At 67.6% G+C, this 57,671-nt stretch carries 47 protein-coding genes and 4 tRNA genes (1 of these 51 running past the window's edge); 27 read left to right on the forward strand and 24 right to left on the reverse strand.

Annotated features, from left to right (window positions below; translation table 11 throughout):
* Positions 1 to 1,321 (reverse strand): M56 family metallopeptidase (locus V7787_RS19005; RefSeq protein ID WP_336089081.1); only part of this gene is annotated, 1,321 nt, incomplete at its 3' end.
* A gap of 1 nt (position 1,322) precedes the next feature.
* Positions 1,323 to 1,709 (reverse strand): BlaI/MecI/CopY family transcriptional regulator, encoded by a 387-nt coding sequence (locus tag V7787_RS19010; RefSeq protein WP_336089082.1) that lies wholly within the window; start codon positions 1,707 to 1,709, stop codon positions 1,323 to 1,325.
* 191 nt (positions 1,710 to 1,900) lie between these two features.
* Between V7787_RS19010 and V7787_RS19015 the strand changes: the two genes are divergently transcribed.
* The 17 genes from V7787_RS19015 (at position 1,901) to V7787_RS19095 (ending at position 22,681) form a co-directional block, all read left to right on the forward strand.
* Positions 1,901 to 2,980, forward strand: coding sequence for a cation diffusion facilitator family transporter (locus tag V7787_RS19015; RefSeq protein ID WP_336089083.1), 1,080 nt, complete (start codon positions 1,901 to 1,903; stop codon positions 2,978 to 2,980).
* Between the two features lie 300 nt (positions 2,981 to 3,280).
* On the forward strand, positions 3,281 to 3,838 hold the full coding sequence (gene frr / locus V7787_RS19020; protein ID WP_336089084.1) for a ribosome recycling factor: 558 nt from the start codon (positions 3,281 to 3,283) through the stop codon (positions 3,836 to 3,838).
* A 193-nt stretch (positions 3,839 to 4,031) separates the two neighbouring features.
* A complete protein-coding gene (uppS, locus tag V7787_RS19025; RefSeq protein ID WP_336089085.1) occupies positions 4,032 to 4,799 on the forward strand; it encodes a polyprenyl diphosphate synthase in 768 nt (255 codons plus the stop codon).
* Complete coding sequence (locus tag V7787_RS19030) at positions 4,796 to 5,647, forward strand: phosphatidate cytidylyltransferase (RefSeq protein ID WP_336089086.1); 852 nt, start codon at positions 4,796 to 4,798, stop codon at positions 5,645 to 5,647. Before uppS ends, V7787_RS19030 begins: the two co-directional genes overlap by 4 nt.
* Before the next feature lie 172 nt (positions 5,648 to 5,819).
* Entirely contained in the window at positions 5,820 to 7,073 is a 1,254-nt protein-coding gene (locus V7787_RS19035) for a 1-deoxy-D-xylulose-5-phosphate reductoisomerase (RefSeq protein ID WP_336089087.1), read from the forward strand.
* A gap of 7 nt (positions 7,074 to 7,080) precedes the next feature.
* Entirely contained in the window at positions 7,081 to 8,442 is a 1,362-nt protein-coding gene (gene rseP, locus V7787_RS19040) for an RIP metalloprotease RseP (protein WP_336089088.1), read from the forward strand.
* 127 nt (positions 8,443 to 8,569) lie between these two features.
* Entirely contained in the window at positions 8,570 to 11,038 is a 2,469-nt protein-coding gene (gene bamA / locus V7787_RS19045; protein WP_336089089.1) for an outer membrane protein assembly factor BamA, read from the forward strand.
* Positions 11,039 to 11,064: 26 nt separating this feature from the next.
* Positions 11,065 to 12,093, forward strand: coding sequence for a UDP-3-O-(3-hydroxymyristoyl)glucosamine N-acyltransferase (gene lpxD, locus V7787_RS19050; protein ID WP_336089090.1), 1,029 nt, complete (start codon positions 11,065 to 11,067; stop codon positions 12,091 to 12,093).
* A 195-nt stretch (positions 12,094 to 12,288) separates the two neighbouring features.
* On the forward strand, positions 12,289 to 12,744 hold the full coding sequence (gene fabZ, locus V7787_RS19055) for a 3-hydroxyacyl-ACP dehydratase FabZ (protein ID WP_336089091.1): 456 nt from the start codon (positions 12,289 to 12,291) through the stop codon (positions 12,742 to 12,744).
* Positions 12,745 to 12,748: 4 nt separating this feature from the next.
* Entirely contained in the window at positions 12,749 to 13,537 is a 789-nt protein-coding gene (lpxA, locus tag V7787_RS19060; RefSeq protein WP_336089092.1) for an acyl-ACP--UDP-N-acetylglucosamine O-acyltransferase, read from the forward strand.
* 7 nt (positions 13,538 to 13,544) lie between these two features.
* Positions 13,545 to 14,033, forward strand: a complete 489-nt coding sequence (locus V7787_RS19065) for a hypothetical protein (RefSeq protein WP_336089093.1) — start codon at positions 13,545 to 13,547, stop codon at positions 14,031 to 14,033.
* Positions 14,030 to 15,256 (forward strand): lipid-A-disaccharide synthase, encoded by a 1,227-nt coding sequence (gene lpxB / locus V7787_RS19070; RefSeq protein WP_336089094.1) that lies wholly within the window; start codon positions 14,030 to 14,032, stop codon positions 15,254 to 15,256. The genes V7787_RS19065 and lpxB overlap by 4 nt, the downstream gene beginning before the upstream one ends.
* Before the next feature lie 55 nt (positions 15,257 to 15,311).
* Complete coding sequence (gene rnhB / locus V7787_RS19075) at positions 15,312 to 15,929, forward strand: ribonuclease HII (protein ID WP_336089153.1); 618 nt, start codon at positions 15,312 to 15,314, stop codon at positions 15,927 to 15,929.
* A gap of 199 nt (positions 15,930 to 16,128) precedes the next feature.
* The gene (locus tag V7787_RS19080) at positions 16,129 to 16,755 is read left to right on the forward strand and encodes a hypothetical protein (RefSeq protein ID WP_336089095.1); all 627 of its coding nucleotides are present in this window, start codon (positions 16,129 to 16,131) and stop codon (positions 16,753 to 16,755) included.
* A 287-nt stretch (positions 16,756 to 17,042) separates the two neighbouring features.
* Positions 17,043 to 20,564 (forward strand): DNA polymerase III subunit alpha, encoded by a 3,522-nt coding sequence (gene dnaE, locus V7787_RS19085; RefSeq protein ID WP_336089096.1) that lies wholly within the window; start codon positions 17,043 to 17,045, stop codon positions 20,562 to 20,564.
* A gap of 200 nt (positions 20,565 to 20,764) precedes the next feature.
* On the forward strand, positions 20,765 to 21,724 hold the full coding sequence (locus V7787_RS19090) for an acetyl-CoA carboxylase carboxyltransferase subunit alpha (protein ID WP_336089097.1): 960 nt from the start codon (positions 20,765 to 20,767) through the stop codon (positions 21,722 to 21,724).
* Positions 21,725 to 21,883: 159 nt separating this feature from the next.
* Positions 21,884 to 22,681 (forward strand): transglycosylase domain-containing protein, encoded by a 798-nt coding sequence (locus V7787_RS19095; protein ID WP_336089098.1) that lies wholly within the window; start codon positions 21,884 to 21,886, stop codon positions 22,679 to 22,681.
* A 34-nt stretch (positions 22,682 to 22,715) separates the two neighbouring features.
* Here V7787_RS19095 and V7787_RS19100 read toward each other — a convergent pair whose 3' ends face one another.
* Complete coding sequence (locus V7787_RS19100) at positions 22,716 to 23,780, reverse strand: NADH:flavin oxidoreductase/NADH oxidase (protein ID WP_336089099.1); 1,065 nt, start codon at positions 23,778 to 23,780, stop codon at positions 22,716 to 22,718.
* Between the two features lie 107 nt (positions 23,781 to 23,887).
* On the opposite strand from V7787_RS19100, the gene tilS reads away from it, so the two are divergent.
* The 4 genes from tilS to V7787_RS19120 all read left to right on the forward strand — a co-directional run bounded on the left by tilS (position 23,888) and on the right by V7787_RS19120 (position 27,158).
* Positions 23,888 to 25,189 carry a tRNA lysidine(34) synthetase TilS gene (tilS, locus tag V7787_RS19105; protein ID WP_336089100.1) on the forward strand — a complete coding sequence of 434 codons (1,302 nt, stop codon included), beginning with the start codon at positions 23,888 to 23,890 and terminating at the stop codon, positions 25,187 to 25,189.
* Positions 25,190 to 25,421: 232 nt separating this feature from the next.
* Positions 25,422 to 25,727 (forward strand): exodeoxyribonuclease VII small subunit, encoded by a 306-nt coding sequence (locus tag V7787_RS19110; protein ID WP_336089101.1) that lies wholly within the window; start codon positions 25,422 to 25,424, stop codon positions 25,725 to 25,727.
* Positions 25,728 to 25,835: 108 nt separating this feature from the next.
* Entirely contained in the window at positions 25,836 to 26,717 is an 882-nt protein-coding gene (gene ispA / locus V7787_RS19115; protein WP_336089102.1) for a (2E,6E)-farnesyl diphosphate synthase, read from the forward strand.
* A gap of 24 nt (positions 26,718 to 26,741) precedes the next feature.
* Positions 26,742 to 27,158 (forward strand): hypothetical protein, encoded by a 417-nt coding sequence (locus V7787_RS19120; RefSeq protein WP_336089103.1) that lies wholly within the window; start codon positions 26,742 to 26,744, stop codon positions 27,156 to 27,158.
* An 85-nt stretch (positions 27,159 to 27,243) separates the two neighbouring features.
* Here the strand turns inward: V7787_RS19120 and V7787_RS19125 are convergent, their stop codons facing one another.
* The 4 genes from V7787_RS19125 to pmbA all read right to left on the reverse strand — a co-directional run bounded on the left by V7787_RS19125 (position 27,244) and on the right by pmbA (position 32,051).
* Positions 27,244 to 27,591, reverse strand: a complete 348-nt coding sequence (locus V7787_RS19125) for a DUF4870 domain-containing protein (RefSeq protein ID WP_336089104.1) — start codon at positions 27,589 to 27,591, stop codon at positions 27,244 to 27,246.
* 257 nt (positions 27,592 to 27,848) lie between these two features.
* Positions 27,849 to 28,988 (reverse strand): DUF1501 domain-containing protein, encoded by a 1,140-nt coding sequence (locus V7787_RS19130; protein WP_336089105.1) that lies wholly within the window; start codon positions 28,986 to 28,988, stop codon positions 27,849 to 27,851.
* 17 nt (positions 28,989 to 29,005) lie between these two features.
* On the reverse strand, positions 29,006 to 30,502 hold the full coding sequence (locus tag V7787_RS19135; RefSeq protein WP_336089106.1) for a DUF1800 domain-containing protein: 1,497 nt from the start codon (positions 30,500 to 30,502) through the stop codon (positions 29,006 to 29,008).
* Between the two features lie 160 nt (positions 30,503 to 30,662).
* The gene (gene pmbA, locus V7787_RS19140) at positions 30,663 to 32,051 is read right to left on the reverse strand and encodes a metalloprotease PmbA (RefSeq protein ID WP_442965321.1); all 1,389 of its coding nucleotides are present in this window, start codon (positions 32,049 to 32,051) and stop codon (positions 30,663 to 30,665) included.
* A 78-nt stretch (positions 32,052 to 32,129) separates the two neighbouring features.
* Here pmbA and yjgA point away from each other — a divergent pair, with 78 nt between their 5' ends.
* Positions 32,130 to 32,699, forward strand: coding sequence for a ribosome biogenesis factor YjgA (gene yjgA, locus V7787_RS19145; RefSeq protein ID WP_336089107.1), 570 nt, complete (start codon positions 32,130 to 32,132; stop codon positions 32,697 to 32,699).
* A gap of 172 nt (positions 32,700 to 32,871) precedes the next feature.
* On the opposite strand, the gene tldD is transcribed toward yjgA, so the two are convergent.
* From tldD to V7787_RS19165, 4 genes are all read right to left on the reverse strand, one after another.
* Positions 32,872 to 34,314: a metalloprotease TldD gene (gene tldD / locus V7787_RS19150; RefSeq protein WP_442965322.1), complete on the reverse strand. Its 1,443-nt coding sequence runs from the start codon at positions 34,312 to 34,314 to the stop codon at positions 32,872 to 32,874.
* A 209-nt stretch (positions 34,315 to 34,523) separates the two neighbouring features.
* The gene (locus tag V7787_RS19155; protein WP_336089108.1) at positions 34,524 to 38,567 is read right to left on the reverse strand and encodes a YhdP family protein; all 4,044 of its coding nucleotides are present in this window, start codon (positions 38,565 to 38,567) and stop codon (positions 34,524 to 34,526) included.
* Between the two features lie 189 nt (positions 38,568 to 38,756).
* Positions 38,757 to 40,244: a ribonuclease G gene (gene rng / locus V7787_RS19160; RefSeq protein WP_336089109.1), complete on the reverse strand. Its 1,488-nt coding sequence runs from the start codon at positions 40,242 to 40,244 to the stop codon at positions 38,757 to 38,759.
* Between the two features lie 197 nt (positions 40,245 to 40,441).
* Positions 40,442 to 41,011, reverse strand: coding sequence for a Maf family protein (locus V7787_RS19165; protein ID WP_336089110.1), 570 nt, complete (start codon positions 41,009 to 41,011; stop codon positions 40,442 to 40,444).
* 232 nt (positions 41,012 to 41,243) lie between these two features.
* Here V7787_RS19165 and V7787_RS19170 point away from each other — a divergent pair, with 232 nt between their 5' ends.
* From V7787_RS19170 to V7787_RS19180, 3 genes are all read left to right on the forward strand, one after another.
* Positions 41,244 to 41,924: an SIMPL domain-containing protein gene (locus V7787_RS19170; protein WP_336089111.1), complete on the forward strand. Its 681-nt coding sequence runs from the start codon at positions 41,244 to 41,246 to the stop codon at positions 41,922 to 41,924.
* On the forward strand, positions 41,921 to 42,118 hold the full coding sequence (locus V7787_RS19175; RefSeq protein WP_336089112.1) for a hypothetical protein: 198 nt from the start codon (positions 41,921 to 41,923) through the stop codon (positions 42,116 to 42,118). Before V7787_RS19170 ends, V7787_RS19175 begins: the two co-directional genes overlap by 4 nt.
* A 454-nt stretch (positions 42,119 to 42,572) precedes the next feature.
* Positions 42,573 to 43,238: an energy transducer TonB gene (locus V7787_RS19180; protein ID WP_336089113.1), complete on the forward strand. Its 666-nt coding sequence runs from the start codon at positions 42,573 to 42,575 to the stop codon at positions 43,236 to 43,238.
* A gap of 407 nt (positions 43,239 to 43,645) precedes the next feature.
* Here the strand turns inward: V7787_RS19180 and rlmH are convergent, their stop codons facing one another.
* From rlmH to V7787_RS19235, 11 genes are all read right to left on the reverse strand, one after another.
* Positions 43,646 to 44,116 (reverse strand): 23S rRNA (pseudouridine(1915)-N(3))-methyltransferase RlmH, encoded by a 471-nt coding sequence (rlmH, locus tag V7787_RS19185; protein WP_336089114.1) that lies wholly within the window; start codon positions 44,114 to 44,116, stop codon positions 43,646 to 43,648.
* 124 nt (positions 44,117 to 44,240) lie between these two features.
* Positions 44,241 to 46,232, reverse strand: a complete 1,992-nt coding sequence (locus V7787_RS19190) for a SurA N-terminal domain-containing protein (protein WP_336089115.1) — start codon at positions 46,230 to 46,232, stop codon at positions 44,241 to 44,243.
* A gap of 577 nt (positions 46,233 to 46,809) precedes the next feature.
* Positions 46,810 to 46,886 (reverse strand) — tRNA-Asp (locus V7787_RS19195).
* 177 nt (positions 46,887 to 47,063) lie between these two features.
* Positions 47,064 to 47,140, reverse strand: a tRNA-Asp gene (locus V7787_RS19200).
* Positions 47,141 to 47,234: 94 nt separating this feature from the next.
* Positions 47,235 to 47,309: transfer RNA gene (locus tag V7787_RS19205), tRNA-Val, on the reverse strand.
* Between the two features lie 63 nt (positions 47,310 to 47,372).
* Positions 47,373 to 47,645, reverse strand: coding sequence for an HU family DNA-binding protein (locus tag V7787_RS19210; protein ID WP_057943583.1), 273 nt, complete (start codon positions 47,643 to 47,645; stop codon positions 47,373 to 47,375).
* A 237-nt stretch (positions 47,646 to 47,882) separates the two neighbouring features.
* Positions 47,883 to 50,315, reverse strand: coding sequence for an endopeptidase La (lon, locus tag V7787_RS19215; protein ID WP_336089116.1), 2,433 nt, complete (start codon positions 50,313 to 50,315; stop codon positions 47,883 to 47,885).
* A 691-nt stretch (positions 50,316 to 51,006) separates the two neighbouring features.
* Positions 51,007 to 52,296 (reverse strand): ATP-dependent Clp protease ATP-binding subunit ClpX, encoded by a 1,290-nt coding sequence (gene clpX, locus V7787_RS19220; protein ID WP_336089117.1) that lies wholly within the window; start codon positions 52,294 to 52,296, stop codon positions 51,007 to 51,009.
* A 206-nt stretch (positions 52,297 to 52,502) separates the two neighbouring features.
* Entirely contained in the window at positions 52,503 to 53,129 is a 627-nt protein-coding gene (gene clpP / locus V7787_RS19225) for an ATP-dependent Clp endopeptidase proteolytic subunit ClpP (RefSeq protein ID WP_336089118.1), read from the reverse strand.
* A gap of 184 nt (positions 53,130 to 53,313) precedes the next feature.
* Complete coding sequence (gene tig, locus V7787_RS19230) at positions 53,314 to 54,615, reverse strand: trigger factor (protein WP_336089119.1); 1,302 nt, start codon at positions 54,613 to 54,615, stop codon at positions 53,314 to 53,316.
* A gap of 416 nt (positions 54,616 to 55,031) precedes the next feature.
* A tRNA-Leu gene (locus V7787_RS19235) sits at positions 55,032 to 55,117 on the reverse strand.
* 198 nt (positions 55,118 to 55,315) lie between these two features.
* On the opposite strand from V7787_RS19235, the gene pip reads away from it, so the two are divergent.
* On the forward strand, positions 55,316 to 56,275 hold the full coding sequence (gene pip / locus V7787_RS19240) for a prolyl aminopeptidase (protein WP_336089120.1): 960 nt from the start codon (positions 55,316 to 55,318) through the stop codon (positions 56,273 to 56,275).
* A gap of 68 nt (positions 56,276 to 56,343) precedes the next feature.
* On the opposite strand, the gene V7787_RS19245 is transcribed toward pip, so the two are convergent.
* Together V7787_RS19245 and V7787_RS19250 are read right to left on the reverse strand one after the other, a co-directional pair.
* The gene (locus tag V7787_RS19245; RefSeq protein ID WP_336089121.1) at positions 56,344 to 56,571 is read right to left on the reverse strand and encodes a hypothetical protein; all 228 of its coding nucleotides are present in this window, start codon (positions 56,569 to 56,571) and stop codon (positions 56,344 to 56,346) included.
* A 304-nt stretch (positions 56,572 to 56,875) separates the two neighbouring features.
* The gene (locus V7787_RS19250) at positions 56,876 to 57,151 is read right to left on the reverse strand and encodes a hypothetical protein (protein WP_336089122.1); all 276 of its coding nucleotides are present in this window, start codon (positions 57,149 to 57,151) and stop codon (positions 56,876 to 56,878) included.
* Positions 57,152 to 57,299: 148 nt separating this feature from the next.
* On the opposite strand from V7787_RS19250, the gene V7787_RS19255 reads away from it, so the two are divergent.
* Positions 57,300 to 57,671 carry the 5' portion of a class I SAM-dependent methyltransferase gene (locus tag V7787_RS19255; RefSeq protein WP_336089123.1) on the forward strand. It continues 312 nt past the right edge of the window, so 372 of the gene's 684 nt are visible here — the first part of the coding sequence; its start codon is at positions 57,300 to 57,302; the stop codon falls past the right edge of the window.

The following is a 57,671-nucleotide window of genomic DNA, read 5'->3' on the forward strand; positions in this document are numbered from 1 at the left end:
CGATACCGGCCTGCTCGGCGTCGCGTGCGGCCTGTTGCGCATCGCGGTCGGCTTGGCGGGCATCGCTCATGCGCTGCTTCAAACGGGTCAGCGTCGCGGCGTCCTGCACCGGCTGGTAGCGGCCGTCGTCGCCCACGCGATAGTAATTGTCGCCCTTGACCGCCCACACCAGCGGCTTGCCGCCGTTAACCAGTTCGGTGATGCGGGTTTCGCCGTCCTGCTTGTTCGAGGAATGGATGGACACGGTGCTGGTGCGGGTTTTCGGCGCGGCGTCGGCGGCCGCGGCGGTGACCCGATACGGCACCAGTCCCAGCAGCACCACCGCGGCGGTCAGCACCAGGCCGCCGAGATGCGAGGACGAAGTCGAATTTTGCAGCATGGTCAATCTCCTCTTGAGCGAGGTGTACGTGGGGGACGCGCTGGCGACGCCAGCGGCGGGACGCGGCGCCACGCCCAGGCGCAGCAGCAAGCGACCGTAGTCCTGCGCCGCGTAGCGCCGGCTGGCGAGCACGTCGGCGTCGCAGGCCGCTTCGCGGGCGATCGAATATTCCCGCGCGATCACATGCGCGAGCGGATGAAAGAAGAACAGGTGCTGCACCAGCGCCGGCACCCAGCCCCACCACAAGTCGCGGCGGCGCACATGCACCAACTCGTGATGCAGGGCCATCGCCAGCTCTTCGCCGCTGAACTGGGCCAGACGCTCGCGCGGCAGCAACACCGCATCGGGCCAGGGGCCGATCAGTTGCGGCGAATCGATCTGCGCCGACAGCCGCAGCGGCGGCAACCGGGTCAGACCCAGACTGTCGCCGAGCGCGCGATACGCCTGCAGCACCCACGGTTGATCGCAGGGTTGCGCCTGCGCGATGCGCCGACGCGCCGACGCGTAACCGCGCGCGCTGGCCACGGCGATCAGCAAGAAACCCGACAACCACAACGCCGCGAACGCCAGCGGCCACGACAACCAGTCCAGCGCCGAGGCCGGCACCGACACCGCTACCGATTCGCCGACCGCGCTCGCCGCCAGATCGCCGCGGGTGGCGAAGAACGGCAACTGCGCGCTGGCCGACAACTGCGGCGCGGCCGGCGCGGCGAGCGCCGCCTGGTCCCACGCCACCGGCAACACCGGCAAACGCAGCGGCGTCGGCCACAACGCGCCGACCAGCAACTGCAACGAAGCGAACCACCACAGCCAGCAGCGCAGACTGGGGCTCAGCCGCACGTAACGGCACAGCGCCCACACCGCCGCGACCACCAGCAGCGATTGCAATCCGGCCGCGAACAAGCGCGGCAACAAGGTTTCGCCGATCCACTGAAGACTCATCTCAATTCTCCTTACGGCGCGATTGCAGATCGGCGACCAGACTTTCCAGTTCGGCCAGTTCGGCGTCGCTGACTTGCGCGCGCTCGGACATCCAGGCCACGAACGGCGACACCGACCCTTGCAAGGTGTTGGCGACGAAACTGGCCACCGCCGAGCGCTTCACATCGTCGGGTTCGGTCGCGGTGGAATAGCGGTACACCCCGCCGGACTTGCGCCGACGCAGGTAGGCCTTGGCGCGCAGCCGCTCCATCATCGTCAGCACGGTCGAACGGGCCAGCCCGCGCGGTTCGCCGTAGCCGGCGGCGACGTCGCCGACCGAGGCTTCGCCCTGTTCGGCCAGGTATTGCAGCAGCGCCAGTTCCTGGTCGCCGATGGATTTGCGGCTCATATCGCCCCTCGTGGCTACATCTGTAGTCAGGATGCTTGTGACTACATCGGTAGTCAACGTGACTGAAGTCATGGCAGCGGCCCCTCGCCTTACCCATCCAGTCGGATTCGCCCAACCCCGTCGCGGTTTAAAGGCCGCGCCGCGGCGGCCTGTAATAGTGTTCGTGGGCGCGCCCGTGACAGCATTCGCGCATGCACTCGCACAGCCACCACGGTCATCACCACGGCGTCAGCGGCACCCGCGCGTTCGCCGCGGTGACCCTGATCAATCTCGCCTACACCGCGCTGGAAGCCGGCTACGGCTTCATGACCAACTCATTGGCGCTGCTGTCCGATGCGCTGCACAACCTCGGCGACGTGCTCGGCCTGGGCCTGGCCTGGGGCGCGGCGGCATTGGCCAAGCGCATGCCCACCGACCGCCACACCTACGGTTGGCGCCGCGCCACCTTGCTGTCGCCGTTGGCCAATGCCTTGTTGCTGGTCGGCTTCTCCGGCGCGTTGGCATGGGAGGCGATCCGCCGCTTCAGCGCGCCGCCGGAAATTCCCGCGCTGCCGGTGATCGTGGTCGCCGCGCTCGGCATCGCGGTCAACCTCGGCGCGGCCTGGCTGGTCCGCGACGGCCACGAGCACGACCTCAACCGGCGCGGCGCGTTCCTGCACTTGATGGCCGACGCGGCGGTGTCGCTGGCGGCGGTGCTGGCCGGCGCGGGCATGTGGCTGACCGGCTGGGAATGGCTGGATCCGGCGATCGCGCTGCTGATCGGCGCGGTGGTCGCGATCGGCGCGTTCGGACTGCTGCGCGAGGCGTTCAACGCGGCGATGGACGCGGTGCCGCGCGGGATCGATCGCGGCGAGGTCGAGGGATTGCTGCGCGAACAACCGGGCGTGATCGCGATCCACCATCTGCACATCTGGTCGCTGGGCGCGGGCGAAATCGCCATGACCGCGCATATCGTGCGTCCCGACGACAGCGACCACGACGCCTTCATCGATCGGCTCAACCGCGAACTGGACCGTCGCTTCGGCATCAACCACCCGACCTTGCAGGTCGAACACGGCCGCGCCTGCGAACACGACCGCCACGACCGCGCGCCGCACGGCGGGCATGGCCACGGCCACGGCGATCACGATCACCACCACGATCACGACCATTCCCACCACGACCACAGCCACGACCACCCCGCGCAGCCGCAACCCGCCGCCGCCCGCGGCGACTGCGATGGCGAGCGCCACGACCACCCGCGCGAACACAGCCACCTCCACCATCCCTGAGCGGCGCCGCGCCCGCGCGCGATGTTGCGGTGCAGCGAAGTCGCTCGCCGCACGCCGATCCCGCCCACCGAGCCCCGCGCCCAGCCGCGCATGCGCGCGCAAAACGTGACCGATGCCGCGCCCGAGCGGGCCGCGCGGCGCTCCGATCTATTCCGCCGCGGCCGGCAAAAACGCCGCGATCCCGCAACGATCGCGCCCCGATCGGCGGCCATGGCGACCGCCGCCGCCACCGGCGTGGTCCGCAAAACCCGCCCGAGCCCATATAATCCCGCGATTACCGCTACAGGACCGGAGCCGGCGATGCTCAACGACATCAAGAAAGACGCTCAGAACCGCATGGCCAAGAGCGTCGAAGCCTTTCGCCACGACTTGACCAAGATCCGCACCGGCCGCGCTTCGACCGCGCTGGTCGACCATCTGAAGGTCAACTACCACGGCTCCGACATGCCGCTGGGCCAGGTCGCAAGCGTCCAGGTCAGCGATGCGCGCACCCTCACCATCACCCCGTGGGAAAAGCAGATCGTCGGCGCGGTCGAGAAGGCCATCCTCGCCTCCGACCTGGGCCTGACCCCGAACACCGCCGGCACCGTGATCCGGATCAACCTGCCCGCACTGACCGAAGAGCGCCGCAAGGAACTGACCAAGGTCGTGCACAGCCAGAGCGAGGACGCCAAGGTCGCGATCCGCAACATCCGCCGCGACGCCAACCATCAGGCCAAAGAGCTGCTCAAGGACAAGAAGGTCACCGAGGACGAGCTGCGCGGCTTCGAAGGCGACATCCAGAAGGTCACCGACAGCGCGATCAAGGACGTCGACGGCGTGGTCAAGGCCAAGGAACAGGAATTGATGGCGGTCTGAACGCAGGCCATCGCGGCGGCCGCGCGCACGCGCCCGGCCCGCAGCCGCGCTGAACTTCTGCGTATCGTGCGGGTCCACAACGGTCGGTGTCCTCGACCGGCCCGCCGCAGCCACCGCGCCGCACCCTGGACGCAGCGGCTTTCACCCTCGTCCATCGCCCCATCCGTTGCCTGAGGTCCCCATCATCGGCGCCATGCCTTCCGAGCCCGTCAACGCCGCGCCCGCACGCATCCCGCGCCACCTGGCCGTCATCATGGACGGCAACGGTCGCTGGGCCGAGCGGCGCCGCCGCCCGCGCATCATCGGCCACCGCGCCGGCGCGCGCGCGGTCAATATCTGCATCGACTTCTGCATCGCCCGCGGCGTCCGCGCGCTGACCCTGTTCGCGTTTTCCAGCGAAAACTGGGGCCGGCCGGAGGACGAGGTCGGCGCGTTGATGAAGCTGTTCCTCAACGCGCTGGACCGCGAAGTCGAAGAACTCGACCGCCGCGGCGTGCGCGTGCGCTTCATCGGCGAACGCGACCGGTTCTCGGACAAGATCCGCGAACGCATGGCCGCGGCCGAACGCCAGACCCAGGCCAACGACCGCCTGCACCTGAGCATCGCCGCCAGCTACGGCGGCCGCTGGGACATCGCCCAGGCCGCGCGCGCGCTGGCCCAGGACGTGGCCGCCGGGCGCCTGGACGCCAGCGACATCGACGAGACCCTGCTGGCCTCGCGCATGTCGCTGTCCGACCTGCCGGCGCCGGACCTGTTCATCCGCACCGGCGGCGACACCCGGATCAGCAACTTCCTGCTCTGGCAGTTGGCCTACACCGAACTGTGGTTCACCGAAGCGCTGTGGCCGGAACTGGACGCCGTGTTGCTGCAGCAAGCGCTGGACGATTTCGCCAGCCGCGAGCGCCGCTTCGGCCTGACCGGGGCGCAGATCGCGTCCCAGACCAACGAGACCGTTGAATGACCCGAACCCGCCTGCTTGCCGCGCTGGTCATGGCCCCCGTCGCGATCGCCGCGATCTTGCTGTTGCCCACGCCATGGATGATCGCGCTGGCGGCGGTGCTGTTCCTGGCCGGGCTGTGGGAATGGTTCGACCTGGCCGAAATCGAAGACACCCTGTCGCGCACCGTGTTGCTGGTGGTGCATCTGGCGATGATGGTGGCGATTGTCTGGGCCTCGCGCACCGGCGGTCTGGACGCCGAACAGGCGCCGTCGATGGTGTTGTTCAAGATCGCCTCGTTGATCGGCGTGATCTGGTGGCTGCTGGCCCTGCTGTGGCTGCAGCGCTTCAATTTCGCCAGCGATCACCGCACTTATGCGCGGATGTTCAAGCTGGCCGCCGGCGCGCTCAGCGTGATTCCGGCCTGGTGCGCGCTGGTCTGGATCCACGCCGAGGGCCCGAACGGGCACTGGTGGTTGTTGGCCGCGCTGGCGGTGGTGTGGGCGGCCGATTCGGGCGCCTACTTCGCCGGGCGCAAGTTCGGCATGCTCAAGCTGGCCCCGCGGGTCAGCCCGAACAAGACCGTCGAAGGCCTGATCGGCGGCGCGGTCGCCGGCGTCGCCGCCGGCGTGGGGTTCTCGCTGCTGGCCGGCGCGACCACCGCGCAGTTGCCGTGGGTGGCGTTGGTGTCGCTGGTCGCGGTGCTGTTTTCGGTGGTCGGCGATCTGTTCGAGAGCCTGCTCAAGCGCCATGCCGGGGTGAAGGATTCCGGGCATTTGATTCCGGGCCACGGCGGCATCCTCGACCGCATCGACGGGGTGCTGGCGGCGCTGCCGGTGTTCGCGCTGGGCAAGGCGATTTTCGGGTTTTGATGATGATCGCGCGGGTACAAGCAAATCCCCCCTGCCCCCCTTTTGCAAAGGGGGGAAAAGCGGCATGCGCAACGGGTTTGGCAGCGCCGACGGCTTGTCTTCCCCCTTTGCAAAAGGGGGACCGAGGGGGATTGCCCCCAGCCCTGGGCAGCGCCCGCACCGGAGCCCACCCATGACCGCCCCCGCCCGCAACGTCGCCGTCCTCGGCGCCACCGGCTCGATCGGCACCTCGGCCCTGGACGTGATCGCCCGCCACAGCGGACAACTGCGCGCCACCGTGCTCGCCGCCGGCGGCAAGGTCGACGCCCTGCTCGCCCTGTGCGAACGCCACCGCCCCGAACACGCGGTGATCGCCGACGAATCCGCCTACCCCGCCCTGCGCGAGGGCCTGCGCGAGCGCGGCCTGGCCACCCAGGCCCATTGCGGCGACGACGCCCTGGTCCAGTTGGTGTCCTCCGACGTCTGCGACACCGTGGTCGCCGCCATCGTCGGCGCCGCCGGTCTGTCCTCGACCCTGGCCGCGGCGCGCGCCGGCAAGCGCCTGCTGTTGGCCAACAAGGAATCCCTGGTCCTGGCCGGCGAACTGCTGATGCAGACCGCGCACCAGGCCGGCGCCTGCATCGTGCCGATCGATAGCGAGCACAACGCGATCTTCCAGTGCCTGCCGGCCGCGCAGGCGCGGGTCGAAGGCCACCGCGCCGCGCAAACCGCCGCCGCGAGCGCCTCGCAAGGCCCTGCCCACGCCGGTTTGAAGCGGATCCTGCTGACCGCCTCGGGCGGCCCGTTCCGCGGCCGTACACGTTCGGATCTGACCCAGGTCACCCCGGAACAAGCCGTCGCCCACCCGAAGTGGTCGATGGGCCCGAAGATCTCGGTCGACTCGGCCACCTTGATGAACAAGGGCCTGGAAGTCATCGAGGCGCACCACCTGTTCGGAGTCGAGGGCGAGCGCATCGAAGTGCTGGTGCACCCGCAAAGCCTGGTCCATTCGCTGGTCGAATTCGTCGACGGCTCGACCCTGGCCCAGCTCGGCCTGCCGGACATGCGCACCGCGCTGGCGGTGGGCTTCGGCTGGCCGCAACGGATCGACTCGGGCGTGGCCGGATTGGACCTGCTGGCCCACGGCCGGCTCGATTTCGAACGCCCGGACCTGGACGCCTTCCCCTGCCTGCGCCTGGCCTTCGAAGCCCTGGCCGCCGGCGGCACCGCCCCGGCGGTGCTCAACGCCGCCAACGAAGTGGCCGTTTCAGCCTTTCTTCAGCGGCGCCTGGGTTTCCTAGCGATACCCGCGCTGGTCGAGGACACCCTCGCCGCGCTCCCGTCCACCCCGGCCAGCTCGCTGGCGGCGTTGCGCGAAGCCGATGCACAGGCCCGCCGCCACGCCGAACAGGCGCTCGGCCGCCCCGCCCTAGCCTTCAGAGCCTGAGACAGCCATGAGCGAAATCCTGGGCTCGTTGTGGTGGCTCATCATCAGCATCGGCGTGCTGGTGACCTTCCACGAATTCGGCCACTTCTGGGTCGCCCGCCGCTGCGGGGTGAAGGTGCTGCGCTTCTCGGTCGGCTTCGGCAAGGCGCTGTACGAGCGCACCGGCAAGGACGGCACCGTCTACGCGATCGGCATGATCCCGCTCGGCGGCTACGTCAAGATGCTCGATGAGCGCGAGTACGAGATCAGCGAAGCGCTGGCGCCGCAGGCCTTCAACCGCAAGCCGGTGTGGCAGCGCATCGCCATCGTCGCCGCCGGCCCGGTCGCCAATCTGATCCTGTGCGTGGCGTTCCTGTGGGGCATGTTCGTGATCGGCCGCCCCGACTTCGCCCCGGTGGTCGGCAGCGCCAGCGCGATCGCCGCCGAATCGGGCCTGCGCCGCGGCGACACCGTGCTGCAGATCGGCGACCGCACTACGCCGACCTGGAGCGAGGTGCAAATGGCGTTGATTCCGTATGCATTGGACCGCGAGAACGTGGCGGTCAAAGTGCGTACCGAGAACGGCAGCGAACTCACCCGCCAATTGCAGCTCTCGCGCCTGCCGGCCGCGTTCGACGAACGCCGCGCGGTCCAGGTGATCGGCCTGGGCGCGCGCCACGAACTGGTGCCGGCGGTGATCGGCCGGATCACCCCGGACAGCGCCGCCTGGGGCGTGCTCGCCGAAGGCGACCGCATCACCGCGCTGGACGGCGATCCGCTGGCCAGCTGGAACGATCTGCCCGCGGCCATCGCCCGGCTCGGCGAGCACGGCGGCAAGGCCATGATCGAGGTGATCCGCAACGGCGACCGGCTCGCGCTGGAGATCGCGCCCAAGCGGATGCAGCGCGACAACGGCGAGCAATTCTGGGGTCTGGGCATCCAGCCGGCCCAGCCCAAGCCGCCGCAACGCGACGCGGTGCTGCGCTACGGCCCGATCGACGCGGTGCCCGCGGCGCTGCGCGAAAGCGTGCACCAGGCACGCGAATTGTTCGCGATGATCGGCCGCGCCTTCACCGGCCGGGTCTCGCTGCAGAACACCGTGGCCGGCCCGGTGACCATTGGCCGCGCCGCCAACGCCTACGCCAACAACGGCCCGGCCTGGTACCTGCAGCTGTTGGCGATGCTGTCGCTGAGCCTGGGAATTCTGAACCTGCTGCCGATCCCGATCTTGGACGGCGGACACCTGCTGTATTACCTTATCGAGCTGGTCAAAGGCAGCCCGGTGAGCGAGCGCGTGATGGCGGCCGGGCATTTCATCGGCCTGGCGTTGATCGCGAGCCTCATGGGTCTGGCGTTCTACAACGACATATTGAACAACCTGGTGCGCTGATGCCGGCCTGACGCTCGATCAACGTTTTAGCTTTAACGGCCGCTCTAAACCCGCCGCTCCAACCAGCCTTCGACCCCCGCCAGCCCGCCAACGCGACCTGGCAGACCAGCCCCCAACGGACGTAATGATGACGCGAATTCCTAATCGCCGCCTGCTCGCCCTCGCCCTTGCCACGGCAATGACCTCGGCCCCGGCGATTCCGGCGTTGGCGCAGTCCGCCGATCCGTTCTCCCTCGGGGGCGCCGCTCCGAACGCGCCGGGTCCCGGCTCGTTCACCGTCAGCGATATCCGCATCGACGGCCTGCAGCGCATTTCCGCCGGTACCGTCTTCACCTACCTGCCGATCGAGCGCGGCGACACGATGGACACGGCCAAGGCCGGCGACGCCATCCGCGCGCTGTACAAGACCGGCTTCTTCGAAGACGTGCAGCTCGGCCGCCAGGACAACATCCTGGTGGTGACCGTGACCGAGCGTCCGGCGATCAACAAACTCACCCTGAGCGGCAACAAGGACATCAAGTCCGAGGACCTGCTCAAGGGCCTGAAGGAAATCGGCCTGGCCGAAGGCGAAACCTTCGACCGTCTGGCGCTGGACAAGGTCACCCAGGACTTGGCGCGCCAGTACAACAACCGCGGCAAGTACAACGTCGAGATCACGCCGACCGTGTCGCGCCTGGACCGCAACCGCGTCGACCTGACCATCAACGTCAAGGAAGGCAAGGCCGCCAAGATCCGCCACATCAATCTGATCGGCAACGACAAGTTCGAGCAGAAAGAGATCCTCAACGGCTGGGAATCGCGCGAGCACAACTGGCTCAGCTGGTACCGCCGCGACGACCAGTACTCGCGCGAGAAGCTCTCCGGCGACCTGGAAAAACTCAACTCGTTCTACCTCGACCGCGGCTACGTCGATTTCGCCATCGACTCGACCCAGGTCTCGATCAGCCCCGACCGCCAGGACATGTTCCTCAGCGCCGGCGTCACCGAGGGCGATCAGTACAAGGTCTCCAGCGTGCAGGTCACCGGCGACACGATCCTGCCCAAGGATCAGGTCGAGAAGCTGGTCATCGTCAAGCCCGAGCAGATCTTCTCGCGCCGCCTGCTGGAAATCAGTTCCGAATCGATCACCGCCACCCTGGGCAACGTCGGCTACGCCTTCGCCCAGGTCAATCCGATTCCGGACGTCAACCGCGAAAACAAGACCGTCGGCATCAACATGCAGGTGGTGCCGGGCCCGCGCGTCAACGTGCGCCGGGTGATCTTCAAGGGCAATACCCGCACCGGCGATGAAGTCTTGCGCCGCGAAATGCGCCAGTTCGAAGGCACCTGGTATTCGCAAGCCGCGATCGACCGCTCCAAGATCCGTCTGCAAGGCCTGGGCTTCTTCGAAACCGTCGACGTCGAAAGCAAGCCGGTGCCCGGCAGCAACGACCAGGTCGACGTGATCTACAACCTCAAGGAAACCACCTCGGGCAGCTTCGTGTTCGGCCTGGGCTATTCGCAGCTCGGCAAGCTGACCACCCAGGTGCAGTTGTCGCAGAACAACTTCCTCGGCAGCGGCAACCGGGTGTCGGTGCAGGCGCAGCGCAGCTACTACCAGCGCCGCTTCGACTTCTCCTACACCAACCCGTACTTCACCGACGACGGCGTGTCGCTGGGCTACAACCTGTCGTGGCGCGAGCTGGATTACTCCGACTTCAACACCGCGCAGTACTCCACCACCAACGGCACCGGCCAGGTCGTGCTCGGCATTCCGTTGACCGAGACCGACTCGATCACCGGCCTGCTCGGCATCGACAGCAACGAAATCCTGGTCAGCCGCGGGCTCACGCCGCCGAGCATCGTCGATTACCTCGACGCGCTGGGCCGGCGCACCTTCCACGCCTGGCGCGCGCAGATCGGCTGGGGCCGCAACAGCCTCAACCACGCGCTGACCCCGACCAACGGCACCCAGCAGCGTCTGTGGCTGGAAGCGACCCTGCCGGGTTCGACGGTCGAGTACTACAAGATCAACTACAACTTCTCCAAGTTCTGGCCGTTGTCGCGCCACCTGGTGCTCAACACCCGCACCGAACTGGGTTACGGCGACAGCTACGGCAAGGACGTCAGCCGGGTGATCGACCGCAATCCCGGCGGCACCCCGCAGTTGGAAACCATCACCGCCTCGGGCCTGCCGTTCTTCGAGAACTTCTACGCTGGCGGCGTGCGCTCGGTGCGCGGCTTCACCGACAACACCCTGGGTCCGCGCGAACGGGCCAGCAGCGGCAGCTACGCCCAGCCGCTCGGCGGCGCGTTCAAGACCACCGGTTCGCTGGAAATGTACTTCCCGACCCTGCTCGATACCCCGGCCGCGCGCATTTCCGCGTTCGTCGACTTCGGCAGCGTGTACAAGGATTACGACGCCTTCGACGCGGGCGAACTGCGCGCTTCGGCCGGCATCGCGATGATGTGGCGCTCGCCGATGGGTCCGATCTCGATCAGCTACGCGTTCCCGTTCAAGAAGATGGGCCCGACCTACAGCCCCGACGGCAAGACCCAGATCGATCGCGGCGACGAGTTGGAACGCTTGCAGTTCACCTTCGGCGGCACGTTCTGAGCGCGGCCCACCCGCCGCGCCCACCGATGGATGCACCCGTCCATTCCGCCCGCGAACTGGCCGAGCGATTCTCGCTCGGCCTGCACGGCGACGCCGACGCCCGCGTAAGCGGCGTCGGCACCCTGGCCAAGGCCGGTCCCGGCCAACTGGCCTTCCTGGCCAATCCCAAGTACCGCGCGCAGCTGGCCGACAGCCACGCCAGCATCGTGGTGATGCGCCAGGACGACGCCGCCGGTTACTCCGGCACCGCGCTGATCGCGCGCGATCCCTATTCCGCCTTCGCCAAGATCTCGGCCCTGTTCGAGCCCAAGCCGGTGCGCGAGCCGGGCGTTCACGCCTCGGCCGTCATCGACCCCAGCGCCCAGGTGTCGCCGGACGCGCATGTCGGCGCGTTCGTCAGCATCGGCGCGCGCAGCCGGATCGAAGCCGGGGCGATGATCGGCCCGGGCTGCGTGATCGGCGAGGACTGCGTGGTCGGCGCCGGCAGCGAGTTGATCGCGCGGGTGACCCTGGTGACCCGGGTGCGCCTGGGCCAGCGGGTGCTGATCCACCCCGGCGCGGTGCTCGGCGCCGACGGTTTCGGCCTGGCCATGGAAGCCGGCCGCTGGCTCAAGGTGCCCCAGCTCGGCGGCGTGTCGGTCGGCGACGATTGCGAGATCGGCGCCAACACCTGCATCGACCGCGGCGCCATCGACGACACCGTGCTGGAAGAAGACGTGCGCCTGGACAACCAGATCCAGATCGGCCACAACGTCCACATCGGCGCGCACAGCGCCATGGCCGGCTGCTCGGCCGCGGCCGGCAGCGCCCGGATCGGCCGCTACTGCCTGATCGGCGGCGGCGCCGGCGTGCTCGGCCATCTGGAGGTCTGCGACAAGGTCACCATCACCGCGATGAGCCTGGTCACCAGCTCGATCCGCGAGCCCGGCGAATACTCCTCGGGCACCCCGCTGATGGACAACCGCAGCTGGCGCAAGAACGCCGCGCGGTTCAAGCAGCTCGACGCGATCGCCCGCCGCACCCGCGGCCGCGGCGGCGACGGCGAAGACGCCTGAGCCCGCGCCGGCCGGGCTCCCCGGCCGCCCCATTCCGGGCTCCTCCATACGGTGGCGCCACACCCGCGCGGAAAACTGCGGGACAATAGACGCAAGCACGCGCCACCCACGATGGGACGCGAAGGAACGCGAAGATTGCGCAGGATGCGGCGCCTTCGCCGGCGCGACACAGATGCACACAGGACGAACCAGCACATGAGCCAGACCCTGCAACTCCCGCTCGATATACCGGCGATCCAGAAGCTGCTGCCGCACCGTTATCCGTTTCTGCTGATCGACCGGGTGGTGGAGCTCGAGCCCAACAAGCGCGTGCTCGCCTACAAGAACGTGAGCTGCAACGAACCCTTCTTCAACGGCCACTTCCCCGGCAACCCGGTCATGCCCGGCGTGCTGGTGGTCGAGGCGCTGGCCCAGGCCGGCGGCCTGTTGACCCAGATCTCGCACGGCGGCGTCGCCGCCGGCCGTTCGTTCTATCTGGTCAAGATCGACGGCGCGCGTTTCTCGCGCATGGTCACTCCCGGCGACAAGCTGGAACTGGAAGTCACCCTCAAGCGCATGATCCGCAACATGGCTATGTACACCGGCGTGGCCCGTGTCGACGGCGAAGTCGCCGCCTGCGCCGACATCATGTGCGCCGAGGCCAAGGACTGATTCGATGAGCGGCAACGCCAACATCCATCCCAGCGCTTTCGTCGAGCCGGGCGCGAAACTCGCCGACGGCGTCGTGGTCGGCGCCTTTAGCTACATCGGCGCCGACGTCGAAGTCGGCGCAGGCACCGTGTTCGGGCCGCACTGCGTGGTCCACGGCCCGACCAGGATCGGCCGCGACAACCGCTTCTACGCGCAGTGCGCGATCGGCGGCGATCCGCAGGACAAGAAATTCGCCGGCGAGCGCACCGAGCTGCACATCGGCGACGGCAACGTGTTCCGCGAGTTCGTCACCGTCAACCGCGGCACCGGCAACGGCGGCGGCATCACCCGCATCGGCGACGGCAACTGGCTGCTGGCCTACACCCACGTCGCCCACGACTGCCAGGTCGGCAACGGCTGCGTGTTCTCCAACAACTCGACCCTGGCCGGCCACGTCACCGTGGAAGACCAGGTGATCATGAGCGGCTTCTCCGGCATCCATCAGTTCTGCCGGATCGGCGCGCACGCCTTCATCGGCATGGGCGCGCTGGTCAACGGCGACGTGCCGCCGTTCGTGATGGTCGCCCAGGACGGCTACGGCCGCCCGCGCGGCATCAACGCCGAAGGGCTCAAGCGGCGCGGCTTCGACGCCGAGCGGATCGGCGCGATCAAGCGTGCCTACCGCACCCTGTACGTGTCCGGCGCGCCGCTGGACGAAGCGCGGGCCAAGCTGGAAGAACTGGCCGCCGACAGCCCGGATGTGCGCGCGTTGCTGGACTTCATCGGCAACGGCGAGCGGCCGCTGCTGCGCTGAGGCCGGCATGACGACGGTCCAGCGCCTGCGCATCGGAGCCACCGTCGTCGAATACACCATCGACGGCACAACCCGGCACACCGAAGTCGCGGAAATCTTCATCGACGGGCGCTCGCTCGCCGATCGGCTCGGTATCGTCCGCCACCTGGGCAACTGCGATAGCGACCTGGACCTGGACCATTCCGGCGTCGCCCGCGAACACGGCCGGGCCAAATACCTGGGGCTGATGCCGTCGGACAACCAGAACGGCAGCGGCCGCCACGTGCTCTACCGCTGTCACTGCGGTTGCGACGGCTGCGGGGTGATTTCCTGCGCGCTGGAATTCGAGGGCGATCACGTGGTGTGGGCGCAAGTGACCCGCGAACAAGACACTGGGCCTATGCTCGGGCCCGACGGGCCGCCGGAAGAATCCGAATTCCCGCCCAACGCCCCGCTACGATTCGTCTTCGACCGCGCCCAGTACCAAGCCGAACTGGAACGTCACTTCGCCCTATGAACGCCGCCCCCACCGCCATCGACCAAATCTTCCCCGCCGCGCCCCCGCCGCCGCCACGTTTCGCCCTGATCGCCGGCGAAGCCTCCGGCGATCTGCTCGGCGCGGGTTTGATCGAAGAACTCAAACGCCGCTACCCGGGCGCCGAATTCGTCGGCATCGGCGGCGAGCAAATGCGCGCGGCCGGCATGGACACCTGGTTCGACGCCGGCGAACTGGCGGTGATGGGTCTGGTGGAAGTGCTCAAGCATCTGCCGCGGCTGCTGCGCCTGCGTCGCGACGTGCGTCAGCGCATCCTCGATTGGAAGCCCGACGCCTTCATCGGCATCGACGCGCCCGACTTCAACCTCGGGGTGGAACGCTGGCTCAAGCAGCGCGGCGTGCGCACCGTGCACTACGTCAGCCCGTCGGTATGGGCATGGCGCAAGAAGCGCGCGCAGAAGATCGGCCTCAGCGCCGACCGGGTGCTGTGCCTGTTCCCGATGGAGCCGCCGATCTACGCCGGCTACGACGTGGACGCGCGCTTCGTCGGCCATCCGCTGGCCGACGAAATGCCGATCCATCCTGACCGGGACGAAGCCCGCATGAACCTGGGCCTGGACGACGAAGCGCCGGTGCTGGCGATGCTGCCGGGTTCGCGCGTGGGCGAGATCGAAACCCTGGCCGGCGATTTCATCGCCGCCGCCGCGATCCTGCTGGCGGCCGAGCCCAAGCTCAATATCGTCGCGCCGATGGCCAACGCGCGCGCGCGCGCCGCGTTCGAGCGGGTGTTGAACGCGCACGCCGACGGCGAACGCCTGCGCCGCGCCTTGCGCATCGTCGATCGCGGCGCGCGCACGGTGATGGTCGCCAGCGACGTGGTGCTGCTGGCCTCGGGCACCGCCACCCTGGAAGCGATGCTGGCCAAGCGGCCGATGGTGGTGGCGTACAAGATCGCGCCGCTGACCTACACCCTGGTCAAGCGCCTGGGCATGCTCAAGGTCGATCACTACGCGCTGCCCAACGTGTTGGCCGGCGAGGAAGTGGTGCCGGAGCTGATGCAGCACGACTGCACCCCGGAGAATCTGGCCGGCGCGACCCTGCGCTGGCTGCGCGACACCGCCGCGAGCGCCGCGCTGCTGCCGAAGTTCCAGCGCATCCATCTGGAACTCAAGCGCGACGCCTCCGCGCGCGCGGCCGATGCGATCGTCGAGCTGCTCGCGCAGAAAACCGCGGCGCCGGGCTGACGCCGGCCTACACTGAGCGCGCCCGCCCGATGAGAACGCCCCCGCCGTGGATTCGCTGATCGCCCCCGCCGCGCCGCGCGCGCGCGCCAAGCCGCGCCTGATCGCCGGCGTGGACGAAGCCGGCCGCGGCCCGCTGGCCGGCCCGGTCTCGGTCGCGGCGGTGATCTTGAACCCGCGCCGCCGCATCGACGGCCTGGACGATTCCAAGAAACTCACCGAGGCGCGGCGCGAAGCGCTGTATCCGCTGATCGTCGAACGCGCGCTGGCCTGGCGGATCGAGTTCGTCGAAGTCGAAGAGATCGACCGGCTCAACATCTTCCAGGCGACCATGCTCGGCATGCGCCGCGCGGTCCAGGCGCTGACGCCGCAGGCCGAATTCGTGCGCGTGGACGGCAACCACCTGCCCAAGGGCCTGCCCTGCGCCGGCGAAGCGCTGATCGGCGGCGACGCCAGCGAGCCGGCGATCATGGCCGCCTCGATCCTGGCCAAGGTCGCGCGCGACCGGATGATGCGCGATCTGCACGACCGCTTCCCGCACTACGGTTTCGACCAACACAAGGGCTATTCCACGCCCGTGCATCTGGCCGCGCTGAAGCAACACGGCCCCTGCCCGCAGCACCGCCGCAGTTTCGCGCCCGTGCGCATCGCCGAGCAGACGTTAAGCCTGTTCTGACCACAACGCCGCGCGGTTCATCAGGCCAAACCGCCTGAACGACAACCCGTGCCACAGGTCACAGCGACTTCATACCGGCGCGCTCACACTGCCGGCGAGCGCACAGTTCGTCCATCGACCCGCACAGCTCCCCGCGTCGCCTCCGGCCCGCGACGCGTGCCGCCCCGCCTACCGGCCGGCCGCGAGGTGCTCCATGCGCATGCCTCACCCCACCCCCACGCCCGAACCCCTGCCGTTCGAACGCGACAGCGCGCTGCCCTACGCCTTCGCCCACGAGCCGGCGATGGCGCTCGGCCCCGCGGCGATCGCCGCCTTCGATGCCCTGGTTCATGAACTGCATCCCGACGCCGCGCGCGTGGACGCCACCCGCCTGCAGCGCGTGGCCGCCTGGCTGGCCTCGCTGCCGCCCAGCGAAGCGCGCCGGGCGATCGACGAACGCCTGCAATGCCTGCAGGACTTGCGCGCGATGGCGGTCGATCCGGGCTGGGATTGCGAACCGGCGATGCGGCGGCGGCTGGATCGCTTGTTCGCCTACGTCGACGACGATGACGACCTGATCCCCGACCGCACCCCGCTGTTCGGCCTGCTCGACGACGTGCTGCTGATCGAACTGACCTGGCCCGCCTTCGCCGCCGAAGCCGAGGATTTCCGCGACTTCTGCGCGTACCGCCGGATCGAGCATCCGCCCGGCGACGCGATCCAGCAGCGCGCGGCCTGGGTTCGCGACCGCCTGGCCGAACTGGCCTTGCTGCAGCACCACGCACGGGTCAGCGACAGCCACTACGCCAACGGCCGCACGCCCGAACCGGTGTTCCGGGTGGCGTGACCGCCGCGCCCGCGGCCGCGGCCCGCTGAACCGTCCCAGGCGCGGGCCCCGCCCCCACGGCCCGCCGACCGAAGCGGCCGCCTGCGCCTGCGCGCGAACGCCGGCCCGCTGGCGTGCGCGGCGGCCCGGCGATTTTTCGCGATGGGGTGAGATTCGCCTCCCGGCCCGATTCGCGCGCTGTCAAGGCTTGTCCCGAGCCGCCGGGCTGATACCCTGCAATGCGGCTCGCACGCCGCCAGCCGTCCACGGCTTGAGTCTCCATCGGCACGGCCGCAGAACCGGTACGCATGTCCGCTCCATTCGTTCATCTTCACTTGCACAGCGAGTACTCGCTGGCCGACTCGACGATCCGCATCGGCGATCTGGTCAAACGTTGCGTCGCGCTCGGCCAACCGGCCGTCGCGCTGACCGACGTCGACAACATGTTCGCCGCGGTCAAGTTCTACAAAGCCTGCGAAGGCGCCGGGATCAAGCCGATCATCGGCGCCGACGTGCATCTGGCCGACGGCAACGAACCCGCCTCGCGGCTGACCTTGCTGTGCCGCGACCGCGGCGGTTACCTGACCCTGTCGCGCCTGCTCAGCCGCGCCTGGATGGAAGGCCACCGCACCGAAGGCGTGGTGCTGCGGCCGGAATGGCTGCGCGAGGACAACGAGGGCCTGTTCGCGCTGGCCGGCCGCAACAGCCTGGCCGGGCGTCTGGCCGCGAGCAATCGCGACGAACTCGCCCACGCCTGGCTGGTCGATTGGCAGGGCGTGTTCGGCGACCGCCTGCACCTGGAACTGACCCGCACCCAGCGCGACGGCGAAGAAGCCTTCAACGCCTTCGCCCTGCAAGCGGCGAGCAAACGCGGCCTGCCGGTGATCGCCAGCAACGACGCGCGCTTCATCGACGCCGAAGGCTACGAAGCGCACGAAGCGCGCGTGTGCATCGCCTCGGGCCGCGTGCTCGACGACCCCAAGCGCCCGCGCGACTACAGCGCCGAGCAGTTCCTCAAGTCCAGTGAGGAAATGCGCGAGTTGTTCGCCGACGTGCCCGACGCGATCGACAACGCGCTGGCGCTGGCCAAGCGCTGCAACGTCGAACTCAAGCTCGGCGAATACGCGCTGCCCGATTTCCCGGTGCCCGATGAGCACACCATCGAATCGTGGCTGCGCGCGCAATCGCGCGAAGGCCTGATCAAGCGGCTGGAAAAGAACCCGCTGGCGCCCGGCAAGACCCGCGAGGTCTACGACGAGCGCCTGGAAGTCGAACTCAACGTCATCATCAAGATGGGGTTCCCGGGTTACTTCCTGATCGTCGCGGACTTCATCAACTGGGCCAAGGACCACGACATCCCGGTCGGCCCGGGCCGCGGTTCGGGCGCCGGTTCGCTGGTGGCCTGGGCGCTGGGCATCACCGATCTGGACCCGTTGCCCTACGACTTGCTGTTCGAGCGATTCCTCAATCCCGAACGCGTGTCGATGCCCGACTTCGACATCGACTTCTGCATGGACCGCCGCGACGAAGTCATCGACTACGTCGCGCGCAAGTACGGCCGCGACCGCGTCTCGCAGATCATCACCTACGGCACCATGGCCGCTAAGGCGGTGGTGCGCGACGCCGGGCGCGTGCTCGGCCACCCGTACGGCTTCGTCGACGGCATCGCCAAGCTGATTCCGAACACCCTCGGCATCTCGCTCGACGACGCGCTCGGCGAATCGGAAGCGGCGGCGAAGAATCCCGAGTTGTCCTCGGCCGATCTGATCGCGCGATACCGCAGCGAAGACGAAGTGCGCGACCTGCTGGATCTGGCGCGCGAACTCGAAGACCTGACCCGCAACGCCGGCAAGCACGCCGGCGGCGTGGTGATCGCGCCCAGCCCGCTGTCGGACTTCTGCCCGCTGTTCGCCGAACACGACGGCGAAGGCCGCGGCAAGAGCCCGGTGACCCAGTTCGACAAGGACGACGTGGAAGCCGTCGGCCTGGTCAAGTTCGACTTCCTCGGCCTGCGCACGCTGACGATCATCGATTGGGCGGTCAAGGCGATCAACAAGCGCCGGGCCAAGCAGGGCGAAGGCCCGCTCGACATCACCGCGCTGGAACTGGACGACAAGGAAACCTACGAGCTGTTCGCGCGCGGCGACACCGTCGCGGTGTTCCAGTTCGAATCGCGCGGCATGCGCGAGTTGCTCAAGCGCGCCAAGCCCGACACCTTCGAAGACATCATCGCGCTGGCCGCGTTGTTCCGTCCCGGCCCGCTGGGCTCGGGGATGGACAAGGACTGGGTCGACCGCAAGCACGGCAACGCCGAAGTCACCTATCCGCACGACTCGCTGGAGCCCGTGCTGGGCCCGACCTACGGCGTCATCGTGTATCAGGAACAGGTGATGCAGATCGCCCAGGTCCTGGCCGGCTACACGCTCGGCGGCGCGGACATGCTGCGCCGCGCGATGGGCAAGAAAAAGCCCGAAGAAATGGCCAAGGAGCGGGCCAAGTTCGAAACCGGCTGCGCCGAGCGCAACATCCCGGCCAAGCAGGCCAGCCCGATCTTCGACTTGATGGAGAAGTTCGCCGAGTACGGCTTCAACAAGTCGCACTCGGCCGCGTACGCGCTGGTCGCGTACCAGACCGGTTGGCTCAAGCGCCACTACGGCGCCGAGTTCATGGCCGCGACCTGTTCGTCGGACATGGACAACACCGACAAGGTGGTGAACTTCCTCGACGAAGCGCGGGTGATGGGCATCACCGTGCTGCCGCCGCACGTCAACGAATCGGACTACATGTTCGAGGCGATCGACGCGGGCACCATCCGTTACGGCATCGGCGCGGTCAAGGGCGTCGGCCGCGGCGTGTGCGAGGCGATCGTGGAAGCGCGCCGCGCCGGCCCGTTCGCCGATCTGCTGGATTTCTGCAAGCGCGTGGACACCGGCAAGCTCAACCGCCGCGCGCTGGAAGCCCTGGCGCATGCCGGCGCGCTCGACGGCCTGGGCCGCAACCGCGCCAGCTTGATGCTGCAATTGCCCGAGGTGCTCAAGGTCACCGACCAGATGGCCAAGGAGCGCGCGGCCGGTCAAGTCTCGCTGTTCGGCGGCTTCGAAACCGCGGCGCCGGCGCTGCATCTGGATTTGCCGGAGGCCGACGAATGGCCGCTGAGCCAGATCCTGCACGGCGAACGCGAAACCCTGGGCCATTACCTCAGCGGCCATCCGTTCGATCCGTATCGCGACGAATTGCGCAGCCTGGTCGGCACCGACCTGGGCGAGCTGGAAAGCATCTGGGAAAAACGCCCGGAGAGCGCGCGCAGCGGTTGGCGTCCGGAACTGGAAGTGATCGTGGCCGGGCAAGTGGTCGGCTTCCGCAAGAAAGGCGACAGCCAGATGTTCGTGCAAATCGAAGACGGCCGCGGCCGGCTGGAGTGCGCGTTCTTCTCGGAAACCTACAGCGAGTTCGCCTCGATGCTGGCGCGCGATCGGCTGCTGGTGATCCAGGGCGGCTTGCGCGAAGACGCGTTCAGCGGCGGCTTCGCCCTGCGCGCGGCGCGTTGCTGGGATTACGCGCAAGTTTGCGCCAAGCACGCGCAACGGCTGGCCTTGCGCCTGGACCTGCGCGTGCCCGGCACCTGGCAACGGGTGGACGCGTTGTTGGCCAAACAGCGCCCCGGCCCGACACCGATCCGGCTAGACCTGTTGCGCGAAGGCGCGGCCGGCATGCTCGACCTCAACGGTCCGCAGTCGGTGCGGGTGGATGCGGATCTGGTCGGAATCCTGCGTGCGCAGCCCGGTGTGAAGGCGGTCAAGCTGACCCTGTCCAAGCCCTGGGCGAACTAAATGGCTCCTTCTTCCGCGCCCCGAAGGAAGTCACCTTGGGTGGCAAGCGGGAGAAGGAGCGGATCAACCTCATTTCACGCCTTCTCCCAAGACTCGGAGAAGCCACTTGATCCGCTTCACCACCAGACCCCGCCATCCCCCTCGGTACGGTAAGCCCCACTGGGCTAGACTGTCGCTTGACCAAGGCCCACGGCCCCCGCATGAATCCGAATTACCTCGACTTCGAGCAGCCCATCGCCGACCTGGAAGCCAAGATCCAGGAACTGCGCCACGCCAGCAGCGGCCCGGCGGTCGATATCGACGCCGAAATCCACGCCCTGCAGGACAAGCTGCGCCTGCGCACCGCGCAGATCTTCCGCGACCTGTCGTCCTGGCAGATCTCCCAGCTCGCCCGCCATCCGGCGCGGCCGTACACGCTCGATTACATCCGGGTGATGTGCGATGAGTTCCAGGAACTGGCCGGCGACCGCGCCTTCGCCAACGACAACGCCATCGTCGGCGGCCTGGCGCGCATCGCCGGACGCAGCGTGGTCATCGTCGGCCACCAGAAGGGCCGCGACACCAAGAGCAAGATCAAGCGCAACTTCGGCATGCCGCGTCCGGAGGGCTACCGCAAGGCGCTGCGCCTGATGAAGCTGGCCGAGCGCTTCCGCCTGCCGCTGCTGACCTTCATCGACACCGCCGGCGCCTGGCCGGGCATCGACGCCGAAGAGCGCGGCCAGTCCGAAGCCATCGCGCGCAACCTGCTGGAAATGGCCGAACTCAAGATTCCGGTGATCTGCACCGTGATCGGCGAAGGCGGCTCCGGCGGCGCGCTGGCGATCGGCGTGGGCGACCGCACCCTGATGCTGGAATACAGCACCTACTCGGTGATCACCCCGGAAGGCTGCGCCTCGATCCTGTGGAAGACCGCCGAGAAAGCCAAGGACGCGGCCGAACAGCTCGGCCTCACCGCCAAGCGCCTGTCGGAACTGGGCCTGATCGACAAGATCGTGCGCGAACCCATCGGCGGCGCGCATCGCAATCCCAAGCAGATGGCCACGCGTTTGAAGGCGGTGTTGCTCAACGAACTCGACGCGCTGGAAGGCGTGCCGACCGAGGAGTTGCTGCAGCGGCGGTATGAGCGTTTGCGTGGGTACGGCGCGTACGAAGCGGCCTGAGGCCAGCCAAGACCGCCAAGGAAACCGCGCCACCTACCTACCGTCATTCGCGCCACCTGCCTACCGTCATTCCGGCGAAAGCCGGAACCCATTTTGACTTTGCTCTCATCAGCCCGATCAACGCGGTTGTGTCGGCAGAGCTGAACAGGAACCGCGGACATGGACGTCCTGCTCAAGCGAGTCGCAACCACGCTCGCCATCATCGGCGGCTTGTTCCTGCTGCTGCTCCAATCGACTTACTGGTACGGCGCTTACGGCCTGCCCGATTCGTTGCCCTCGCCCGCTCGCGAGTATCCCGAGTCAGCCCGCAAGCTGCTCTGGGCCAACGCGGGCGGCAGCGGCGAAATCCGCATACAGCGTTTCAGCAGCATCGGCATACCGCTTAAAAGCATCGGGGAAGATTCGCGGAGCTTGCTCGAATGGCAGATCGGCATCTCCGACGACGACCATCGGCTGCCGGATCGGAGCGACCCGGGCCTTCGACTGCTGCATCAGGCAGCGTTCGACATCGCATACTCGATAACCGCCGCCGCCAACCCGCAACCGCCCGTCGCCGCAAATGAAGGCGGCTCTAACGCGCAAATGCTCCAGCAGATCAAAATGCCCCGGCCTTTCATGGAGCAAGCCGTGGCCAGCCGCCTGAGCCGCGAATGGCCGGCCGAACGCGTGATCGATTCGATCCTCGAGAACAACTACTACGGCCGCGGCGCCAAAGGCCTCGACCAAGCCGCGCGCACTTACTTCGACCTACCCGTCGAACAGCTAAGCCTCGCGGAAACGGCCGCGTTGATCGCGATTTCCCGGAACTTCTCGTACTACGATCCGAGCTGCAAGCCCCGCGAATTCGCCCGGGCATACCAGCGGTTGATGCTGAAAACCGATGACCGCGTGAATCTTCGCGATCCCGACGCCGATCTATCGCGGATGAAGCGCACGCCTTGCGAACGCCGCAATTGAGCACGCCGCACAACGCGAACTTCGCCAAGCCGCCTCACCCCCAAGCCCGCTGATACTGCTCCGGCACATGCGTACTCGCCCCCAACGCGCGCGCAGCGCGATGCGGGAAATACGGATCGCGCAACAACTCGCGCGCCAGCAACACCACATCGGCCTCGCCGTCTTCGACGATCTTCTCCGCCTGCGCGGCCTGAGTGATCAGCCCCACCGCGCCGGTGGCGATACCCGCCTCACGACGAATGCGCGCCGAGAACGGCACCTGATAACCGGGCTCATTCGGAATCCGCACATTCGGCACCAACCCGCCGCTGGACACATCGATCAAGTCGACGCCCAGCTCCTTGACGATCCGCGCCAGCTCCACGCTCTGCTCGATATCCCAGCCGCCCGGCGCCCAATCGGTCGCCGAGATCCGCAGCCACAGCGGCAAGCGCTCCGGCCACACCTCGCGCACCGCGGCCAACACCTCGCGCAGCAAGCGCGTGCGGTTTTCGAAGCCGCCGCCGTAGCGATCCTCGCGCCGGTTCGACAGCGGCGACAAAAACTGATGCAGCAGATACCCATGTGCGGCATGGATCTCGACCAACTGGAAACACGCATCCAGCGCGCGCTGCGCCGCGGCGGCGAAATCGTCGACCACGGTGCGGATGTCGATCGGCTGCAGTTCGCGCGGCTCGGCGGAGTCCTCGCGGAACGCCAGCGGCGACGGCGCCACCGGCCGCCAACCGCCTTCCTGCGGCAGCACCGCATTGCCGCCCAGCCACGGCGGCTCGACGCTGGCCTTGCGCCCGGCGTGGCCGAGCTGCACGCCCACCACCGCCTCGCGCGAGCGCAGGAAACAGGTGATCCGATGCCAGGCCTCGGCCTGCGACGCGTTCCACAGGCCGGTGTCGGCCGCCGAAATGCGCCCCTCCGGCGAGACCGCGCTGGCCTCGGTCATCACCAGCGCCGCGCCGCCGACCGCGCGGCTGCCCAGGTGGACCAGATGCCAGTTGTTCGGCAACCCGTCGACCGCCGAGTACTGGCACATCGGCGAGACCACCAGGCGGTTGCGCAAGGTCAGGGATCGTTGCGAAAGCGGAGCGAAAAGCCGGGACACGACGGAATCTCTGCAAAGGTGAGTGCAAACCAAGGTAGTGCCGGCCCGGCACGGTTGCAGCATCACGCGTGGGTTGCTGCGTCCCGTTGCCGTGGCACCATGCGCGCATGCCCGTATCAATCGACGATGCGATCGCCCAAGCCCTGGCGCAAACGCCGGACGCGCCGCTGTGCGTGGGCTACAGCGGCGGGCTGGATTCCAGCGTGCTGCTGCACGCCCTGGCCGCCTCTGCGCGCGTGCGCGAACGCGGCTTGCGCGCCTGGCACGTCCATCACGGGCTGCACGCGCAGGCCGACGATTGGGCCCGCCATTGCGCCGAATTCTGCGCCGGACTCGGCCTGGAACTGAGCGTTTCGCGGGTATCGGTTGCGCGCGACGACGGCGACGGCCCCGAAGCGGCGGCGCGGCGCGCACGGCATGCCGCGTTCGCGGCCGGATTGGGCGAAGGCGAAGTATTGGCGCTGGCCCATCACCGCGACGATCAAGCCGAAACCCTGCTGCTGCGGCTGCTGCGCGGCTCCGGCCCGGACGGGTTGGCGGCGATGCGGCCGTGGCGCGATTGCGGGCGTGGGCAGCTGTGGCGGCCCTTGCTGAACGTCTCTCGGCAGACGCTGCAGGCTTACGCGCTGGATCGCCGGCTGGCATGGATCGACGATCCCAGCAATGAAGAACATCGCTACGACCGCAATTTCCTCCGCCACCGGGTGATGCCGCTGTTGCGCGAACGCTGGCCGCACGCCGACAGCGCGTTCGCCCAGTCCGCGCGGCTCAGCGACCAAGCCGCGCGCTTGCTCGACGGCGAAGACGCGTTGGCGCTGGCGCAAGTGCGCAGCCTGGATCCGCAGGCGCTGTCGCGTTCGGCGCTGCTGGCTTTGCCGCGGGAGCGGCGCGCGCGGGTGCTGCGCCGCTGGATCGATGCGCTCGATCTGCCGCCGCTGCCGGCGCAAGCGATCGAACGGATCGAAGCGGACCTGCTGCCGGCGCGCGCCGATGCCGAAGCGCAGTTCGTCTGGAACGGCGCGGTCGTCCGCGCCTGGCGCGATTTGCTCCACGCGCAGCGCCTGCGCCCGGCGTTGCCGCCGGACTGGAGCCGCGCCTGGGACGGCCGCGCCCCGCTGCCGCTGCCCGACGGCGGCCAGCTATGTCTGCACGGCGCCGACGCCTTGCCGGTGGCGTGCCTGGCCCACGCGCGCCGCGGCGGCGAGCGCATCGCCCTGCCGGGCCGCGAACACCGCCATTCGCTCAAGAACGCGCTGCAGGAACTGGGCGTGCCGCCGTGGGAGCGTCTGCGCCTGCCGCTGTTGTCGGCCAACGACGGCGAGTTGTGGGCGGCCGGCGATCTGCTGTATTCGGCGCGGATGGATGCGTGGCTGCGCGAACGTGGGGCGCGGCTGGAATGGACGCAGTAGCGCCGTTGCTGGCGCCGTGGATGCGGTGGCGCGGTCGCGGCTTGCGCCGCTCCTACAGGGCAAGGCCGAGGCCACGTATCGCACTGTAGGAGCGGCGCAAGCCGCGACCGCGCCACCACCAGACCCTGCGCAACCCCACCGACTCACACGCACCGCAGCCGCGACACCGCGTCACAGCGCAACCGCGACCACGCGCATTGACCGCGCCCGGCCCCCGGCTCACACTTCTCCCATGGCCCGTAAATCATCTACTGAAGCCGCCTCTACTGAAGCCGCCGCCGCGGACGCCTCGCCGGTCGCCGATTTCGAGCAATCGCTGGATGCGCTCGAATCGCTGGTCGAGAAAATGGAACACGGCGAGATGAGCCTGGAAGACTCCCTGGCCGCCTACGAGCGCGGGGTCGGCTTGTACCGCCGTTGTCAGGCGGCGCTGGAGCAAGCCGAGTTGCGTGTGCGTCTGCTCACCGACCCGCAAGAACCGGCCAGCGCCGAACCCTTCGGCAATGCTGGTCCGCCCGGCAGCGAAGTCGATGCCTGATTCCCGCGTCGGCCGCGCCGCGACGGCCCGCTGCGCCACCGTTCCGGCATCGGCGCGATGAGCATGCCCCGCCCCGCTGCGTCCGGTTCTCCGAGGCCCGATCCGTCCATGCTCGACCGTACCCTCAGCGATTGGCGCGAACGCGCCGACGCCGCGCTCGCACATGCGCTGCCGGTCACCGACGCCGAACCGCGCCGCCTGCACCAGGCCATGCGCCATGCGGTGCTGCTCGGCGGCAAGCGCATGCGTCCGCTGTTGGTCTACGCCAGCGGCGCGCTGTTCGAAGTCGCCCCGCTGACCCTCGACGCGCCTGCCGCGGCGGTCGAATTCATCCACGCCTATTCGCTGGTGCACGACGACCTGCCGGCGATGGACGACGACGCGCTGCGTCGCGGCCAACCCACCGTGCACGTCGCCTTCGACGAAGCCACCGCGATCCTCGCCGGCGACGCGCTGCAGTCGCTGGCCTTCGGCGTGCTCGCCGACACTCCGGTCGCCGACGCGATCCGGGTCGACCTGCTGCGCACCCTGGCCCAGGCCGCCGGCGTGGCCGGCATGTGCGGCGGCCAGGCGCTGGACATCGACGCCACCGGCGCCGGCGTGCGCCTGGACGTGGCCGCGCTGGAACGCCTGCATTCGCTCAAGACCGGCGCGCTGATCCGCGCCTCGGTGCGCCTGGGCGCGCTGTGCGGCGGCGCCGATCCGGCGGCGCTGCAGTCGCTGGACCGTTACGCACAAGCGCTGGGGCTGGCGTTCCAGGTCCGCGACGACATCCTCGATATCGAAGGCGACAGCCAGACCCTGGGCAAGACCGCGGGCAAGGACATCGCCCAGGACAAGTCGACCTTCCCGGCGTTGATCGGTCTGGACGCATCGCGCGAGCGCTTGAACGAACTCGCCGCGGCGATGGAGCAGGCGCTGGAGCCGTTCGGCGAACGCGCCGCGGCGTTGCGCGCGCTGGGACGTTTGGCGATCGAACGCGACCGCTGAGCGAAGTCACCGCGAGCGCGCGACATGTTCATGCTGATACGCGAAATTTCGCCCTACACCGCTCCCGACCAGTTGCTGGGCGTATTCACGACCCAAGCCGCTGCGCAGCAGGCGATGCGGACCTACCTGGCGGAAGTCGCCGAACACGATCCTTGGCGCGGCCAGGCGTTTCGCGAGGTCGACCCGGTCCAGGACGTGCGCATCGAAACGATCGACGACCGGCGAGGCGATCGCGACGGTGGCCTCGTCTACGTCCCGACCGACTTCAGGGAAGGCCTCGGCCAAGTCAGCGTGCGCTTCCTCGCCGCCTACAGCGACGCGGACGAAGCCCGAGCCGTCGCGGCCGCGCTGGAGCAAAGCGACCATGCCTACGTCGCCGCGGTTGCGCTCGACGGCCCGCATTGGAAAGACCCCGCGCGCGACAACGACCGCGGTGCGTGAGCGGAAATTCGCCGCCCGTTTTCGCGACAAAAAAAGCGGGCCGAAGCCCGCTTTTTTCATGCCTGCGCGAACGCGCCGTGCGGTCTTACTTGACCAGACGCAGCGTCCACGGATAACGGTATTCCTCGCCCTTGTTGGCGGCGAGCGCGGCCATGATGGTCAGCACCAGCCAGCCGATGCCGACCACGGCCATCAGCAGGAAGCCGATCAACACGATGCTCAGCACCACGCTGACGATCATCGCCAACAGCACGGTGATGTTGAAGTTCAGCGCTTCTTTGCCCTGGTCGGCGGCGAAGGGCATGGTGTCCTTCTTGATCAGCCATACCACCAGCGGGCCCAGGACCGAACCCAAGGGAATGAGCAGACCGACCAACGTGCTCAGATGAGCCAGCATGCCCCAAGTTTTCTCGTCCTGACTGATATCGTTCATTACGCTTCCTCTACGTGTTGGTTGGTGTCGGTACAAGTCGCCGTGCCCTGGGCGCGGCTTCCTTGTGGGCATCATAAACCTTTATTCATCACAGAATAACAACGCCAACGCGCAAGTTTTGCGGCCCCCGGTCCACGCAGGGAGGGCAAGAATCCGGCCACGCTGGGCGCATCCGGGCATGTCCGATACCGCTCGATTCGACCTCGGCGGCGCCCGCCCGACAATGCGCTGGCGCATTGTCGTCAGGGCCTGAGCGCTCAGGTCAGCCGCAGGCCCTGCATCGGCGTCACCGCGCGGCTGCCCGGAAACACCTTGGTTTCCACCGCCGCGTCGGCCAGCCCCACGTGCTCGATCAGCACGCGCTTGAACAAGCCGCGCAAGTCGCTGGTGGCGCGCACGTCGCGGCCTTCGTTGAGTTGCGCCGGCGCCAGGCCAGGCCAATCGCCGCCGATCCGGCCGCCGCCGACCGCGCCGCCGCACAGCAGGGCCACCGCGCCGGTGCCGTGGTCGGTGCCGCCGCTGCCGTTGATCGCCGCGGTGCGGCCGAACTCGGTCACCACCGCGATCACCGTGCGCGACCACGCGCCGCCGAAGCCGTCGCGCGCGTTGGCCAAGCCCTCATCGAGCTGGGCCAATTTGCGTTGCAACAGCGGCGCCTGATTGCGATGTGTATCCCAACCGCTGTCTTCGACGAAACCGATGCGCGGACCGTCGGCCGCGGCCATGCGCTGCGCCGCCACCCGCATCGCCTCGGGCAGCGCGAACGCGCCCTTGCCGTCGCGGGTCATCGCGCTGGTCTGGGCGGAACGTTCGAACACCTCGCTCAGGCGCGGGTCGGCCGCGTACAGCGGCTGCAATTGCTGCAACAACAACGGATCGACTTTCTTCGACAACGGCGGCGACCAGTTGCTGGCGCGGTCGCTGCCGCGCAGCGCCAGCGGCATCACCGCCGCGACCGCCAGCGCCGAATCGCCCGGCAGCGCGCGCACGCAGCGGCCGAGCCAGCCGTCGCGCGCGCCGTTGGGCGTGGCGGTGCCGTTCTCCAGGCAATCCTGCGCGTCGAAATGCGAGCGCTGCCGGTAAGGCGGCGCGATCGCCACGATCGGCAGCAGTTGCTTGGCCCGATACATCGCCGCCGCCTGCTGCATCGCCGGATGCAGGCCGAATTGACTGTCGATCCGCAACGGATCGGCGATCGCGCCGTCGCCGCGCAAACCGGCGTAGGCCGGATCGCCGATCGCCGGCAACAAATGCAAACCGTCGAGCCCGCCCCGCAACAGCACCAGCAGGAAACGGGTGTCGTGCCCGGTGGCCGCGCGGGTCGCGCCGGGGAACAGGGTCAGCAGCGCGCTCGCGCCGAACGCCGCCAGCAGGCCGCGTCGTTGAGCGTCGATCATGTTCTGGCCTCCATCGCTCATGCCCTCCACTGGAAGGCGGGACTGGCGAACAACAGCGAGTAGCCGTCGCTGGCCGAGCCGGCGCGGCGCAGGCCGATGGCGAAATCGCCGCTGACCGCTTCGCTGCCGAGTACCGAGACCGCGCGTTCGTACGGCGTGGAGCCGTTGGCGTCGATGCGCGCGGCGAACAACTGCGCCGCCTGGATCCGCTTGAACAAGCCGTCGGGACTGCTCCAATCGGCGGCGGTGTCGGGGAAACCGGCCGGCGAGCGCGGCGTGAACACCGGCTGGCCCAGGCTGGCCAGCAACGCGATCAAGGCGCGCGCGTCGTTCTCCACCGGCAACTCGCCCGCGCGCAGCGCCGAGATCACGAAGTCGTTCGGCGTCTTGAACTTGCGCGCGTCCGCCGCCCAGGCCTGATCGCTTTCGACCATGCTGGTGTACAGCGCGCGCAGGTCGCCGTCGCTGCGCAAGTACGCCTGCGCCATGCGTTCGACCAAGGCCGGCGGCGGTTCGTCGGCGACGAAGTGGCGCGCCAGCTTGAAACTCAGATGCTTGGCGGTGGCCGGATGTTTGGCCAGATCGGCCAACACCGCGCGGCCCTGCTCCATCCCGCCTTCGGCGTACTCGCGATCGAGCACCCGGCGCGCGCCGGGTTCGTGCGCGTTGGCGCGGAACACGAACGGCTTGTCGAAACTCTGCGCCTCGCGCGGGCCCGGCGTGCTCCAACCGGTGATCGCGCGCGCCAGTTCGGTCACATCGGCCTGGCGGTAACCGCCGTTCACGCCGAGGGTGTGCAGTTCGAGAATTTCGCGGGCGAGGTTTTCGTTGAGCCCGCGCTTGGGTTTGTTGGCGCGTTCGGCGTTGACCGCGACCCGCGAGTCGTTGCCGATCGACACCGCGTTGTCGAGATAACGCAGCATCGCCGGGTGGGTTTCCACCGCCAGCAGCATGTCCTGGAAACGTCCGAGCACGTGCGGACGGATCGCTTCGCGCTCCATCGAGGCCGCGTACAAGCGCGCGTTGCCTTTGTCGATGGATACGGCGAAATGGTTGGACCAGAACTGGGTCAGGCGTTCGACGAACGGCGCCTGGGTGCGCGCGGCGTTGCGGTAGCGCGCGGAGAATTCGTTGAGTTGCTGGCGGCGCATATCGCGCAGCATCGCCTGGGCCGGACCGTCGGCGTCGCTGGCGGGTTTGTTGCCGGCGGGCATCGCGGCGGCGGCCATGGCGGCGCGACGGCGCGGACGCGCGGCCATTGCGTCGGCATTATCAGCCGCCGCCATGACTGGCGCAGGCGCCTTGTTGCCGCGATCTTCGCGATTGAGCCGTTGTTGCTCGAACTCGCTGCGCATGGTCGCGGCGCTGTCGGGCAAACCCTCGAACTCGACCGACGACGCGGGCTGACGCAATTGCGCCAGCAACACCTCGCGCCCGTCGCCGCCGCGATCGATTTCGCCGGGGCGCGCGCCGAGTCCGAAACGATTGGCGGCAGTGGCCTTGCTTGCGCTCATCGGGCTCTCCGGGGCAATAAGATACCTTCGGGAACGGACGCGCACCTTGCCGGTTGACAACAATCGGCGCCCGTTCAGGCGCCGATTCGGCGTTTCGAGAAATCGAACGGAAATCCGTTGTGCCGCGATTCAAGCGCGGCGTCTTGCGCACACGCCGCGATCAATCCTGCGCGCTGTCGCCGGCCACGGTCATGCGCCCGATCAGAATCGAACCGGTGCGCACGTGCGAGCGGTAATCCACGTCGGTGCCGACCGCTTCGATCGCCTGGAACATCGCGCGCAGGTTGCCGGCGATGGTGATGCCGTCGACCGGGTACTGGATTTCGCCGTTCTCGACCCAGAAACCGGCGGCGCCGCGCGAGTAGTCGCCGGTGACCGAGTTCACGCCCTGCCCCATCAGTTCGGTGACCAACAGGCCGCGGCCCATCTGCCGCAGCATCGAGGCCAGATCGCCGGCATTCGCCGCGACCTGCAGGTTGTGCACACCGCCGGCGTTGGCGGTGCTGCGCAGGCCCAGCTTGCGCGCCGAATAACTGCCGAGCACGTAACGCTGCAACACGCCGCCGTCGATCAACGCCGACTCGCGGGTGGCCACGCCTTCGGCATCGTAGGAGGTCGAACGCAGTCCGCGATGCAGGAACGGCTGTTCGTCGATGCGGAACCACGACGGAAACAGCTGGGTGCCGACGCTGTCGATCAGGAAACTGGCGCGCCGGTACAAGGCGCCGCCGCTGACCGCGCCGAGCAGATGGCCGACCAGCGAACGCGCGCTTTCGGCCGAGAACAGCACCGGATAATCGCCGGTCGCCAATTGCCGCGGCGCCAGGCGCGCGACCGTGCGTTCGGCCGACTTGCGGCCGACGTTGACCGCCGATTCCAGTTCGTCGGCGATCAAGGCCGAAGTGAACCAGCCGTCGCGCTGCATACCGTCGCCGCGGCCGGCGATCAGGGCGCAGCCCAGGCTGTGGTGGCTGCTGCGCTCGCGTCCGAGGAAGCCGTGCGAGTTGGCGTACACGCCCAGGCTGCAGCCGGTGCCGACCGAAGCGCCATCGGAATTCTCCACCCGCGGATCGAACTCGCGCCCGGCCGTTTCGCAGGCCAGGGCCAGCTCGATGGCGCGGTCGGCGTCGATGTACCACGGATGCCAGGTGTCGAAATCGCGCAGATCGGTGGCCATCAGCGCCGCGTCGGCCAGACCGGCCGCGTCGTCGTCTTCGGTGTAGCGGGCGATCGCGCAGGCCTGTTCGACCGTGGATTCCAGGCTGTCCTCGCGCAGGTCCGCGGTGCTGGCGCTGCCCTTGCGCTGGCCGAAGTAGACGGTCACGGCGATGCCGCGGTCGCGGGTGGATTCCACCGTCTCGACCTCGCCCATGCGCACGTTCACGTTGAGGCCGGTCTCTTCCGAGCACGAGACCTCGGCCTGGGTCGCGCCGCGCGCGCGCGCCGCCGCGAGCAGGCGCTGGCTGAGGTCGGACAGCGCGTCCAGGCGCGCTTCGGGGTCGGCGAAGGTATGGGCCGGGGCGGCCTGAGCGAGGGCTGACGCGTTCAATGGCTTATCCTAGAGAGGTGCGGCGCCAGGGCGCCGCCGTCGTAATGTTCAGTTTGCAGGCTATAGAGGTGTTTTGCGATGCGCGGCAGAGATGAGGAAACCGGCGAATTCCTGAGCCCCAGCCGGAGCCAGAACCGGCGCGAGGCGCTGGAAGTGCTGGCCCTGGGCGAGAAACTGGTCTCGCTGACCGAGGCGCAACTGGCCAAGCTGCCGGTGCCCGAATCGCTGTTGCCGCACATCCGCGAATGCAAGCGCATCACCGCGCACATCGCCCACAAACGCCAGCTGGCGTTTCTGGCCAAGCAGATGCGGCGCGAAGACGAACAAGCCCTCGACGCGCTGCGCGATGCGCTCGACGAAAACGGCGAAGCGGCGCGGCGCGAAGTGGCGGCGATGCATCGGGTCGAACAATGGCGCGAGCGACTGCTGGAAAGCGGCGACGCGGCGCTGGCGGAGTTGCTCGACGAATACCCTGGCGCCGACCGCCAGCGCTTGCGCCAGTTGGTGCGCAATACCCTGGAAGAACGCAAGCGCAACAAGCCGCCGCATTCGTTCCGCGAGTTGTATCGGGAGTTGCGTGGGGTGGTGCTCGGCGCGAATGAGGATTCGTCCGAGGACGATGCTTTGGACGACGAAGACCAAACCTGACGCTTGCCTTTGAGCCCCTCTCCCGCTTGCGGGAGAGGGGTTGGGGTGAGGGCACCCAGATCGCGACGCACACTGCGCAGTCGCGCACCCTCATCCGGCCCTTCGGGCCACCTTCTCCCGCAAGCGGGAGAAGGGCTCGGTGCGGGAGAAGGGCTCGGCGCAACGCGCAACCTCACGCGCTGGTGCCGCCCACCGTCAGCCCATCGATCAACAGCGACGGCTGGCCCACGCCGACCGGAACGCTCTGCCCGTCCTTGCCGCACACGCCCACGCCCTCGTCCAGCGCCAGGTCGTGGCCGATCATGCTGACCTTCTGCATCGTCTCCGGGCCGTTGCCGATCAAGGTCGCGCCCTTCACCGGCGCGGTGATCTTGCCGTCTTCGATCAAGTACGCCTCGGTGGCCGAGAACACGTACTTGCCGCTGGTGATATCGACCTGGCCGCCGCCGAAATTGACTGCGTACAAGCCCTTTTTGACCGAACGGATCATCTCTTCCGGATCGTGGGTGCCGGCCAGCATGTAGGTGTTGGTCATCCGCGGCATCGGCAGATGCGCGAACGACTCGCGACGGCCGTTGCCGGTCGGCGCCATCCCCATCAGCCGGGCGTTGAGCGTGTCCTGCATGTAACCGACCAACACGCCGTCTTCGATCAAGGTCGTGCAATTGGTCGGCGTGCCTTCGTCGTCGACGTTGAGCGAACCGCGGCGGCCTTCCAGGGTGCCGTCGTCGACGATGGTCACGCCCTTGGACGCCACCCGCTGGCCCATGCGCCCGGCGTAGACCGAGGTGCCCTTGCGGTTGAAGTCGCCTTCCAGACCGTGGCCGACCGCTTCGTGCAGCAGCACGCCGGGCCAACCGGCGGCGAGCACCACCGGCATCACCCCGGCCGGCGCGTCGATCGCGTCCAGATTCACCAGCGCCTGCCGCAGCGCTTCGCGGGCGAAGCGCTCGGGTTTGTCGCCGCCGAGCAGTTCGGCGTAGCTGTAACGTCCGCCGCCGCCGGAATAGCCGCTCTCGCGGCGACCGTTCTGCTCGACGATCACCTGCACGTTCAAGCGCACCAGCGGGCGCACGTCGGCGGCGAGCACGCCGTCGCTGCGCGCGACCAGCACCGTGTCGATGCCGCCGCTGAGGCTGACCATCACCTGCTTGACCCGCGGGTCGGCCGCGCGCAGCAACTTGTCCAGCTTGCGCAGCGCTTCGACCTTGGTTTCGTTGGCGATCGAATCGATCGGATCGTCGCTGGGGTACAGCGAACGCCCGCCGCCGCGCACCAACTGACGGGTCTGTTGCGCGCTGCCTTCGCGGGCGATCGCCCGCGCCGACTTGGCCGCGCCCAGCAGCGCGTCGCTGTTGATTTCGTCGGAATAGGCGAAGCCGGTTTTCTCGCCACTGATCGCGCGCACGCCGATACCCTGCTCGATCGAGTGCGAACCGTCCTTGACGATGCCATCCTCCACGCTCCAGCTCTCGCGCCGCGAATGCTGGAAATACAGGTCGCCGAAATCGATGCCCGGCCCCAACAGGGCGCCGAAGCTGCGCTCCAGGCCGCCGGCATCGAGCCCGGCGGGCAGGAGCAGACGGGATTCGGCGATCTGTATCGGTAGGGTCATGGCGGAACCGTGGCTGCGTGGAAGGGTCATCTTAGCGGCCGGGCCGCCGGGGTAACCGGCCGGGGCGCGGGAATGCGTCGCCGGACCGGCCTGGAACCAAGATGGTGGCGCGGGATCGGCCGATCAATGGCCCCGGGCTTGCCCAATCCGGGGTCGGCGGGCCCGGCCGGGCGCGCTACCGGCCGATCCGGCGATCTTGGGGACCGTCCTCAGCCTTCCGGCGGCGGCGTTTTCTGCGTCACCCGGGTCTGCTCGCGCGTCACCACCTCGACCTTGGGCTCTTTCCACGGCCCGGTCACCCGGTAGGTCTTGGACGCCAGGCTGCCCAGCGGCTTCTGCAGCACCGCATTGGCGGCCGCGCCGATCGCCGCGCCGATCGGTCCGGCGGCCAGCGCGCCGACCGCGGTCAGCACGTTGGCGGCCTTGGGCCGCACTTCGATGGTCTGGTCGTAACTCTGGGTGCGCAGATCGGTGGCGCCGCGGATGGCGATGTTGGCGGCGGGGCCGTCGATCACCAGATCGTCGCTGCGCGCGCTGCCGTTGCCGAAGCGCACGTTGCCGCCGATCCGGTCGAAGGCGAAGCCCTTGGAGAACAGGTCGCGGAAATCCAGAGTCAGGCGCCGCGGCAGCTGCGCCACGCTGAGCAAGCCCAGCACCCGGCCCGCGCCCGGATCGATCTCGATCAAGCGGCCGTCGCGCACGTCCAGATTCAAACTGCCTTCCAGCGAACCCAGAGCGAAACCGGCCGGGCTGCCCGGCCAGCCCGCATCGAGCTTGGCCTTGCCCTTGCCGCCGCCGATCTGGCCGCCGAGGCCGAAACCGCCGAGCAAGCCGCCGACATCGCCGCTGTCCAGGGCGACGTTCAAATGGGTGCGCGCACCAGCGCCGCGTCCGGTCCAATCGCCGCTGACGTCGATGGTTTGCTTGTTGCCGCGCGCGCTGAACTGATCGATGCGCATGCCCGCCGGGGTCGGCCGGGTGCGCAGACTGGCGCTGCCGAGCGCGGCGTCGCCGAAACGCAGATCGGCGATGTCCAGGGTCAACGCCGGAATCTTGGCCGGGTCCATCGCCGCATCCGGCGCCGGCTGCGCCGCGGCTTGCGCGGTATTGGCCGCCGCCGCAGTAGCCGCGCTGACGCCGTTGGCGCCGGGATTGACCGCGGCGTTGGCAGCTGCGCCCACAGCGCTGGCCGAACGCCAATGCAGACGCGCGAACTTGCCGGCGATGGCGCCGCCCTCGCCGCCCGGAACCATCAACGCACCTTCCAGCGCCGCGCCTTCGGTGCGCACCGCGGTCGCGCCGCGCGCGGCCGGGGCGACGATCACCCGCGTGTTCGGGAACACGCCGCCGAGCAATTGCAGGCGCTGCGCGGTGACGTCGATGCGTTGGAGCGTCACGCCTTCGCCGGAACCGCCGCCGTGCGCGATCGCGATCCAGTCGATCGCCTCCAAGGCATTGGCGCGGCCGGTGGCGATCAGGCCGCTGGCCGGCGGCGCTTCGTCGACCCGATTGGCGCCCAGCACCACCCGCACGCCGGTCTTGCCGTTGGTGGTGCGCGCGCGCAGCGCCAAGGTATTGCCCAGCGCCACCCGCACATCGCCGCTGCCCAGCGGCAACGGCGTATCGATGGTGGTCGCCAACGGCACGCCGGCGGGCTTGTCCAACGGCGGCGGCAAGGTCATTGCGGTGCCGACCAGGCTGGATTGCAGATGCAATACCGTCGGCGCAGACGCGGCCACCGTCGTCGGCCGCGAACCCGGCGCGCCGACCACGCTGGCGCTGGACGCCTTCGGAATCGAGATCCCCACCGTCCACAACGAACGCCCGTCCAGATACGACTTCAACCAGGCCAGTTCGTCCGGCCCGCGCGCGATCAGCTCATCCGCGCCCGACATCACATCCAGCCCGGCCTCGAACACATTGCCGCGATCGCGCACGAAACTCTCGCCCGCGCGCAACGACAACTTGCCCGGCGCGCCGTCGTGCAGCACCGCCAGATCGTCGGCGCGGAATCCGCCGCGGCCGTACTCGGCGCGGCCGCGCACTTGTTCGAACGCGAGCTTCCAGCGCGGATCGCCGAGCTTGGCGTTGTCCAGATCCACCGTGCCCGCGATCTGGGTCTCCGCGCCGTGGTGCAGCGGCAACTGCATATCGAAACCGACCGTCGCCGGACCGCTGGCGCGCAGATTGTCGAAGGTGTCGGCATGCTCTTTGCGCAGCGGGCTTTGCTTGAGCAGGGTCAGCAACTGGGTCGCATCGGCGGCGGCATCGGCCTTCACGCTGAGCGCGCCGTCCTTATAGTGATCGATGCCGGCCTGAATCTTGCGGATGCCGACCCCGGCGATCTTGCCGGTGCCTTCGACGGTGAAACCGTCGGCGACGAAACTCACCTCGGCATCCAGCGCTTCCACCGCCGGCCATTCGGGCTGGAACTTCACCACCGCGCCGTTGAGGCGCGCGCTGGCCTGGAACAAGCCGTTGTTGCGATTGAACGGCCATTCGTCCAGATCGCCGGAAATCACCGCGTGCGCATTGTCCAAGCGCCCGCCGACCAAGGCGGTATTGAGCCAATTCAGCAGAGTCGGCGACATCTGATTGCGGATCCAGAAGCCCTTGGCGACCGGCACCTGCGTAGCGTCCAGATCGGCGGCGATATCGATCCACGGCCGCGAACCGTCGCCCTGCCACCACATCCCGCCGCGCGCGCTGACGCCGAACGCGCCGCCGTCGCCGACCAGACGCAGCGACGTAGTCCCGACCCGCCAACCGTTGCCCTCGCGCCAACCGCCGACGCGGCCGTTGAGCTTGACCGTATGCACCACGCCGAAACCGCTCGGCCAATCGAAGCGCATCGGCGAATCCGGATCCAGGTCCAGAGTGAAACCGTCCGCATCGGCCTGCAGATCGCCGGCCAATCCGCTCAGGCCCGGCGACGTGCCGACCGGATCGAAGCCCACCGCTTCGATCCGCGCGCTGGCGAACATCGGCCCGTTGCGGCGCCCGTTGAGCGCGATCGAACGCAGCGAAACCCGCGGCTTGGCGGTTTCGAACCAATGCCGCAAACGCTCGGGCAAGGCGTCGCTGAGCGCGGCCACCGCGATCAGCGGACCCGCATCGATACGCTCGGCGCGCAGCGCGTAATGATCGCCGCCGGCCACCGCCAGGCCGTCGAGCTTCTGCACGTTCTCGCCGCTGCCGATGCGCAGGGTCGGCGCGTCCAGGCGCCAGCCGCTGTCGGTCAGCCGGTACTGGGCCAGGACTTCGACATGTTCGAATTCGACCCGCGTCGCGGGCGCGGCGGGCGGGTTCGCTGCCGGCGGGGTAGCGAGCGGCGCGGAAGGCGTCGAACTCGCGGGCGCGGCGGCGGCAGCCGGAGCGGCGACGGCTGTCGCCGCCGCGCGCTCGGCGCGCAAGCCGACCCGATCCAACGCCGCCGACACCGTCACCGCGGCGATCCGATGCCCGCGCAGATCGGCCCAGGCCTCGCCCCGGCCCTGCCCCGATTCGATCCGAATGCCGACCAACTTCAGCAGCGGCGACCAACCCGCCAGATCGGCGCGGGTGGCGCCGGCATAGGCGCGGCCGTCGCCGCGCTTGCGGTCGAAATCCAGCACCACATCCAGCGGCGTCGACGGCGCACCGGCGACCCCGACGGTAGGCCATGCGCGCGCGCCCGCGCGCACCCGGTCGCCGTTGACGCGCAGGCGCAGATCGATCTTGGGAACCCGCGCATCGATGCCCAGGCTCGGCGCGATCACCGCCAGTTTGGCGTCGATCACCTGCAACTCGCCCAAGCCTTCCAGCGACGACAGCGGATCGCGCTGCGGACTGGTTTCCTGCCCCGGCAGACCGCGCACTTTCCAGCGGCCGTCGTCGGCGCGTTCCAAGGTCAGGTCCAGGCCCTTGAGCCGCAATTCGGAGAACGCCTGCCCCGGCAACAAGCCCGCGTAGATCGACACCAGCATTTCCGCATCGCCGATGGTGAACGCCTGCGCGCCTTCGCCGATGCGCAAACCGTCCAGGCGCAGCAGCGGACCGCGCCGGGTCCACTGGGTTTCCACTTTGTCGAACGCGACCGGCCGGCCGGCGCGCTTGCTCAGCCACTGCGCGACTTGCTCGGGATGGCTTTCGGCCAGCGGCAGCACCTGACTGGCCGCCGCCAACAACAACGCCACCAGCACCAGCACGATCGCGACGCCGTAGAAGGCGCCACGACGGGCCAGACGCAAGCGACGGCGCAACGGCGTGGGCATCAGAAGCGTCCCAGCCCCCTCTCCCGCGTGCGGGAGAGGGTTGGGGTGAGGGCGCGCGGAGTAGCGAGCGACGACGGCAGCCGAATTTCGCGCGCCCTCATCCGGCCCTGCGGACCACCTTCTCCCGCGCCCCGAAGGAAGTCACCTTGGGTGGCAAGCGGGAGAAGGGAGTCGGCGAGGAGCGGCTTTTTAAAGCAGCACGACATCGAACTGCTCCTGCGCATACTGATCGTCGGCCTGAAAGCGGATCGACTTGCCGAGAAACTCCTCCAACTCCGCCACCGCCGCCGATTCCTCATCGGTGATCCGCGCAACCACCTTCGGCGAGGCGATCACCAACAGCCGCGCCGCATCGAACTGGCGCACCTGCCGGACGATGTCGCGAAAGATTTCGTAGGTCACCGTTTCCGGCGTCTTCAAAGTCCCGCGGCCGCCGCATTCGTGGCAGGCCTCGCTGAGCTGGCGCTCCAGGCTCTCGGTGGTGCGCTTGCGAGTCATCTCCACCAGACCCAGCGGCGAGAATTCGTAGACCGTGGTCTTGGCATGGTCGCGGGTCAGCGACTTCTCCAACTGCCGCAGCACCTGACGCCGGTGCTCCAGGTCGGTCATGTCGATGAAGTCGATGATGATGATCCCGCCCAGGTTGCGCAGCCGCAGTTGCCGGGCGACCGATTGGGCCGCTTCCAGATTGGTGCGGTAAACGGTTTCTTCCAGATTGCGTTGACCAAGGAAGGAACCGGTGTTCACGTCGATGGTGGTCATCGCCTCGGTCTGGTCGATGACCAGATAGCCGCCGGACTTCAGCGGCACCTCTTTATCCAGCGCGCGCTGGATTTCGTCCTCGACCCCGTACAGATCGAAAATCGGCCGCGCGCCGGTGTAGTGCTCGATCTTCTCGGCCAGCCCCGGCATGTATTGCGCGGCGAAGCTGCGCAGGCGCTCGCAGGTCTCGCGCGAGTCGACCTTGACCTTCTCCACGTCGCGGCGGATCAGATCGCGCACCGCGCGCAGCGGCAGGCTCAGATCCTCATACACGCGCTCGCCGACCTTGCTGCTCTGCGACTTCTCCGCGATCAATGCCCAGGCCCGGCTCAAATAGGCGATGTCCTCGGCCAGCGCTTCCTCGGGCTGGCCCTCGGCATTGGTGCGCACGATGTAGCCGTGGTTGTCGCCGGCCGGCGCCTGGGTGGTCACCAACGACTTCAAGCGCGCGCGCTCGGCCTCGTCCTCGATCCGCGCCGACACCCCGACCACGCGCGTGCGCGGCAGCAGCACCAGATAACGCGAGGGAATGCTGAGCTGCGTGGTCAGCCGCGCGCCCTTGCTGCCGATCGGGTCCTTGACCACCTGGACCACGATTTCCTGGCCTTCGCGCAACAGCTCGGCGATCGGCCGGGTCGGCGTCGGCGGCAACGGCGCCTCATCGCCCGCGCCCTCGCCGCTCTGGTTCGGCTTGACGATGTCGGCCGCGTGCAGGAACGCCGCGCGCTCCAGGCCGATCTCGACGAACGCCGCCTGCATCCCGGGCATGACCCGCTGCACCCGGCCCTTGTAGATATTGCCGACCACACCCCGGCGCCAGCCGCGTTCGATGTGCAGTTCCTGCAGCATGCCGTTCTCGACCACGGCGACGCGGGTTTCGCGCGGAGTTACGTTGACCAGGATTTCTTCTGTCATGAGGCGGCGCTGATCCCTGAGCGATGGTCCCGAAGGCGGCGGTTGAGGCAAGAAGGCGAAGCGGAAGGTGGACGATGGAAACCCGGCGGCGGCAAGGAGGCGTCGGCGACGCTCACTGCCGAGCAACAATGGAATCCGCGCGATAGCTTAAGTTCAACGCGGTCGAGACCGCGCATGCGCGGACCGCCGCGCGCCGATCAAACGTCCAGACCGAATTGGCGCAGCAGCTGCGCGGTTTCGAACAAGGGCAAGCCCATGACCCCCGAATAACTGCCGGCCAACCGGCTCACGAACAGCTCCGCGCCGCCCTGGATCGCGTAGCCGCCGGCCTTGCCCATCGACTCGCCGCTGGCCAGGTAGCGCTCGATGGCGCGCGCATCCAGCGCGGCGAAGCTGACTTCGGAGATCGACACCGCCTGCGCCTCGCGCGAAGGCGACACCACCGACACCGCGGAAATCACCTGATGGGTCCGGCCCGACAGCCGGGCCAGCATCGCCGCCGCGTCGCTTGCATCGCGCGGCTTGCCGAAGACTTCATCGTCCAGGACCACCTCGGTATCGGCGCCGAGCACCAGCGCGGAGGGGTTGGCGACCACCTTGAGCAGACCGGCGCCGGCCTTTTCCCGCGCCACCCGGCGCACATACTCCAGCGCCGGCTCGCCGGGCTGGCGCTGTTCGGGTACGTCCAGGTCGATGAGGCCGAAATCCAGGCCGAGGCGGCCCAATAATTCGCGTCGCCGCGGCGACTGGGAGGCTAGATAGAGCATGCGCGAAAGCATAACCCGCGCTGACTGAGCCGCAGCCGACGCCATCGGCGCAAACCCCGCACCGAATCACGGTTCGTTAACCAGTTCAGCAAGACCCTAGCCCTCGTCCCTCAAGGAGTTCCACATGATTCGGTCGCCGTCCTCGTCCTCGCTCTCGACCCAGGTTTTCTCCCGCCTTTCGCTGCGCCCGCTGGCGCTCGCCGCCGTCCTCGCCTTCGGAGCCGCAACCGCCATGACCGCTTCCGCCCAGACCTCGCCCTACGTCGCCACCGACGGCACCCTGCTGTCGGTCTCGGCCGAATCCGAAGCCAAGCGCACGCCCAACATCGCCACCGTCTCAACCGGCGTGGTCACCCAGGCCGGCGACGCCAATGCGGCCATGCGCGCCAACGCCGAGCAGATGGCCAAGGTGGTCGCCGCGATCAAGGCCGCCGGCATCGCCGAGCGCGACATCCAGACCAGCGGCATCAACCTCAACCCGCAGTACCGCTACGCCGAGAACCAGCCGCCGGTGATCACCGGCTACCAGGCCAGCAACAACGTCAACATCGTGATCCGCGACATCTCCAAGGTCGGCAAGATCCTCGACTCGCTGGTCGCCACCGGCGCCAACCAGATCAACGGCCCGACCTTCGACCTGGACACCAAGGACAAGGACGCGGCCTTCGACGAAGCCCGCCGCGGCGCGATCGAAAAGGCGCAGGCGCGCGCGGAGATGTACGCCAAGACCCTGGGCATGAAGGTGCGCCGCATCGTCAGCGTCAGCGAAGGCGGCCGCTTCGCTCCGCCGATGCCGATGCCGATGATGGCCATGCGCATGGAAAAGGCCGGCGCCGCCGCCGACACCTCGGTGTCCCCGGGCGAGAACACCTTGTCGATGAGCCTGGACGTGGTGTTCGAACTGGGCAAGTGATCGTGGCCGGCCCGGACAAAACCACGCCGCCGGCGGCGGACCCGCATCCGGGCCGCAACCCCGGCTATCCCGAGCCGCAGCCGCGCGATCCCGACGACGCGCGCCAACCGGACCCGCGCAAGCCGCGCAATCCGGACGAAGGCGGGTTGGGACGCGATCCCGACCCGGCCCCGGACGACCCGGCCGGCGGCTGAGTCGGTCCGATCACAACCAGACCAAGCCCGCGCAAGCGGGCTTGGTTTTATCCGCGGCTCGCACCCGGAACTTTGCCGAATCAGCTGCGACGCTCATTGAGCGAAGATTCGCGCTGGGTATCGGCGGCCACTTGCAAGTGGCCAAATGCCTGAGCGGTCGAGCGTCGTTGTTATTCGTTCAGCAAGCCGGCACTTATCGGTGGCGGATCCCAGGTGAGCCCTGGCACTCGATCCGAACGAATCCCCCGGAAAAATCGCGGCGCCGCAAAACCGGACGCTCATCGCGATGGCGTTGGCTCCGGCCCCTCCCCCCACCAAAGTCGCAAACGAGAACCGCTTGCGTTACCGGCGCCGGCCAGCGCATTTTTGTGACGCGGGGCGGTCTTCAGATTCAACCCCGTTGGCGGTACCCAGCCGTTGTCTGTGTTTGTAAGACACCCCAAGGAGAAGGCCCATGGTTCGCGCGCTCCCCGCTCACACCCGCCAGCCGCTGGACGGAACCCGCATCGCCGCCAACGCCGGTGCGATCTTGTTCAACGGTGCGATGCTCATGCTGATGTTGGCGCCGTTGAGCGCGCCTACGTTGATCGTGCCGCGTCTGGACAAGGATCCCGAGGTCTTCTTCATTCCGCCGAAGACGCCGCCGGTCACCATCACCCCCGCCCCGCCGCCGCCGACGGCCGTGCCGATCACCCGCACGCCGGCGCCGCCCGCCCCGGTCGCCGCGCCGACACCGGAAATCGTCGTCGAGAACACCACGCCAAGCCCTGTCGACACGTTCGTGGCGGTGGCCACGCCGACCATCGAAACCCCGCCGAGCAACGTCGGCAACCAGGTGCTGACCGGCGCGACGCTGCAGAGCCTGAAGAACCCGCCGCCGTCGTATCCGCCGCAAGCGGTGCGCGACAACCTCACCGGCGTGGTCGAACTGGAAATCCTGGTCGGCATCGATGGCAAGCCGCTGGATGTGACGGTCGTGCGCAGCAGCGGCCACCGCATCCTCGACCAGGCCGCGATCCGGGTGGTGAAGTCGCGCTGGACGTTCCAGCCGGCGATGAGCAATGGCCAGGCCGTGCAGGCGCGCGGCCGGGTGCCGATCGAGTTCAAGCTCGATCAGTAAGGCGTTGCGCGCGGATGCGACGAAAAAACCCGGGCATTGCCCGGGTTTTTTTGGGGTTGGGGATTGGGGGTCAGGGAACTGGAAGAACGATCGAGCATTGAACAATCGTCTCTTTCTTCGAGTCCCGCTTTCCGAATCGCGAATCCGAAGTCGGCGACCCGCCAGCCACACCGCGCAACTCACCCACCGTCGGTCATTCCGGCGAAAGCACGTAACTCCCCTACCGTCGTTCCGGCGAAAGCACACAACTCTCCTGCCGTCGTACCGGCGAAAGCGCGCAACTCTCCTACCGTCGTACCGGCGAAAGCGCGCAACTCTCCTACCGTCATTCCGGCGAAAGCCGGAATCCATTTTGATTCGGCTCTCCCGCCGTGCGGCACACCCCATCCCGCCCACCACCGCCATCGCTACGCCCGATGGTAAGGATGATTAGCCAACAACGCCGCCGCCCGATACAACTGCTCGGCCGCAACCAACCGCACCAGCATATGCGGCAAGGTCAACGGCCCCAGCGACCACTGCTCGTCCGCGCGCGCCAACACCTCCGGCGCATGGCCTTCCGGACCGCCGATCAAGAACGCCAGATCGCGCCCCTGCCCGCGCCAATGCTCCAGACGCTGCGCCAACTGCTCCGACGTCCACAACCGCCCGCGCCCTTCCAGCGCGACCACGCACGCGTTCTTGGGCAGCGCCGCGACCACCCGCGCGCCCTCGTCCTGGGTCGCCCGCGCCGCGTCGCGGCCCTTGCCGCGCAGGCCGGGTTCGATCTCGACCAACTCCAGCGGCAGCCAATGCGACAGGCGCTTTTGATATTCGCCGAAGCCTTCGGCGACCCAGCGCGGCGCGCGTTCGCCGACGGCGATCAATCTGCTTTTCATCCGCGCATGGTAGCCGGGCGCGGCCGCGCGATCGAACCGCCAGTCGCCCGCGCGCGCCGCGCCGCCGCGCAAACGAAAAGGCCCGGCGAATGCCGGGCCTTTCGTCGAGCCATCGGCGAACCGATCAGCGCAGGTTGTCTTCGATCACCTTGATCTGCACGCGCTTGCGCAGCGCCGTGGTCAGCTCGCGGCTTTCCTCGTAACCGCCCATCTGCGCGATCTGCGTGCGCAGCATGTCCATCTGCGCGGCCGGAATGTCCGACTTGCTGCCCGGCACGACCTTGTTGACCGCGAACAACACCACGCGGCCGTCGTCGAGCTTGGACTTGCCCGCGGCCACCTTGCCGGCGGCCGGCGCCTTCAGCGCGAAGATCGCTTCGCTGACCTGCGGCGTCGGCAACGGCATGCCGCGGGCGACGCTGGGAATGTTCTCCGGCGCCGGCAGTTGCTTGGACGCGGCCACCGCGGCGAAATCCTCGCCGCCGTTGATCCGCGCGATCAGCGCGTCGGCTTCTTTCTCCGCCGCCTTGGCGCTGCGGTCGGCGCGCACCGCGGCGATCACCTTGTCGCGCACCTGCGCCAGCGGCTGCGCGCGTTCGGGCGTGTGCGAGACGACCCGGATCAGCACGCTGTGGTCCTGGCCGATGTCGATCGGATCGCTGACGGTGTTGTCCTGGATCCGCGCATCGGAGAACGCGGCGCGGATCACCGCCGGATTGGCGCCGATGCCGGTGTTGGCCGCGGCGTTGCGGGTGACCGGAGCGAGCTTGAGCAACGGCAGCCCCATCGCCTTGGCCGGCTCGGCCAGGGTCGTCGGATTCTTGTAGACCATGTCGACCAGCTTGGCCGAGAAGTCGTTGAACGCGCGCTCGCCGCTGGTCTGGGTTTCCTCGCGCAGCAACTGCTCGCGCACCAGTTCGAACGACTGCTGCTGGCCGGCCTTGACCTCGCGCACCTGGATCACGTGCCAGCCGCCGTCGCCCTTGACCGGATCGCTGATCTGACCGGCCTGGAGCTTGAACGCGGCCTCGTCGAACGCGCCCGGGATGTCGCCCTTGTTGACCCAGCCCAGGTCGCCGCCGGCGGCCTTGGAGCCCAGGTCTTCGCTGTCGGCGCGGGCGATCGCGGCGAAATCCGCACCCGGCGCCTTGGCCTGCGCGGCGATCCGCTTGGCCTTGTCTTCGGCGGCCTTCTGCGCGGCCGCGTCGGCGCCGGCCGGCACGTTGATCTGGATGTGCGAGAGCAAACGCTGTTCGGCGGCGAGGAACTTGTCTTTCTCGTTCTTGTAACGCTCGCGCAGCGCTTCTTCGCTCGGCGGCGGCGGCGGCGGCAGGTTGGCGCCGACCAGTTCGACGTATTCCAGGCTGACGCTTTCCGGCGCGCGGAAATCCTTGCTGTGGCTGTCGTACCACTTCTGGATGTCGGCGGCGGCGACTTCGCTGGTATCGGCGGCGGGCGCCGGCACCATCACCAGGCTGACGTCGCGCTTCTCGCCCATCAACTTGATCAGGCGGTCGGTCTCGTTCTGGGTCAGGAAGTTGCTCTGGCCGACGCCGCCGGTCAGCAGGCTTTCCATCAGACGGTCGCGCACGAACTGTTCGAACTCGACCGGCGTCTGCGGCGGTTGGCGCATCTGCAGACCGAGGATGTAACGGTCCTGGCTGAACTTGCCGCTGCCGTCCTGGAAATCGGGCACGCCCTGGATGGTCTTGACCACCAGCGCATCGCTGACGCTGAGGCCGTCGACTTCAGCGGCGAGCTTGCGCACGCGTTCGTCGATCAGGCTGTCGAGCACTTCGCGCTTGCTTTCGGGCTTCTCGAACTCGCGCGCGTCGAAGGCCTCGCCTTCCTGCGCGCGGCGGCGATCGCGTTCGCGCTGGAAGCGCTCATCGAATTCGGCGCGATCGATCGATTCCTTCTTCCACAGCATCGACGCCGGCCACCACGACGGCGCCGAGCGCCACCACGACGGCGCGATCTCGATGCGCGCGACCGCGTTGTCGGTGCGCTGCACCATGTACTGCTCGATGCCGACGAAGGCGAAGGGAATGATCAGCAGGCCGAGGATCACGGTGGCGATCCAGCCCGAGGTCTTGTCGCGTAGGGTCTGCAGCATGTCCGGGTCGCGTTAAGTCGTAAGCCGGACAGTTTAGCGCGGTTCTGGGCCTGTCATGGCGGTGGGCGGCGATGGGTGCCGTGGCTGGGGGCGGACGTCCGGACGGTGGCTGGGAAATGAGACTCAGGGCGCGGGATTCGGCTTGGATCCGGGCGGCTGGGTGCTTTTCAGACCGTCGTTCCCGTGTTGGGCACAGGCACTCAGGTGCTTTCCAGCCTGTCATTTCCGCGCTGGGCACAGGCACCCGCGTGCTTTTCGGGCCGTCATTCTCGCGTTCGACACAGACGCCAGCGCGCTTCCCAGGTCGTCATTCCCGCGAACGCGGGAATCCAGCGACTTCAGGCGTTCTCGCACGAAAGGCACTGGATTCCCGCGTTCGCGGGAATGACGTTCTGGAGAGATCGCACTGAAGGCTCTTGGCTCTGGGGTCCCGCCTTCGCCGGAGTGACGGCATGCGAAACGCAGGAACGGCAGGCTGGCTCGCTTCGCCCCCAAAGCCCAAAAAAGAAAAAGGCGCCCCAAAAGGGACGCCCTTGAAAAAACGAAGGCATCGTTTCCGATGCCTTCGGCAAAAAACTGGCGGAGTGGACGGGACTCGAACCCGCGACCTCCGGCGTGACAGGCCAGCATTCTAACCGACTGAACTACCACTCCGCGCTTTGAAACCGTACCGCTGAAACCCGCGCCGCGAAACTTTGGCGGTTACACCGCAGATTCGGATCCGACTTTCGAGTTTCCGGCTTTCGATATCGGCTTGCCGCAGCGCGGCAAAATCGAAAGCCCTCACTTATATAAAAACAAAGGCGCCGCGAACGGCGCCTTTGGCGAAACTGGCGGAGTGGACGGGACTCGAACCCGCGACCTCCGGCGTGACAGGCCAGCATTCTAACCGACTGAACTACCACTCCGCACTTTGAAACCGTACCGCTGAAACTTGCAACCGGGAACCCGACTCTATCGCGTACCGCCTGGACGGACGCTTCGGCAGAAAGACCAGCAGCCTGGTGGGTGCTGAGGGTTTCGAACCCCCGACCCTCTCCGTGTAAAGGAGACGCTCTACCGCTGAGCTAAGCACCCGAATGACTTGGGCTTACTGCTTTGGGTTCCGCTCGGCGATGCCCTGCACCGCCGTCGAGTTACTCAGTTTACAGCATCCTTCAGCGCCTTGCCAGCCTTGAAGGAGGGATTCTTCGAAGCAGCGATCTTGATCGTTTCGCCCGTCTTCGGGTTGCGGCCCTGGCGGGCAGCGCGCTTGCGCACCTGGAAGGTACCGAAGCCTACGAGCGTGACAGTGTCGCCCTTCTTCAGCGCCTTGGTGACGACGTCGATCAGCGCATCGACGGCGGCGGTAGCGTCGGTCTTCGACAGCTCGGCGGTTTCGGCGACGGCGCCTACGAGTTCGGCCTTGTTCATTATTTTTTTGACTCCCTGTGCGGTGTGACCGCGTGTTCTGAGAATCGAAACGTTCGCCGCAGGAGGCGCGCGTTCCGATCAAGTGTGCCGCGCGACAGTTCGCTTGTGCATTCAAGCCGCGCGGTTGCGGTCGTTATACCAGCGGCATTTTGGGGGCGCAAGCTTGAAACCTAGCTGTGGCGCGGCTTTCAGAGGTTTTTCGCAGCCGATTCCAAGCTATCCGACCAGCGGCCCGAGTCAGTGCTTGACGTCGGGCTGCGAATTGGTCTTGCCGCTTTCGCGCACCGGCAATTCTCCGCCGCCGGCGGCCGGAATCGCCGCGATAGGACGTTCAAGCGCCAGCTCGAGCACCTCATCGATCCAGCGCGCCGGCACGATCTTCAAGCCCTGGGTCACGCTCTTGGGCAGGTCGGCCAGATCCTTGCGGTTTTCGTCGGGGATGATGACCGTGCGGATGCCGCCGCGCAGCGCCGCCAGCAGCTTCTCCTTCAATCCGCCGATCGGCAGCACCCGGCCGCGCAGGGTGATCTCGCCGGTCATCGCCACATCGGCCTTGACCGGATTCTTGGTCAGCATCGACACCAACGCGGTGGCCATGCCGATGCCCGCGCTCGGGCCGTCCTTGGGCGTGGCGCCCTCGGGCACGTGCACGTGCACGTCGTGCTTCTGCAGGAACTCGACGTCGATGCCCAGGTTTTCGGCGCGCGAACGCACCACCGACAACGCCGCCGACGCCGATTCCTTCATCACATCGCCGAGTTGGCCGGTGAGGATCAACTGGCCCTTGCCCGGCACCAGCGTGGCTTCGACCTGGAGCAAATCGCCGCCGACCTCGGTCCAGGCCAGGCCGGTGACCAGACCGATTTCGTTCTGCTCTTCGGCGCGGCCGAAATCGAAGCGGCGCACGCCCAGGTACTTCTCGAGATTCTTGGACGTGACGTTGACCGCGCCGTCCTTGCTCTTCTTCGCAGGCTTGGGACCGGCCAGCGCGATTTCCTTGACCACCTTGCGGCAGATCTTGGAGATCTCGCGTTCCAGATTGCGCACGCCCGATTCGCGCGTGTAGTAACGCACGATGTCGCGCACCGCCGATTCGGCGATCTTGATCTCTTCGGCCTTCAGGCCGTTGTTCTTGATCTGCTTGGGCAGCAGATAGCGCATGGCGATGTTGAGCTTCTCTTCCTCGGTGTAACCCGGAATCCGGATCACTTCCATGCGGTCCAGCAACGGGCCGGGAATGTTGAGCGAGTTGGAGGTGGCGACGAACATCACTTCGCTGAGGTCCAGATCGACTTCCAGGTAGTGATCGTTGAACGCGTTGTTCTGCTCGGGATCGAGCACTTCCAGCAGCGCCGAGGACGGATCGCCGCGGAAGTCCATCGACATCTTGTCGATTTCGTCGAGCACGAACAGCGGGTTCTTGCTGCCGACCTTGTTGAGGTTCTGCACGATCCGGCCCGGCATCGAGCCGACATAAGTCCGGCGATGGCCGCGGATTTCGGCCTCATCGCGCACGCCGCCCAGCGACATGCGCACGAACTTGCGATTGGTGGCCTTGGCGATGGACTGACCGAGCGAGGTCTTGCCCACGCCGGGCGGACCGACCAGGCACAGGATCGCGCCCTTCATGTTCTTCACCCGGGTCTGCACCGCGAGGTATTCCAGAATGCGTTCCTTGACCTTTTCCAGACCGAAGTGGTCGGCGTCGAGCACGTCCTGCGCGGCCTTGAGATCCTTGCGGATCTTGCTGCGCTTCTTCCACGGCACGCCCAGCAGCCAGTCCAGGTAGTTGCGCACCACCGCGGCTTCGGCCGACATCGGCGACATCTGCTTGAGCTTGTTGAGCTCGTTCTTGGCCTTGGTTTCCACCGGCTTGGGCATGCCGGCCTCGGCGATCTTGCGCGCGAGTTCGTCGATGTCGTTGGGCGCGTCGTCGATCTCGCCGAGCTCCTTCTGAATCGCCTTCATCTGCTCGTTGAGGTAGTACTCGCGCTGGCTCTTCTCCATCTGCGACTTGACCCGGCCGCGGATGCGCTTCTCCAACTGCTGCACATCGATCTCGCCGTCGACCAGGCCGACCAGCTGCTCCAGGCGCGCGCCGATCTCATGGGTTTCGAGCAACTTCTGCTTGTCGCCGATGCGCACGCCCAGGTGCGCGGCGACGGTGTCGGCCAGACGGCCGGGTTCGTCGATGCCGGCCAGGGTCTGCATCAGCTCCGGCGGCAGCTTGCGGTTGGTTTTGACGTACTGCTCGAATAGGCCCATCAGCGAGCGTGCGATCGCTTCGACTTCGCGTTCTTCGCGATCGACGATCGGCTCGACCACCGCGGCCTTGCCCGACAGCGCGCCGTCGTTCTCGACCACTTCGGCCACGCCGACGCGCGAGACGCCTTCGACCAACACCTTGATGGTGCCGTCGGGGAGCTTGAGCAATTGCAGCACCTGCGCGAGCGTGCCGATCTCGTACAGATCTTCGGCGCCCGGATCGTCGGTCTCGGCGGACTTCTGCGCGACCAGCAGGATGCGCTTGTCCGACTCCATCGCCAGATCGAGGGCGCGAATGGATTTATCGCGGCCCACGAACAGCGGAATCACCATGTGCGGGAACACGACCACATCGCGCAGCGGCAGCACCGGCAGGGTCATGATTTCGGCGGAAGACTGAGTCATCGTAGCTCTCGACAAGCGTGGGGTGAGGACGCCGTAGCGCCCAGGCCTCCGTTATGGGGGTGCCGGCCCGGGAGCGCAAGCGAAGCCGTTGGGGCGACCCGCAAAATCGCAAAAAATCGCTTCTAAATCACGGCCTTGCGATACAAATGACGGACTGGGACAAAGCATCCCGCCTGCCCGTCCAAATCGCCTCGGGACGCCGGCCGCACAACCATCGCTTCAGGCTATCGAGCAGTACAACGCAAGCACGTACCGTTATTGGGACAGCGGCTGCAGCGCCCTGGTTCACCCCTGCCCGACCGGTCTGGCGCCGCCGGTCCGGCGGCAGGCACCGACCGGCGGGACGCAGCCCGATCCGCGGCCCCAATCAGGCTTCGCATCGGCGGTTCGGCGAACCCAGGCCTCATCCGATCCTATCGCCGGACCCGGCGCCATTGGCCCATCGGCCAACCGAAACCCGACCGAGTTTTGCGACCCGTTAGCGGGAATCGATCGACGCGGCCGTTCACGGCGACTGCAAGATGATTTACCAGCGGCGGGCGGCGAGCCGATGCGCGCCAGTTCGTACCTGACGCACCGCAGTCGCACCCGACTCGGCACGAGCGGACAGTGGCCCCGGTCTTCGCCAAGCCCAAAAACGATCGCCCCCGCACGAGGCGGGGGCGACGGTGTTGCCGGATCGGTAGCGGCCTTACTCGGCCGAAGCGACCTTGGGCTGCGCCGGCGGCGTCTGATAGATCAGATACGGCTCGGACTTGTGTTCGATCACCGATTCGTCGACGACCACCTTGCTGACGTTTTCCAGCGACGGCAGTTCGTACATCGTGTCCAACAGCACCGATTCGACGATGGTGCGCAGGCCGCGCGCGCCGGTCTTGCGCTTGAGCGCCTTGCGCGCGATCGCCGCGAGCGCGTCGGGACGGAACTCGAGCTCGACGCTCTCCATCTCGAACAACTTGCGGAACTGCTTGGTGATCGCGTTCTTCGGCTCGGTCAGGATCGAGATCAGCGCGGCCTCATCGAGTTCCTCGAGCGTGGCGACCACCGGCAGGCGGCCGACGAACTCGGGAATCAGGCCGAACTTGATCAGATCTTCCGGCTCGACGTCGGCGAGGATCTTGCCGATATCGATCTTGCGCTCGCTGCTCTTGACCTTGGCGCCGAAGCCGATGCCGCCGGCCTCGGTGCTGCGCTGCTGGATGATCTTGTCCAGACCCGCGAACGCGCCGCCGACCACGAACAGGATGTTGCGGGTGTCGACCTGCAGGAATTCCTGCTGCGGATGCTTGCGCCCGCCCTGCGGCGGCACGCTGGCGATGGTGCCTTCGATCAGCTTGAGCAGCGCCTGCTGCACGCCTTCGCCCGAGACGTCGCGGGTGATCGAGGGGTTGTCGCTTTTGCGCGAGATCTTGTCGATTTCGTCGATGTAGACGATGCCCTGTTGGGCCTTCTCGACGTCGTAATCGCACTTCTGCAACAACTTCTGGATGATGTTCTCGACGTCCTCGCCCACGTAACCGGCTTCGGTCAGGGTGGTCGCGTCGGCGATGGTGAACGGCACGTTGAGCAGGCGCGCCAGCGTTTCGGCCAGCAGCGTCTTGCCCGAACCGGTCGGGCCGACCAGCAGGATGTTCGACTTCGACAATTCGACGTCGTCGTTCTTCTGCCGGCTCTCGATGCGCTTGTAATGGTTGTATACGGCCACCGCCAACGTGCGCTTGGCGCGCTGCTGGCCGATCACGTATTGATCGAGCACCTCGAGGATTTCGCGCGGCTTGGGCAGATGGCTGCGTGCCGATTGCGCCTTTTCCTCGAGTTCTTCACGGATGATGTCGTTGCAAAGCTCGACGCACTCATCGCAGATGAAGACGCTCGGGCCCGCAATCAGCTTGCGGACTTCGTGCTGGCTTTTACCGCAGAACGAGCAATACAGGATCTTGTTGCCGTCGCCCGTGCTGCGTCCTTGTCCATCTTCTTTCATGCTTGGTCGGTCCGTTGCTGCTCAGTCGTGAAGCTTGGTTCTTAATATGCCCAAACGGGCTTGACGGCAAGCGCCGCCGGCACTCGTTCAGGTCCGGCAGAGCGAGAATAACACAGCGTCCCGACCCGCCCTTTGGGCTGGATCGCGCCGGATTTGCCCAGCGCGATCAAGGACTTGCGCGTCATTCAAACGCCCGGCCGCGGCGCTCAGGAGGCCTGGACGGATTCGTCCGGACGGCGCTCCAGCACCTGGTCGATCAAGCCGTATTCCTGCGACGCCTGCGCGCTCTTGAAGTTGTCGCGCTCGGTGTCGCGGGCGATGGTCTCCAGGGCCTGGCCGGTGTGCTTGGACAGGATTTCGTTGAGGCGCTGACGCAGGGTCAGGATCTCGCGGGCGTGGATGTCGATGTCGGTCGCCTGACCCTGGAAGCCGCCCAGCGGCTGGTGGATCATCACCCGCGAATTGGGCAGCGCATAACGCTTGCCCTTGGCGCCGGCGGCGAGCAGCAGCGCGCCCATGCTGGCGGCCTGGCCGACGCAGATGGTGCTCACGTCGGGCTTGATGTACTGCATGGTGTCGTAGATCGCCATGCCGGCGGTGACCACGCCACCGGGCGAGTTGATGTAGAAGCTGATGTCCTTCTCGGGGTTTTCGGCCTCCAGGAACAGCATCTGGGCGACGATCACGTTGGCCACGTGGTCGTCCACGCCGCCGACCAGGAAGATCACGCGCTCTTTGAGCAGGCGCGAATAGATGTCGTAGGCGCGCTCGCCGCGGCTGGTCTGCTCGACCACCATCGGCACCAGATTCAAGGCTTTGGTTCGGTTATCCATGTTCAACGGCACCTATTGGCTGACGTAGAAGTGCGCTCGTTAACGCAGCGCGGTCCGGCCAACTTGGGGCCGGCCGGACCGCAGCGCAAGAGGCGCGATTGCTAAATGTGGCCAAGCCGCGCCGCGCGCCCGATTCGGACATGCGCCGCAAACCCGCGACGGCGACGCCGCGGGCCGCGTGGGATCAGCTCGGGCGGATCGCTTCGCTGAACGACAGCGGCTGCTCGGTGTGCTGGGCGCGCTCGGCGATCCAATCGATCACCTGCTCTTCCATCACCCGGTTCTGCAGGCCGGCCATCAACTGCTGGTCGTTGCGGTACAGGTCGATCACCTGCTGCGGCTCCTCGTAGGTCGAGGCGATCAGACGCAGGGTCTCGTTGACGCGCTTGGCTTCCAGGCGCAGATCGTTGCGGCGGGCGATTTCGCCGACCAGCAGGCCGACCAGCACGCGCTTGCGCGCGGCGTCCATGTAGTTCAGGTGCGCATCGGCCGGGGCTTCGATCTGACGGCCCTGGCGGCGGGCCTGCTCGACGGTCTGCCAGACCATGTCGCGGGCTTCGCTTTCGACCAGCTTCGGCGGCATTTCCACCGATTCGTAGGCCTTGACCAGTTGCTCGCCGACTTCGCGACGCAGACGGTTCATCAGCGCGCCCTTGAGCTCGCGCTCCAGGTTGGTGCGGATGTCGTTGCGGAACTGCTCGGCATCGCCGCTCTTGACGCCGAAGCTCTTGATGAACGCCGCATCGACTTCCGGCGAAACCGGCTCGGAGACGTGGTTGAGCTTGAGGTGGACGTTGGCCTTCTTGCCGGCGACTTCGGCGGCGCGCCAATCGGCCGGGAACTCGACCTCGGCGATCTTTTCTTCGCCGGCCTTGACCCCGACCATCGCCGCTTCCAACGGCGCGAACATCGCGCCCGAACCGATCTGGGTGCTGCCGTACTCGGCGCCCTCGGCCGGCAGACGCACGCCGTCGATTTCGGTGAAGGTCTCGACCTCGACCACGTCGCCTTCCTGGGCGGCGCGCTCGACCGTGGTCAGCGTGCGGCGCTGCAGGCGCAGGTTTTCGATCATCGCGTCGATGTCGGCGTCGGTGACTTCCGCGGTGTGGCGGTCGATCGCCAGCTTGCTCACGTCGATGTCGCCGAAATCCGGCACGACTTCGAAGGTGGCGGTGTACGACAAGGTCTCGCCGCCCTCGGCGGCCGGCTCGATCCGCGGGCTGCCCGCGATCTGCAGCTTTTCTTCGCGCACGGCGTTGCTGAAGCTTTCGCGCAGCATGCCGTCGAGGATTTCGGCGCGGACCTGAGCGCCGAAGCGCTGCTCGATGACCTTGGCCGGCACCTTGCCCGGGCGGAAGCCCTTGATCTTGGCGCCGCGCGCGATTTCGCGCAGGCGGCCGCCGACCTGGTTTTCCAGATTCTCGGCCGGGAGGCTGAAGGTCAAACGGCGTTCCAGCGAGCCCAGCGATTCGAGCGAAACTTGCATATCCACTCCTGCGACCGCGGCATCCGCCGCGGCGACGATGTTGATGATCCTGTCCGGCCGCCGGTCCGGGCGAAGCTCGCCGGCCAGCGGAACTTGCTAGTTTGGCCGATAAAGGCCGCCGCTGCCAGCGCCGGCGGGCGGGAAATCCGCTTGGGGCGGGGTTTTGCGGGCGATTCGGCGGTTTTGGGGGGCTGGAAGGGGCGGCTGGGCGGCCTGCTGGCGGCGATAGGCACGAATTAGGGGTGAATTCGCTGCCTTGGGGGCGCTGAATCGTTTGTTGGTGAGATTCGGTGGGCTGGTGTCGGGGCGCGGGGCTGTGCGCCGGGATTCCGGCTGGGTGCTTGGTAGTCAAGAGCCCGGCTGGTGCGACCGGCCATTGGGGCGTTCGTGGCGGCTGGGTTCTAGGCCAGACGCCTTGGTGCGAAAGGCGGGACTCGAACCCGCACGGGTGTTGCCCGCTAGAACCTAAATCTAGTGCGTCTACCAGTTCCGCCACTTTCGCATGGGCCGGCATCGCAGATGCGGCCCGGGCATTCTAGCCGCGCGCCGGTAAAAAATCGCCGGTCGCCGACCTCGCGCGAACGCGGCGATGCCGGCGATCGGCCACACCCGGCCACTGGTAAGCACCGTTGGCGGACAGCGGCCGAGGCCGCCAGCGCGGAGGCTATGCTTCCACCCCGTCTTCAGGAGCGAGAGTCCCGTGCGCGAGTTGTATCCCGAGATCGAGCCCTACCGCAGCCAACGCCTTCGCGTGGATGCGATCCATGAGTTGCATATCGAAGAGTGCGGCAATCCCGACGGCCTGCCGGTGATATTCCTGCACGGCGGCCCCGGCGCCGGCGTGTCGCCCTACCACCGCCGTTTCTTCGATCCCAAGCGTTACCGCATCGTGCTGTTCGATCAACGCGGCGCCGGCCGTTCGACCCCGGCCGCCGAGCTGCGCGACAACACCACACAGCATCTGGTCGCCGACATCGAAACCATCCGCGAGCACTTCGGCATCGAGCGCTGGGTGGTGTTCGGCGGTTCGTGGGGCTCGACCCTGGCGCTGGCGTATGCGCAGGCGCATCCCGAGCGCGCGCTGGGGCTGGTGTTGCGCGGCATTTTCCTCGGCCGTCCGGGTGAGCTGCGTTGGTTCAACGAACTCGACGGCGGCGCGCGCTGGATCTTCCCCGAGCGTTGGGCGCATTACCTGGCGCACATCCCCGAGGAAGAACACGACAACCTCACCGAGGCCTATTGGCGCCGGCTCGACAGCGCCGATCCCGAGGTGCGTCTGGCGGCGGCGCAGGCCTGGAGCCATCTGGAAGGCGGCAGCACCACGCTGATCCACGATCCCGACGAACCGGGCAATTTCGAAGAGCCGCAGGTGTCGATCAACCTCGCCCGCGCCGAAGCGCATTACTTCCGCCACGACGTGTTTCTGCAACCCGATCAGTTGCTGCGCGACGTCGGACGCATCCGCAATATCCCGGCGACGATCGTGCACGGCCGCTACGACATCATCTGCCCGGTCAAGAGCGCGGTCGATCTGGCCGCGGCGTGGCCGGAAGCGCAGCTGCGGATCGTGCTGGCCGGACACAGCGCGGCCGATCCGGCGATCGTCGATGCGCTGGTGACGGCGACCGATGGATTGGCCGATCGCTTCGGCTCGCGTTGATCGGCTTCAGCCGCCGCTACAAATGAAGAGGCCCGGCATCCGCCGGGCCTCTTCGTATCGGCGCGCGATCAGAGCCTGCAAGGCCCGCCGGCCACCGGGCACGCCTTCACGAAGACCCACTTGTGATTGACGCAGGTGTAGTAGTTGCGCCAGCCGCCCGACACGATCGTCGTGGTCGCGCCGTTGGGATTGCAGTACTGCCCGCCCACCTGCGCGCTGGCCGTACCGCCCAGGCCGAGCATCAAGCCCGCCGCGAATACCGCGGCCGCCGCCGTCTTCATCATTGTCCGCTTCATGTGTAGCTCCCTCTCCATTCGATGATGTCGCCGGACGGGTGTGGGGGCATTCGCACGAACACGCGGCAGAGAACTCGCGATCGCGAATGACGACGCGGACAGCCGGCGATTCTGTCCGCCATCGGGTGCCGACGGCGCTACCGAGGCGATAGCGGCCGCCGAAAGATCTCGAAACGTAGGGATACCGGACTTTTCGTGCCGTGTCCGGCGTTCGCAGGCACAGGTCAGATCGAAAACGTGATCCGCGTTGGCGGATCGCTTCAACCGAAGTCGAGCGCGCGCGATGGCGAGCAGGCGCTGCGGATCAGACCTGGCAGACGCGCTCTTGCAGCCGCCCGTCGATGCGCCCGACCACCTTGAAATGCCAGCGGTCCTTCTTGAACGCCAACAAATAGTCCTCCGCGCCGGACAGATGGCCCAAGGCGAACTCGCGCGCGGGCTGCTCGTGATCGTCGCCGGCCAGATCGGTCTCGAGCACGAAGATCTCCTGCCGGCCCGGCAGCACCAGCGTGGGCAGGTAATCCTCGAAACCATCGTCGCGGATGATCTGCCGCGTCATTTCGACGAACTGATCGAGCATGCCGGCGCTCCTTCGATAGAGGCACGAGTCTAACCACGGCGGCAGCCGCGATGCATGGACGCAAAACGCCGGAGGCCGCCGGGAATCCCGTTGCGGGGCTTTAATGTAACATCTATTGTTATATGAAATCCGCGGACACCGCCCGACCATGACCGTACCCAGCCAGCCCTTCTCCGACCCGCAAGCCGTCGCCCACTACGCCGAAGGCCCGCCGCGGCTGGTGCCGGGCTTCGCCGACCTGCAACGCATGGCCGGCCTGCTGCTGGCCGAGCGCGCGCCGGCCGACGCGCGGGTGCTGGTGCTCGGCGCCGGCGGCGGACTGGAATTGAAAGCCTTCGCCCAGGCCTACCCAGGTTGGCGATTCGACGGCATCGACCCGTCCGCGGAAATGCTGAAACTGGCCGAGCGCACGCTCGGGCCGCTGGTCGAACGCGCGCGTTTGCACACCGGTTATATCAACGACGCCCCCAACGGCCCGTTCGACGGCGCGGCCTGCTTGTTGACCCTGCACTTCGTCGCG

The organism is Pseudomonas sp. CGJS7 (assembly GCF_036961695.1).

Coding starts and splice junctions, on each gene's coding strand:
- V7787_RS19010 (WP_336089082.1), bottom strand. CDS start 1,709: ATGAGCCGCAAATCCATCGGCGACCAGGAACTGGCGCTGCTGCAATAC.
- V7787_RS19015 (WP_336089083.1), top strand. CDS start 1,901: ATGCACTCGCACAGCCACCACGGTCATCACCACGGCGTCAGCGGCACC.
- frr (WP_336089084.1), top strand. CDS start 3,281: ATGCTCAACGACATCAAGAAAGACGCTCAGAACCGCATGGCCAAGAGC.
- uppS (WP_336089085.1), top strand. CDS start 4,032: ATGCCTTCCGAGCCCGTCAACGCCGCGCCCGCACGCATCCCGCGCCAC.
- V7787_RS19030 (WP_336089086.1), top strand. CDS start 4,796: ATGACCCGAACCCGCCTGCTTGCCGCGCTGGTCATGGCCCCCGTCGCG.
- V7787_RS19035 (WP_336089087.1), top strand. CDS start 5,820: ATGACCGCCCCCGCCCGCAACGTCGCCGTCCTCGGCGCCACCGGCTCG.
- rseP (WP_336089088.1), top strand. CDS start 7,081: ATGAGCGAAATCCTGGGCTCGTTGTGGTGGCTCATCATCAGCATCGGC.
- bamA (WP_336089089.1), top strand. CDS start 8,570: ATGACGCGAATTCCTAATCGCCGCCTGCTCGCCCTCGCCCTTGCCACG.
- lpxD (WP_336089090.1), top strand. CDS start 11,065: ATGGATGCACCCGTCCATTCCGCCCGCGAACTGGCCGAGCGATTCTCG.
- fabZ (WP_336089091.1), top strand. CDS start 12,289: ATGAGCCAGACCCTGCAACTCCCGCTCGATATACCGGCGATCCAGAAG.
- lpxA (WP_336089092.1), top strand. CDS start 12,749: ATGAGCGGCAACGCCAACATCCATCCCAGCGCTTTCGTCGAGCCGGGC.
- V7787_RS19065 (WP_336089093.1), top strand. CDS start 13,545: ATGACGACGGTCCAGCGCCTGCGCATCGGAGCCACCGTCGTCGAATAC.
- lpxB (WP_336089094.1), top strand. CDS start 14,030: ATGAACGCCGCCCCCACCGCCATCGACCAAATCTTCCCCGCCGCGCCC.
- V7787_RS19080 (WP_336089095.1), top strand. CDS start 16,129: ATGCCTCACCCCACCCCCACGCCCGAACCCCTGCCGTTCGAACGCGAC.
- dnaE (WP_336089096.1), top strand. CDS start 17,043: ATGTCCGCTCCATTCGTTCATCTTCACTTGCACAGCGAGTACTCGCTG.
- V7787_RS19090 (WP_336089097.1), top strand. CDS start 20,765: ATGAATCCGAATTACCTCGACTTCGAGCAGCCCATCGCCGACCTGGAA.
- V7787_RS19095 (WP_336089098.1), top strand. CDS start 21,884: ATGGACGTCCTGCTCAAGCGAGTCGCAACCACGCTCGCCATCATCGGC.
- tilS (WP_336089100.1), top strand. CDS start 23,888: ATGCCCGTATCAATCGACGATGCGATCGCCCAAGCCCTGGCGCAAACG.
- V7787_RS19110 (WP_336089101.1), top strand. CDS start 25,422: ATGGCCCGTAAATCATCTACTGAAGCCGCCTCTACTGAAGCCGCCGCC.
- ispA (WP_336089102.1), top strand. CDS start 25,836: ATGCTCGACCGTACCCTCAGCGATTGGCGCGAACGCGCCGACGCCGCG.
- V7787_RS19120 (WP_336089103.1), top strand. CDS start 26,742: ATGTTCATGCTGATACGCGAAATTTCGCCCTACACCGCTCCCGACCAG.
- V7787_RS19125 (WP_336089104.1), bottom strand. CDS start 27,591: ATGAACGATATCAGTCAGGACGAGAAAACTTGGGGCATGCTGGCTCAT.
- V7787_RS19130 (WP_336089105.1), bottom strand. CDS start 28,988: ATGATCGACGCTCAACGACGCGGCCTGCTGGCGGCGTTCGGCGCGAGC.
- V7787_RS19135 (WP_336089106.1), bottom strand. CDS start 30,502: ATGAGCGCAAGCAAGGCCACTGCCGCCAATCGTTTCGGACTCGGCGCG.
- yjgA (WP_336089107.1), top strand. CDS start 32,130: ATGCGCGGCAGAGATGAGGAAACCGGCGAATTCCTGAGCCCCAGCCGG.
- tldD (WP_442965322.1), bottom strand. CDS start 34,314: ATGACCCTACCGATACAGATCGCCGAATCCCGTCTGCTCCTGCCCGCC.
- V7787_RS19155 (WP_336089108.1), bottom strand. CDS start 38,567: ATGCCCACGCCGTTGCGCCGTCGCTTGCGTCTGGCCCGTCGTGGCGCC.
- rng (WP_336089109.1), bottom strand. CDS start 40,244: ATGACAGAAGAAATCCTGGTCAACGTAACTCCGCGCGAAACCCGCGTC.
- V7787_RS19165 (WP_336089110.1), bottom strand. CDS start 41,011: ATGCTCTATCTAGCCTCCCAGTCGCCGCGGCGACGCGAATTATTGGGC.
- V7787_RS19170 (WP_336089111.1), top strand. CDS start 41,244: ATGACCGCTTCCGCCCAGACCTCGCCCTACGTCGCCACCGACGGCACC.
- V7787_RS19180 (WP_336089113.1), top strand. CDS start 42,573: ATGGTTCGCGCGCTCCCCGCTCACACCCGCCAGCCGCTGGACGGAACC.
- rlmH (WP_336089114.1), bottom strand. CDS start 44,116: ATGAAAAGCAGATTGATCGCCGTCGGCGAACGCGCGCCGCGCTGGGTC.
- V7787_RS19190 (WP_336089115.1), bottom strand. CDS start 46,232: ATGCTGCAGACCCTACGCGACAAGACCTCGGGCTGGATCGCCACCGTG.
- V7787_RS19210 (WP_057943583.1), bottom strand. CDS start 47,645: ATGAACAAGGCCGAACTCGTAGGCGCCGTCGCCGAAACCGCCGAGCTG.
- lon (WP_336089116.1), bottom strand. CDS start 50,315: ATGACTCAGTCTTCCGCCGAAATCATGACCCTGCCGGTGCTGCCGCTG.
- clpX (WP_336089117.1), bottom strand. CDS start 52,296: ATGAAAGAAGATGGACAAGGACGCAGCACGGGCGACGGCAACAAGATC.
- clpP (WP_336089118.1), bottom strand. CDS start 53,129: ATGGATAACCGAACCAAAGCCTTGAATCTGGTGCCGATGGTGGTCGAG.
- tig (WP_336089119.1), bottom strand. CDS start 54,615: ATGCAAGTTTCGCTCGAATCGCTGGGCTCGCTGGAACGCCGTTTGACC.
- V7787_RS19245 (WP_336089121.1), bottom strand. CDS start 56,571: ATGAAGCGGACAATGATGAAGACGGCGGCGGCCGCGGTATTCGCGGCG.
- V7787_RS19250 (WP_336089122.1), bottom strand. CDS start 57,151: ATGCTCGATCAGTTCGTCGAAATGACGCGGCAGATCATCCGCGACGAT.